The following is a 53882-nucleotide window of genomic DNA, read 5'->3' on the forward strand; positions in this document are numbered from 1 at the left end:
GGTGATGGCGGTACGCAGTTCGGCGACCAACGCCGGCAGGGTGAGCGCCCGGGGCGGACGGGTGACGGGCAGCGCGCCGGGCTGGTCCTCGTCGTCGTCCTCGACCCCATCCCCACCATCACTGGTGGAGGCGCCGGCACCGCCGGTCGCGCTGGTGGCGGCGCCGGCACCGCCGGTCGCGCTGGTGGCGGCCACGCCATTGCCGGTCGCGCCACCGCCGGTCGCGCCACCGCCGGTCGCGCCACCGCCGGTCGCGCCACGGGCCACGCCATTGCGGGTCGCGCCACCGCCGGTCACGCGGTCGGCTGTCGCTCCGCCGTGGGCCTCGCCATTGCTGGTCGCGCCGTCAACGGCGGGGGTGTCGCCCGGTGAGCCGGCGACGGGTGCGCCACCCGGAGAGCCGGAACGCGGGCCGGGCGGCGTGCCGGGCGGGGTCGGCGGCGCGCTCGGCGGGGTCGGCGGGGCGCTCGGGCCCAGCTCGTGCAGGAAACGGCTGGGCTGCTCCTCGTGGTCGTCGCCGCCGACCGCCGCCGACGCCACCGCGCTGACCAGCAGGCGGTGCCGGGCTCGGCTGATGGCGACGTGGAAGAGCCGGCGCTCCTCGTCGAGCAGTGCCGAGGTCTGGCCCACCACGTTCGCCGCGCGGGCGCCGCCGACGGACCGGCCGGCCAGCACGTCGACCAGCCGCTCCGAGCCGAGCAGGCTGCCGCGCAGGCGCAGGTCCGGCCAGATGCCCTCCTGCACTCCGGCGACCGCGACCAGGTCCCACTCCAGACCCTTCGCGGCGTGCGCGGTGAGCAGTCGGACCGCAGCGCCCCGGTCGGCGGTCGGTGCGATCGTGTCCGCAGGCAGGTCCTGGGCGAGCACGTGGTCGAGGAAGACCTCGGTGCGGGCGCCGGGCAGCCGGTCGGTGAAGCGGGCCGCCGCGTCGAAGAGCACCAGCACGGCGTCCAGGTCCCGGTCGGCCGCCTCGGCTCGCCGACGGCGGGCCAGGTCGCCCTCGCCGGCCGCCGGCCGCCCCTGCGCGATCGCGCCGGCCCAGCGCTCGGCCAGCCCACTGGCGTCCCAGACCTCCCAGAGCACGGTCTCGGCGGTCGCGCCGGGTTGGGCGGCGGCGTCCCGGGCGGTGGCGAGCAGCCCGGCCACCGCCTGCGCCGGCTCGGCCCACCGCCTGTCGATGCCGGCCAGCTCCGTCGGGTCCTGCAATGCCTCGACGATCAGCTCACCGGACGGGCGGCGGTCGCCGGCAGCCAGCGCCAGGGCACGCAGGCCCTGCCGGAGCCGCCGTTCGGCAAGCGGGTCGGCGCCGCCCAGCGGCGAGTGCAGCAGCGCGACCGCGGCCTCCTCGTCCAGCCGGGCCGGTTCCAACGCGCACCGCAGCAGGAGCAGCAGTGGCGCGACCGCCGGTTGCAGGTGCAGGGGCAGGTCCTCGCCGTGCACCACGGTGGGGACGCCGGCGGCGTGCAGCGCGCGTTGCAGGGTAGGCAACTGCAACGCGGTGGATCGCACGAGCACCGCCATCCGCGACCACGGCACGCCGTCGAGCAGGTGCGCGGCGCGCAGCGCGTGGGCGAGCCAGGCGGCCTCACTGGTGGCCGACCGGAACGTGTGCACCTCGACCACACCGGCCGGGGCGTCCGGCAACGGGTGCAGCCGTCGGTGCGCCAGCGGACCACGCAGCCGGCGGCCCAGCCGGGCCATCGCGGCGAGCAGGACCGGACCGGCCCGGTACGACGTGCTCAGCAGCACCTGGGCGGCCGGCGCGCCGGAAGCCGTCCGGAAGCGGTGCCCGAAGGTGGTCACCCCGGCCGGGTCGGCACCGCGGAAGGCGTACGTGGAGGAGTCGGGGTCGGCGAACGCGACGAGCGGCTTGCCCCCGCCGGCGATCACCGAGAGCAGTTCGAGCTGGGCGGGATCGGTGTCGGCCAGCTCGTCGACGTACACGTGGGCGAGGCGGCGACGCTCGGCGGCCAGCAGCTCCTCGTCGTCGCGCAGCAGACCGGTGGCGGCCCGGACCAGCTCGGCCGGGTCGTACGCGATCGAGCCCCGGTTGCTGACGTCGCGCAGCGCGAGCACCGCGACGTACTCCCGTAGGAAGCGGGCGGCGGCCGGCCAGTCGGCGCGGCCGAGCTTCTCGCCCAGCCGGGCCAGGTCGACCGGGCCCACCCCGCGCTCGGCGGCGCGCATGAGCAGGTCGCGCAGCTGACCGGCGAAGGCCCGGGTGCGCAGCGCCGGACGCAGGTCGTCGGGCCAGCCGACCGGGTCGTCCTCGGGCTCCTCGCCGACCACGTCCAGCAGCTCACGAATGATCAGATCCTGCTCGGGGCCGGTGAGCAGGCGGGGCGACGGCTCGCCGCGTTCGGCGGCGGCCCGGCGCAGCAGTCCGAAGGCGTACGCCGGGAAGGTGCGCACCAGCGGCTCGCGCAGCACCCGGTAGCCGTCCTGCGCGACCCGGGCCTCGATGCGCTGGCGCAGCGCGGTGGCGCCGCGGCGACCGAAGGTCAGCACCAGGATGCGTTCGGGATCGACCCCCTCGGCGACCCGGGCGGCGACCGCCTCGACGAGGGTGCTGGTCTTGCCGGTGCCGGGACCGCCGAGCACCAGCATCGGCCCGTCGGTGTGCCCGACGACCTCGGCCTGCACCTGATCGGCCCGGAAGCCCGGGTCACCGGTCGCCGGCCCCGCGTCGCCGACGGACTCCGGCTCAGCGGCGAGAACGGCGACGTCGCTGACGGACGCACCGCCGCCAGCGGGCGAGGTGCCGGCCCTGTCCCCCCGCGCCGGCCCCCCGGACCGTCGCACCAACCGGTACGCCTGCATCACCAAATCCCATCACGCCCATACGACACCCATCCGCCCCAACCTCACCCCATCCACCCCCGTCGATCATGAGGTTGGCGGCACGACACGCCGACGGCCCTGCCGCCAACCTCATGGTCGGTGGATCGGAGTCAGGGTAGGTGGGACTCCAGCGCTTTCAGGGCTTCGGGGACCGTGGCGACCACGGTCAGCAGGTTGCGGCCGGCGGGTTTGAGGAAGTGCTGGTCGGTGAGGGTGGTGAGCCAGTCCAGCAGGGGCCGGTAGAAGCCGTCGGCGTCGATCAGCACCATCGGCTTGGCGTGCAGGGCGAGGGTGGCGGTGGTCCAGACCTCGAACAGCTCGTCCAGCGTGCCCAGCCCACCGGGCAGGGCGAGGAACGCGTCCGACCTGTCGATCATCAGCGTCTTGCGGCTGGCCATCGAGTCGGTCACCAGCAGCTCGTCCGAGGCCAGGTCGGCGACCTCCAGGTCGACGAGCGCCTGCGGGATGACGCCCACGGTGCGCCCACCGGCGGCCCGCGCGCCGTCGACCACCGCGCCCATCATGCCGACGCAACCACCGCCGCTGACCACCGTGTGCCCGCGCCGGGCCAGCTCCGCGCCGGTCTCCGTCGCGAGGTCGAGCCAGCGTTGGTCGAGGGTGCGCGACGAGGCGCAGAAGACGCAGACCGCCGCCATCAGCGCTCCCGGGACTGGTCGGCGGCCTGCTCGGCGGCGGCCTGCTGGTCGGCCCCGGTACGGGCGACTGCCTCGTCGCGGACCGCGTCCTGCTCGACGGAGAGCGCCGCCTCGGCCTCGACGATGTGTCGGACGGCCGCGTTGACGTCGTCGGTGAGGCAGATCAGATCCAGGTCCACCGGGCCGATCTTGCCGCTGGCGGCCATGGTGTCGCGCAGCCAGTCGAGCAGCCCCTGCCAGTAGGCGACGCCCATCAGCACGACGGGGAACCGGGTGACCTTGCCGGTCTGCACCAGGGTGAGCGCCTCGAACAGCTCGTCCATGGTGCCGAACCCGCCGGGCAGCACCACGAACGCCTGTGCGTACTTGACGAACATGGTCTTGCGGGCGAAGAAGTAGCGGAAGTCGATGGCCAGGTCGACCCAGTCGTTGATGCCCTGCTCGAACGGCAGTTCGATGCCGAGCCCGACGGAGAGGCCGCCGGCCTCGGTGGCGCCCCGGTTGGCGGCCTCCATCACTCCCGGGCCACCCCCGGTGATCACCGCGTAGCCGGCCCGGGCGAGCGCGCCGCCCATCTCCTCGGCCAGCCGACACTCGGCCGAGTCCGGGCCGCTGCGTGCCGAACCGAAGACGCTTACCGCCGGCGGCAGGTCGGCGAGGGTGTCGAAGCCCTCGACGAACTCGGAGAGGATGCGCAGCGCGCGCCAGGCGTCCCTGGTCTTCCAGTCCTCGCGCCCGCGCGAGTCCAGCAGCCGCTGGTCGGCGGTGCTGCTCGGGATCGCCCCCCGGCGCAGCGTGACGGCGCCCCGGTGCCGCTCCTGCCCCGGGCCGCGGCCGGCCTCCCGCCCGTTGTTCTGGCTCATGCAGCAACCGTAGTGGAGCCGCACACGCCGGGGGCGCGGGCTACCGACGCCGAGAAATAGTTCGCGATCAAGGGCAACTATTTGGCTTCCCCGTACGTCTTACTATTCACATACCGGGTATGCCCCGGCGCGCGCCTTCGGGGGAGGAGACAGCGTGATCAGTAACAGCGAGATGATCCGGATCCGTCGACAGATGCAGCGACGGATCCACGACGTGGTGGCCGAGCGCCGCCGCACCCGCGATCTCGACCCCGCCCTGTCGCCCGCCGCCGCCACCACCGGATCCGGAGCCGATCAAGAGGTTCGCGCCGCCGACAACGGGCCAGGCTGACGCGAACCTCTTGATCGCCGGAAACGGGGCCGACCGGCCCGACCGGAGCGGATCAGGCTGGGCCCGACCGAGGCGGGTCAGGCCGGGGCGAGCCAGCGGTGCAGGGTCGCCGCGCCGTCCCGGATCTTGCTGATCTCGACGTGCTCGTCGGGGTGGTGGGCGAGGTTCGGGTCGCCCGGACCGAAGTTCAGCGCGGGGATCCCCATGGCCGCGAACCGGGCCACGTCCGTCCAGCCCAGCTTGCCGATCGGCGCGGCGCCGACCGCCGCCAGGAACTCCTTCGCCGGGGCCGCCTCCAGGCCCGGCGCAGCACCCGCAGCGGTGTCGGTCACCCGCACCTCGAAGCCGGCGAACACCTCACGCAGGTGCGCCTCCGCCTCTGCCGGGGTGCGGTCCGGGGCGAACCGGTAGTTGACCTCGATCTCACAGAGGTCGGGGACCACGTTGCCGGCCACGCCGCCGTTGATCCGTACCGCGTTCATGCCCTCGCGGTAGTCGCAGCCGTCGATGGTGACCCGGCGCGCCTCGTACGTCTGGAGACGGCGCAGCACCTCCCCGGCCGCGTGGATGGCGTTCACGCCGTGCCAGGAGCGCGCCGAGTGGGCGCGTACGCCGGTCGTGGTGACCACCGACCGCATGGTGCCCTGGCAGCCCGCCTCGACGATGCCGTACGTCGGCTCCAGCAGCACCGCGAAGTCCGCCTCCAGCCACTCCGGGAACGCCTGGGCGACCAGGTTCAGCCCGTTGTAGCGGGACTCGATCTCCTCGGCCTCGTAGAAGAAGTACGTCACGTCGTAGCGCGGCTCGGGCAGCGTCACCGCCAGGTGCAGCGCGTAGGCGGTGCCGGACTTCATGTCGGAGGTGCCGCAGCCGTACATCAGGTCGCCGCGCATGGTCGACGGGAAGTTGTTGTTCAGCGGCACCGTGTCCAGGTGACCGGCCAGCACGACGCGCTGCGACCGGCCGAGGTCGGTGCGCGCCATCACGGTGTTGCCGTGTCGGTGCGTGGACAGGTGCGGTACGCCCCGCAGCACCTCCTCGACACAGTCGGCGATCGCCTTCTCGTTGAGGGACACGGACTCTATGTCGACCAGTACGCGGGTCAGCTGCACCGGATCGGCGAGGACCTCGGGGGTCAGCGGGTTCTCCATGGTTCGCACGGTACCTTCAGGTCTGTCAGCGTGAGGAGCGAGCCGAGGCCGGCCTGGCCGCGACCGAGAGGTGCAACAGTGACGTCCGCAGATTCCGCCTGGGGCATCGGCCTGGCCACCGTCACCGCCGACGGGCAGGTGCTCGACACCTGGTATCCGACCGGCAAGCTGGGCCTGGGTGAGCTGCCGTTGGTCGCCGGTGAGGGCGAGTCGGACGTGCTGGACCTGCCGCCGGGCGCGCTTGGCGACCGGTCACTGCCCGGTCTGCGTACCGTCCAGGTCGTCACCGTGATCGGCTCGCTCGACGACCCGATCAAGGACGCCTCCGACGCGTACCTCCGGTTGCACCTGCTCTCCCACCGCCTGGTGCGGCCCAACCAGCTCAACCTCGACGGCATCTTCGGCAAGCTGGCAAACGTGGCCTGGACGTCCGCCGGGCCGTGCCCCCCGGAGCGGGTGGACGAGCTGCGGGTGATCGAGCGGGCCGCCGGCCGCCACCTGTCGGTCCACGGGGTGGACAAGTTCCCCCGGATGACCGACTACGTGGTGCCCTCCGGCGTGCGGATCGCCGACGCGGACCGGGTCCGGCTCGGCGCCCACCTGGCCGCCGGCACCACGGTGATGCACGAGGGCTTCGTCAACTTCAACGCCGGCACCGCGGGCACCTCGATGGTCGAGGGGCGGATCGTGCAGGGTGTGCTTGTCGGCGACGGCTCCGACATCGGCGGTGGCGCCTCGATCATGGGCACCCTCTCCGGCGGCGGCACCGAGAAGGTCAGCATCGGCGAGCGGAGCCTGGTCGGCGCGAACGCCGGCGTCGGGATCTCGCTCGGCGACGACTGCGTGGTCGAGGCGGGCTGCTACATCACCGCCGCGTCCAAGATCACGCTCCCGGACGGCCGGGTGGTCAAGGCCCGAGAGCTGTCCGGCGTCGACGGCCTGCTGTTCTGGCGCAACTCGGTGACGGGCGCGCTGGAGGCCCGGCCGCGCACCGGCCGGGGCATCGAACTGAACGCCGCCCTGCACGCCAACGACTGACGACCCCGCCGGGTCCGCGGCGCTCGGCCGCGGACCCGACGGGGGTACGCCTCAGCGCAACCGGTACGCCTGGATGATCCGTTCGGTCACCGTGTTGCCGGCGGTGTCGCGGGCGGTGGCCCGCAGGGACACGTGGCCGGGTGCGGCCGGATGGCGCAGCACTGCCAACCAGGCGTCGCCGGAGGCGCGGACCAGCTTCGCGTTGCGCCAGGTCTTCCCACCGTCGTACGAGACGTCGACGGTGAGCTTCTCGACCCGGGCGGCCGGAGCGCCGGGCTGCCGCTGCACCCGCACCGGCACGACGAAGCCCTGACCGGCCGGAGCGCTGTTGTCGACGCGCAACGGCGGGGCGAAGCGCACCGCCGACAGGGGCAGCCGGACCGGCGTGTCACCGGCGACGTGTCCCGACCGGAAGGTCCAGGTGGATTCCACCTCGGTGCTCAGGTCGGTGACGCTGCGCTTCGCCGACGTGACGAGCCGGTAGTTCGCCGCGCCGGGTGGCACGGTGAACTCGCCGTAGCCGGAGTACTCGCTCTCGCCGACCAGCTTGCCGTCGCGCCAGAGCTCGGTCCGCTCGCTGTCGACGAGTGACCCGCCCGGATGCCCGGCGGCGTCGCTGAACATCGGCAGGCTGACCAGGATGGTGTCACCGACGCGGGTGACGCTGTCCTCGGGCCAGCGGGGGGCCGGGAACGACGGCCCGTACGGGGCCTGGTTCCAGATCTCCTGCACTGTCCGTCCGGCCCGGTACGCGGTCGGGACGGAGAAGAGCGCCGTCTGCGGGTTCAACCAGCCGTCCTCGTCCCGCGTTCCGAAGTAGATGTCGGACTCCCACTTCACGCCCCTGGTGTTGTAGTGCTCGACCCGCTGGCCGGGCACGACTGTGGGCAGGACCAGAGCGGAGCCGCCGACGTTGTACTCCAGCACGGGGTACACGGTCCGATCGGCCTCCAGCCCGGGATAGCCACCGCGGAACTGGTGCACGACGGTGGCCAGGTCCCGCCTGGTGTAGTCGCGGACGAACCCGGTGGGCAACTTGCCCGGGATCGCTTCGGCAAGCGCGTACAGGTAGGGGGTGTTGGCCGTGTCCGGCTTGATCCACTGGCTGCTGATGGTGGAGACGAACCGCTCGTCGGAGACCGTCCTGCCGAGTTGACCGCTGGTCAGGCCGATGAACGTGTTCGCCCAGATCCCGATGGTGTACGCGCTGCCGTCGTCGGCCGTGAAGTTGCCACTGACGTCGATCAGCTCCGGGATGGCGCCCGGCTCGGGGATGGTCGTCCGCACCGGCTTGGTCCGGCGGGCGTCCACCACGATCCGGGTGTCCCCGTCGACGGTCAGCTCGGGCTGCGCCAGCACGGACGTGGCACCCGGCTCATCGTCCGGCCCCGGCTCGTAGATGACGCTGGTCAGGCCGTAGTGCCCCTTGGGCACTCGCACGCTGGCCACGCCGTCGGCGCTGCTGAGGTCCCACCAGGCGAAGCTGTCCAGCCCGACGAGCGAGCTTCCAGCCTCCCCGGTGCGCGCGCCGGCCCGGTTCAGGTGCTCCACGGTCAGCGTGTAGCTCTCCACCTCCCGGTGCACAGCCAACGGGGTGACCGCGACGGCCGCCCCGGATCGGGCCACGATCCGCCCGGTCCAGTAGCCGTCGGCGTCGCCGAGCCGGGTGTCCGCGGTGACGGTCGTCGCGGCCGTGCCGCCCGCCGGCACGGTGAGCTGGTTGACGCCCAGCCGGAACAGGCCGGCCGGCAGAGCCCGACCGCCGGGGCCGGCGCCCTCGACACTCAGGTCCACAGTGACCGACGCCGGACCATCGTTTCGCCAGGTCACCGTGCGGGTGATCGGGTCGTCGTCACCATGCGGCCAGAGCGTACGCCCGAACGAGACGCTCACCGGATCGGTGGTGATCTGCTCGGTGATCGCATGCGCGACGTCGACGCGCCCGGCGCCCTGCTGGTACGCGGTCTGGTCCGGGTGTGGCTTCGCGGCGGCCATCAGAGTGGCCTTGAGCCGTCCGGCCTGCCATCCCGGGTGCTGCTGGGCCAGCAGCGCGGCCGAACCGGCCACGTGCGGGGTGGCCATCGAGGTGCCGGAGAGGGTGACGTAGCGGTCTCCCACCGGGTCACCGATGACGCCGGTGGCGGACCGCGCGGCGACGATGTCGACGCCGGGCGCGGTGATGTCCGGCTTCAGCGCGTCGTCGCCGACCCGGGGGCCCCGGCTGGAGAAGTCGGCCAGCTTGTCGTCGCGGTCCACCGCGCCCACGGCGAGCCCGGCGTCGGCGCTGGCCGGGGAGCCGACCGAACCGTCCGAGCCGTCGTTACCGGCGGCGAGGACGAACAGCGTGCCGGTCTGGGCGGTCAGGGTCTGCACCGCCTCCTCCAGCGGGTCGACCTCCGGCGTGTCCCAGCCACTGAGGCTCATGTTGACCACGGCGGCCTGCTTCTCCACCGCGGCCCACTGCATGCCGGCGAGGATCGCCGATTCGGTGCAGCCCTGGTCCTCACAGACCTTGCCGTCCAGCAGCGTCGCGTCCGGCGCCACACCCCGGTACTTGCCGCCGGAGGCGGCGCCGCTGCCGGCGATCGTCGAGGCCACGTGGGTGCCGTGGCCGACCGTGTCCCGGGCGTCGGGGACCTCGGTGAAGTTGCGTGCCTCGGCCACCTTGCCGGCCAGGTCCGGGTGGGTCGCGTCGACGCCGGTGTCCAGCACCGCGACCGACACTCCCTTGCCGGTGAACCCGGCCGCCCAGGCGGCGGGCGCGCCGATCTGCGGCACGCTGTGGTCCAGGGTCACCCGGCGGTGGCCGTCCAGCCAGATCCGCTCGACGCCCCCCGCCGCGTCGATGCGGGCCCCGGCGGGACCGGTCGTGACAGTCGCCCAGACCGCGCCGAGGGAGGACTTTCCGGTGGTGAGGGCCGCGCCGCGAATCGTCGGCAGGTCGCGGGTCACCCGCGTGCCGGGCAGCGCGGCCGCGGTACGCCGGGCGGTGCCCGTCGAGCCGTACGACACCAGCAGCGGCAGGGTGTCGCGGTGGGCGTCGTCGTAGCGCGCCTCGACGAGCCCGGTGACGTCGAAGAGTCGGCGGTCCACCCGACCCGAGCGCAGCAGCGGCAGCGCGTCCGTCGGTGTCACCGAGAGGCGCCCACGCTGGCGCTGGACCAGGAACTGCACGCCCTCGCGGCCGGCGCCGCGGCGGACCGAGGCGCCGGAGTCGGTGACCGTGACCCGGTCACCGGTGATCAGCGTGACGGTGGTCGAGTGGATGGCAGTGGGCCCACCCGGAGTGGACTGTCTGCCGGCGCCTCCCGGCGGGGCGGGCGCGGCGGGCGCGGCGGGCGCGGCGGGCGCGGCGGATGCGGGGACCGGCGCGGAGAGCGCCAGCGCGAACACGAGGCCGAGAGCGGCCAATCTTCTTCCCTGATGCAACGGATCCTCCTCGTCAAGCGTCTTGATGTACGGGAGTCACATTGACAACCCAGAATTGCATACTGCGTATGCAAAAAGAAGCCATAAATATGACGGACCTGACACAAGGCGACGAACCGAGAGGGCATCATCGACCGGGTGACCTCCATGAAGGACAGGATGCTCGCGGGTGAGCCCTACCTCGCCGACGATCCCGAGCTCATCGCCGACCTCGACCGGGCCGCCCGGTTGATGGAACGCTTCAACACCAGCTCCGCGGCGGATCCGGCCGCACGGCTCGCGGCGCTGCGCGACCTGGTCGGCGACCTCGGTGCGGACACCTGGATCCGCCCGCCCTTCTACTGCGACTACGGCTCGCAGATCCGGATCGGGCCCCGCAGCTTCGTCAACTACAACGCCGTCTTCCTCGACGTCGCGGCGATCACCATCGGCGCGGACGTCCAGGTCGGACCGAACGTCCAACTGCTCACGCCCACCCACCCGGTGGAACCCGGCCCGCGCCGCGACAAGTGGGAGGCCGCCAAACCGATCACCATCGGCGACAACGCATGGCTCGGCGGCGGCGCGATCGTGCTGGCCGGGGTGACGATAGGCGCGAACACAGTCGTCGGCGCCGGAGCCGTGGTGACCCGCGACCTACCCGCCAACGTGGTCGCGGTCGGCAACCCGGCCCGACCGGTCCGCGAACTCGACTAGGAGACCAGCATGGGCACTGTCCACATCGACCTGTTCGCGACACTCGACCTGGTGGCCCAGGCACCGGGCGGCCCGGACGAGGATCCGGAGGGTTTCCCGTACGGCGGCTGGCAGGCGCCGCTGTTCGACGAGACGGGTGGCCAACAGGTCATGGAGGGCATGCGGGGCATGGACGCGCTGCTGCTGGGCCGCCGGACGTACGACATCTTCGCCGGGTACTGGCCGAAGCAGGGCGAAGGGATCGACGGCGACATCGCCACCCTGTTCAACCGCATCCCCAAGTACGTCGCCTCGCGGGGCAACCCCGACCTGGGCTGGGCCGGCTCGACCCAGCTCGGTCCCGACCTGGGCGACGCCGTGCGCGAGCTGCGCGACCGGCACGAGAAGATCCACGTGATCGGGAGCCTGAACCTGGTCCAGACGCTCCTGCGCGAACGCCTCTTCGACCGGCTCAACCTCTGGATCTTCCCGATCGTGCTGGGTGTCGGCAAGAAGGTGTTCGACGGTGGTGCCGTACCCGCCAACCTGACCCTCGTCGAGCCGCCCGCCACCTCCGCCACGGGCGCGGTGCTCCTGCGGTACCGCCTCGAAGAGGGGACGCCCGCCACCGGGGACATGACCCGCGACGACCGCGGCCAGTGAGAGCGGGCCCGCTCAGGCCACCGAGGGATCGGGCAGGCGGACCACCAGGTCGGCCCGGTCGGCCGTGGGAGTGACGCGGGCCGCGTTCGCCTCGTCGCTGCCCAACGCCCAGGCCCGTGCCTGCTCCGGTGACCGCCCGTACGCCTCGTGCCGGGCGGTCAACCGGCGCTGGCGCAGCTCGGCGTCCAGGTCGAGGAACCACACCTCGTGCAGCAGCGTCCGGACCTCCTGCCACGGAAAGTCTGGCACCAGCAGGTAGTTGCCCTCGGTCACCACCAAGCGGACCGACGGGGGCACCTCGATCGCCCCGGCCACCGGCTCCTCGATCTCCCGGCGGAACTCCGGCGCGTAGACCGACGTCGGCTCCAACCGGCGCAACCGGCGCAGCAGTGAGACGTACCCGTTGGCGTCGAAGGTGTCGACCGCGCCCTTGCGGTCGGCGCGGCCCAACCGCACCAGCTGCGCCTGGGCCAGGTGGAAGCCGTCCATCGGCACCAGCCGGGCGGTCGGCCCGACCTCGTCGACGATCCGCTCGGCCAGGGTGGACTTCCCGGCGCCGGGCGCCCCGGTGATGCCGAGCAGTTGCCGCGGACCCGCGTCGGCAAGTGACCGCGCCCGCGCCACCAGCTCGTCGACGGCCAGCACCCGGGCCGGCGGCATCAGCCCAGCACCGGATCGCTGATCGTGAACCGTGCCTGCACCGCCGCCTGCACGGTCTGCGGCTGCGGGTCCAGCTCCAGCTCGGGCACCCCGCCGCCCGCGCCCCCGACGTCGAAGGCCGCCCGGGCGAACATCGGCCGGTCCCCCGGACCGGAGTCGGCCAGCTCGATCAGCGCGGTGACGCGGGCGCCGAGCGCCTCCGCGTACTCCCGGGCGCGCAGCAGCGCGTCGCCGATCGCGGCGTGCCGCGCCTCGCGGTGCGCGGGGCTGTCCGGGCGCAGCTCCCACCAGGGGCCGGCCACCTCGACCTGGTCCTGGTCGGCCAGCCGGAGCATCAGCTCGCCCAGGGCCGTGAAATCGGTGACGGTGACAGTCGTGGTGACGCTGCCGAGCCAGCCCACCACGCGCTCACCCGAGCGCTTGGTCTGCGGCCGGACCCACAGGTCGCCGGCCTCCCGCCGGGCCACCGCCGGCTCGGACCCGTCCAGCAGGACCCGGACGGCGGCGGCCCGCTCGGCGAGCTGCGTCAGCGTCGCCTCCCGATCCCGCCCGCGGGCCGTCACGGTGACCGCGAAGCGCGCCAGCTCGGGCGGCACCTCTCGGATCGCCTCGCCGCGCACCTGCACCACCGGGCCGTCCGTCGCCATGCCTGCCAGCCTAGTCAGCCACCGGCAGCCACGCCGGGTAGGAGACGACGTCCGGGCCGATCCGGCAGCCCGTCAGATGGCCACCGGCGTCGCCCAGCCCGCGCAGCCAGGCCACCTCGACGGCATGGTCGCCGCCGACCGGAAACTCGCGGTCCGCCGGGGCGAACCGGCGGCCCCGCAACGCCGACCGCGCCGCGCCGGCCTGCGCGTACGCGGCGGTGAGCGCGGGCGCGTCACCGGCACGCAGCGCGCCGGCCAGCTCGTCCAGCAGCACCCGGACCTCGGCCAGCTCGTGCAGGACCCGGTCACGGTTGCCGAGCAGCATGTTCGCCGTCCGCTCGGCCGGTGTGCCGGCGACCCGGGTGCCGTCGGAGAAGCTCCCCGCAGCCAGCGCCAGCACCGCGTCGCGCAGTGGCGACCGCTGCACCGCCCCGGCCAGCGCGCCGGCCAACAGGTGCGGCACGTGCGACGCGAGCGCGGCCACCGAGTCGTGCGCCGACGCGGACATCGGCACCACCCGGGCGCCGAACAGCTCCACCAGCAGCCCGGTCAGCCAGCGGAAGGCGACAGTCGCCGCACCCGTCGCCGGGCAGAGCACCCAGGCCGCGCCGGTCAGCAGCGTCGGGGAGGCCGCCGGCAGGCCGGCGGACTCCGCGCCCGCCATCGGGTGCCCGGGTACGAAACGGTCGGTGAGCCCCAGCCGGGCGGCGGCCGCCGCCACCTCGACCTTGGTGCTGCCGACGTCGGTCAGCACACAACCGGGAGCGGTCAGGTCGGCCACCTGGGTCAGGGTCCGGGGCAGAGTGGGCAGCGGACCGCAGAGGAAGACCACGTCCCGGCCGGCGACGGCCTGCTCGATCGTGGCCGGGGCCGACACACCCCGCGAGCGGGCCTGCTCGCGGGTCACCGGGTCGGGATCCCAGCCGGTCACGTCGAGGCCGGCGTCGGCGAGGCGCAGCAGCAGCGAACCACCGATCAGGCCGGTGCCGAGCACCGCCGCCCGCACGGTGGCGTACCGCCCGGTGACGCCGTCGGTCATCGCCGGCCGCCGGGGTCAGGCCCGCAGCCGGCCGGCGACCGCCGCGACGTGTTCGTCGGACTCGGTCAGCGCCACCCGGACGTACCGCTGCGCGGAGGGGCCGTAGAAGACACCGGCCGCGACCAGGATGCCGCGCCGGGCCAGCCAGTCGACCGTCTGCCAGCAGTCCTCGTCGCGGGTGAGCCAGAGGTAGAGGCCCGCCTCCGAGTGCTCGATGGTGAAGCCGGCGCCGGTAAAGGCGGCGGCCAGCACCTCGCGCCGGGCGCGGTAACGCTCCCGCTGCTCGGCGGCGTGCCGCTCGTCCTGCAACGCGGCCACCATGGCGGCCTGCACCGGCGCGGGCACGATCATGCCGGCGTGCTTGCGGACCTTCAACAACTCGGCGACGAGAGCCGGATCGCCGGCCACGAACCCGGCCCGGTAGCCGGCGAGGTTGGACCGCTTGGAGAGCGAGTGCACGGCGAGCACCCCGGTGTAGTCGCCGCCGCAGACCTGCGGAGACAGCACCGACACCGGCTCGGCCGACCAGCCGAGCGGCAGGTAGCACTCGTCGCTGGCGACCACCGCGCCGCGTTCCCGGGCCCAGTCGACGACCTTGCGCAGGTGCGCCGCGGGCAGCACACGCCCGGTCGGGTTACCTGGCGAGTTGACCCACACCAGCCGGACGCGCGAGGTCGGCCCGACCGCCGTGAGCGAGTCGGCGCGGACCACCGTGGCACCGGCCAGCCGGACCCCGTCCTCGTAGGTGGGGTAGGCGACCGACGGTACGACCACCACGTCGCCGGGACCGATGCCGAGCAGCGTGGGCAGCCAGGCGACCAGCTCCTTGGAGCCGATGGTCGGCAGCACGCCGAGACCGTCCACGCCGGCGCCGCAGGCGCGGGCGACCCACGCCGCGATCGCGTCACGCAGGGCCGGAGTGCCGGCGGTCAGCGGGTAACCCGGGGCGTCGGACGCGTCCGCCAACGCCTGACGGATCACCGCGGGAACCGGGTCGACAGGCGTACCCATGGAGAGGTTGATCAGGCCCTCCGGATGCGCCGCGGCCAACGTGGCCGCGGCGTCCAGGGTGTCCCAGGTGAACTCGGGCAGCCGTGCCGAGACCGGCGCGGGCCGGTTCAGTGGCCCTCGCCGCGCGGCGGCTGCGCGGCGACGAAGGTGGCGTCCTTCTCCACCTTGCCGATCTTCGAGGCGCCCCCGGGCGAGCCCAGGTCCTCGAAGAACTCGTAGTTCGCGCCGGTGTAGTCCTTCCACTGCTCCGGCACGTCGTCCTCGTAGAAGATCGCCTCCACCGGGCAGACAGGCTCACAGGCACCACAGTCGACGCACTCGTCGGGGTGGATGTAGAGCATCCGGTTGCCCTCGTAAATGCAGTCGACCGGGCATTCCTCGATGCATGCCTTGTCGAGCACATCCACGCACGGCTCGGCGATGATGTAGGTCACCGGTCTTCTCCTCCGCAAGACGCGCCGCGATCTCCCGCGACGGTAAGAGCCTAGTATCTCGCCGGGGAGGGGGTCGATCGTGCTCCGACAGCAGGATGTGGGACACCGGATCGTGGTCCGCCGGATTGTGGGGATTCGCGAAGGCCGCCCGCTGTTTTCCGATGCTCTCGGCGAGCTGGTGGAGTTGAGCGAGACTCATCTCACCCTCGCCACCGCCCAGGGCCCGCTGCGGGTTCCGGTGGCGCAGGTGCACCGGGCCAAGCGGGTGCCGCCGACCCGCCGCCCGACGGCCGCTGCGGTGGTGGCGCTCGAACGGGCCGCCGACGAGGCCTGGCCGGCGCCGATTCGCGGCCGGCTGGGTGACTGGCTGCTGCGCTCGGCCGAGGGCTGGACCGGCCGGGCCAACTCGGCACTGCCGATCGGCGATCCGGACCGACCGCTGCCCGCGGCGGTGGACGCGGTCGAGCGCTGGTACGCCGACCAGGGCCAACCCGCGATGATCAACACACCGCTGCCGCTCGCCGCGCCCGTCGGCGCCGAGCTGGACGACCGCGGCTGGGGCAGCCGCCCGCCGACACTCGTACAGATCGCACCGCTCCCCCTGGCGACGCCCGCCCCCGGCGTCCCGCGCGCCGGGGGCGGCGGGGCGGCCGCTGCGGTCATCGAGGTGGCGACCGCGCCGAGCGACGAGTGGCTGGCCGTCGCCGCCGGCCGCAAGGGCGGCCTGCCGGATGCCGCCCGCCACGTGCTCACCGCCGTGGACCAGGTCCGCTTCGCCCACGCGTACGTCGACGGCACGCTTGTGGCGATCGGGCGAGGCGCGGTGACCGGTCAGGGGCGTTGGTTGGGGCTCAGCCTGGTCGAGGTGCTGCCGCCGCTACGCCGGCAGGGGCTGGCCCGACGCGTGATCGACACGCTTGCCGAGTGGGGTGCCTCGGCCGGCGCGACACACGCGTTCCTGCAGGTGGAGCAGCACAACGCCGCAGCGGTGGCGCTCTACCGGACGCTCGGCTTCAGCACCCACCACACCTACCTGACGCGGGTGGCGCCGCACTGACCGGACGCTCCGCCGCAGGCCGGTGCGCGGTGATCTCGCGTTCCAGGAAATCGGGGCATCCGAGTCGCCCCGACACCGCGACTTCCTGGAAGCCGAGTCGATCACCGCCCCGCCAGACTGCGGCGCAGCCCGCTCAGCGGCGAACCACGCGGCGGGGCTTGGCGGCCTTGACCTCGGCGTACCGCTTGAGCTGCTGCGAGCGGTGGTCGAGGCCGAGGGCGGTCGCCACCAGGTACCCGATCATGGTCCCCAGGCCGGTGGCGAGCAGATAGAGCCAGATCTGGGCGAAGAACGTGCCCGCGCCGCCGGCGAACGGGTTGTGGCCGACCACCAGCGGCCCGACCAGCACGGTCAGGGCCAGGGCCGCCACCACCACGACCGCGATATCGCCCGCCCACTCGGCCAGCGGCCGCCGGCGTGCCCAGCGGAAGGCGACCACGGCCAGAGCCAACCCGATCACCACGAACATCACCAGCGACACCCGGTCGGCGGCAGCGTCGTCGCCGTCGAAACCGAACCGGATGATCAGCCGGGCGACCACGTTGACCGCGAACAGTCCTCCCGCGAGCACCCCGATGGTCCGCCACCGTCTGTCCATCGCACGACCTCCTGCCGTACGCCCCGTGCGCCGGGGCCACATCCCTGGCAGGAATATCTACCACCCGTACCTGTGTGGCGTCACCAACTGCGCAGCGTGGGCGGCGGGGCGAGGACCTGCCGGAAACCCATCACGGCGAACGTCATAGCTCCGGCCACGATCATCGCCAGGCCGACCCAGTTGTCGCCGGCCAGCAACAGGTCGCCCTCGGTGGTGCGGATGGCCGCCACCGCCATCAGGGCGAACCACGGCACCGCCGGCAGCGCCACCGCCCAGCGACGGCCGACCACCTCGTGCGCGAACCAGCTCAGCAGGATGTTGGCGCCGACGGCGAGCAGCGCCGAGACCCCGATGAGCTGCCCCCCGACCCGGAGGGTGGCGAGCAGCAGCTCCAGCACACCGCTCACGATCCCCGCCACGACCACGACGATCGCGCCGCTCACCCGCAGACCCAGGTCCAGCAGGCGCGGCGGTGGCCCCGCCTCGGGCGGGGTGTCCTGATCGTCGACGACCGACATCGGCGCGGCGGGGAGGGTCACCGGAGGCCGGCCGCTGCGACCGGGGACCGGTCCGCGGGGGCCTCTCCGGGCAGCCCGGCGAAGAGGTCGTCCTCCCAGCCGTACGGGCCGGCGCCCGGGCCCTTCGCGCCGACGGCGAGGGTGAAGAACTCCACGCCCATGAACTCGCCGCCGAAGTTGCCGGCGATCGAGTAGAGCCAGGACGTGGCCGGGATCTGGGTGGCGTGCGCCCGCATCGCGGCCTCCTTGGCCGTGTGCTGGTCGGTACCGTCGATCCGGGCGGCGATCTGCTCGTCCGGGGTGCCGAAGGGCAACTCGGCCAGATCCTGGATGCCGGCGAACGGGTTGTCCGACGATTCGGCGAAGTGCGCCATGCCGGCCTCCAGCACGCTGAGCGGCATGGCCGTCCAGTAGACCTTGAGCGGTGCGCAGCCCTCGGCCGCGGCCAACTCGACGGCACGCATGGCCACCCGGTGCGCCTGGATGTGGTCGGGGTGGCCGTAGAAGCCGTTCGGGTCGTACGTGATCAGCACCTGGGGGCGTACCTCTCGCATGATCTCCACCAGATGCCCGGCGGCCTCGTCGAGGTCGGCCTGCCAGAAGGCGCGGGGGTGGTCGTTCGTCGCGAGGCCCATCATTCCCGAGTCGCGGTAGCGGCCGGCGCCGCCGAGGAAACGGTGGTCGCTGACGCCGAGCGCGGCGCAGGCGGCGGCCAGCTCGGCAATCCGGTACCCACCGAGCTGGTCGGCCTCGGCGGCGGCGAGCTGCGCCAGCGCCGGAACGTGGATCTCGCCCTCCTCGCCGAGAGTGCAGGTCACAAGCGTGACGTGTGCGCCGGCGGCGGCGTAGTGGGCCATGGTCGAGCCGGTGCCGATCGACTCGTCGTCGGGGTGCGCGTGGACCAGCAGCAGGCGGCGGTCGGGCAACGTCGTCACGACGGCCACTCTAACCGGCGGTTCCCTCCGGGAGTCGTCGACGCGTCCGCCCAGGTCGGCCACATCACGCCCGGCGCGGCTCTACGATTTGGCCTGTGGACTTTCCGGAGCTGGCCGCCCGTACCCGCCGGTTCAGCCACGGCGCGCCGCGCGCCGTCTCCGTGGCCGAAGACGGCTCCCGGGTGATCTTCCTGCGCTCCGCGGGCCCGGAGGACCCGGCGGACGCGCTCTGGCTGCTGGACGTGGCGACCGGCGAGGAGCGCCTGGTGGCCGATCCGGCGACCCTGCTGGGCGCCGACGGTGACGTCCGGGTGCTCTCCCCCGGTGAGCGAGCGCTGCGTGAGCGGCTCCGGCTCACCGCCGCCGGCATCGGCTCGTACGCGCTTGACGCCGCGGGCCGGGTGGCGGTGTTCGCGCTGGCCGGTCGACTGTTCCGGGCCGATCTGGTGCACGGCGACGTGGTGGAGGTGGCCGCCATCGGTCCGGTGCTGGATCCTCGACCGGATCCGACCGGGGAACGCCTGGCCTACGTGACCGACGCGGCCGGTGGTGTGCGCCGGGGTGAGCTGCGGGTCATCGAGGCGGATGGCACGGACACCCTGCTGGCCGGCGAGGACGCCGGGGTGAGCTGGGGATTGGCCGAGCACATCGCGGCCGAGGAATTCGGCCGGTTCCGGGGTTACTGGTGGTCTCCGGACGGGCGCATGGTGCTCGCCGCCCGGGTGGACGAGTCTCGCCTGGAACGTTGGCACCTGCACGACCCCGCAGAGCCGGCCAGCCCTCCGACGGCTGTCGCGTACCCCCGGGCCGGCGGCCCGAACGCCGAGGTCAGCCTCCACCTGCTGGACCTGGACGACGGCTGGGTCGACGTGCACTGGGACCGGGAGACCTACCCGTACCTGACCGCGGTGAGCTGGGGCGAGGGCAGTCCGCTGATCACCGTGCTGCGCCGCTCGCAGCAGCACGGGCTGGTGCTCGCAGTGGACCCGCGGACCGGTGAGACGCAGGTGCACGCCGAGCTTGCCGACCCGCGCTGGGTGGAGCCGATCGCCGGCACCCCGGCGCACTTGCCGGACGGCCGGGTGCTTGTCGGCGGTGAACTGGCCCACGACGGGTACGACGCGCGGTGCCTGTTCGCCGACGGCACCCTGCTCACTCCCCCGTCGCTGTACGTGCGGCGGGTGGTGGGTCGACTGCCGGCCGTCAGCGGCCCGGCCGACCTGCTGGTGGAGGCCAGCGACGGGGAGCCGAGCGAGCGGCACCTGTTCCGGGTCCGTACGACGATCGGGGGCGGCGTGGACGCCCGGCGGCTCACCACCGACTCGGGCTGGCACACGGCGGCCGTCGGTGGGGACGTGCTGGTGGTCGGGACTGCCTCGCTGGATCACGCCGGGGTGCGGTGGACGGTGTCGCGGGGCGGCCAGGAGCTGGCCGAGTTGCGGTCGCTGGCCGCGACTCCGCCGTACTCTCCGCTGCCCCTGCTGGAGCGGGTGACCGACCGGCGGCTGCCGGCGGCGGTGCTCTACCCCGACAACCACGTGACGGGCCGGCGGCTACCGGTGCTGCTGGACATCTACGGCGGCCCGGGGCACCAGGAGGTGGTGGCGGCCCGGGCCGCGTGGTTGGAGCGGCAGTGGTGGGCCGACGCCGGGTTCGCGGTGGTCACCATCGACAACCGGGGTACGCCGGGAGTCGCGCCGTCGTTCGAGAAGGCGATCCACCGCCGGGTGGCCGACGTGATCCTGACCGACCAGATCGACGCGCTGACCGCGCTCGCCGGCAAGCACCCGGACCTGGACCTGGGTCGGGTGGCCGTGCGCGGCTGGTCGTTCGGTGGGTGGCTGGCCGGTCTGGCGGTGTTGCGCCATCCGGAGCTGTTCAAGTGCGGCATCGCCGGCGCCCCGGTGACCGACTGGGCGCTGTACGACACCGCGTACACCGAGCGTTATCTCGGCCTGCCGGAGGACGGCACGGACGTGTACGCGCACCACTCGCTCATCGAGTTGGCCGCGGAGCCGGTCATCGGCCCGGACCAGGCGCGCCCGCTGCTGCTGGTGCACGGCCTGGCCGACGACAACGTGGTGGCTGCGCACACGCTGCGACTCTCGGCGGCGCTGCTGAGCACGGGTCGTCCGCACGCCGTGCTGCCGCTGACGGGCGCCACGCACATGGCCGCGAACGGCACCGCCGAGCGCCTGCTCCCGCTGGAACTGGACTTTCTCCGTACGCATCTGCGCTGAGCGGCATTCGGCAGACCGGGCCCTTCGCCGCGTGCCATGCTGACGAAAGCGGGAGCCGGCTTTTCCTTGTGCCGAAAGGATTCCAGCATGGTGGGCATTGCGCAGAAACCGTCCGTCGCCGCCGTTCAGGAAGGCGAATTTCCGGTCACGCACTTTCGCACCGCGACCGTGAACGGGATCGACATCTTCTACCGCGAGGCGGGCCCGGCCGACGGTCCCGTCGTTCTGCTGCTGCACGGATTTCCCACGGCGTCCTCGCAGTTCCGCCACCTGATCCCCCTGCTCGCCGACCGGTACCGGGTGATCGCGCCGGACTTCCCGGGTTTCGGCCACAGCGCCAGCCCGGACCGGTCGACGTTCGACTACACCTTCGCCAATTTCGCCGACCTGATGGACGGCCTGCTCGGTCAACTCGGCGTGGATCGCTACGCGCTCTACTGCTTCGACTACGGGGCGCCGACCGGCTACCGGCTGGCCCTCAAGGGGCCCGAGCGGGTCAGCGCGCTCATCGTGCAGAACGGCAACGCGTACGAAGAGGGTCTGAGCGAGTTCTGGGATCCGATCAAGGCCTACTGGGCCGAGAAGACCGACGAGCACCGTCAGGCAATCGCGTTCATCCTCAACTCCGACACGGTCAAGCAGCAGTACACGGCGGGGGTGCAGGACCTCAGTCGGCTCGACCCCGACCGGTGGCTCCACGACGACACGCAGCTCGCTCGACCCGGCAACGCGGACATCCAGCTTGACCTGTTCTACGACTACGGCAGCAACGTCACGCTGTACCCGGAATTCCATGCCTTCTTCCGCGACCACCAGCCACCGACGTTGATCGTCTGGGGCCAGAACGACCCGGTCTTCCCCGCCGCCGGCGCCCACCCGTATCGGCGCGACCTGCCGTCGGCCGAGTTCCATCTGCTCGACACCGGCCACTTCCTGCTGGAGGACAAGCTCGACGTCGCCGCGCCGATGATCCACGATTTCCTGGACCGCTCCGTCGGCCGTTCCTGAATTTCAGGGACCGCTGCCCACGATCACCAACGTTCCACGAGGTGTTCCCGGCCCGGTGGTGGATCGTACGGTTCGGGCCAGTAGTCGATGATCTTGCTGATCAGCCCCTGCGCGGACATCTCAAGCCAGACGCACGCGTCCTGCTGCTCCACGCCGACGCGAACGTCGAGCAGCAGGGCAGCGAGGCGGCCGTCGGCGATCACCCGTCGCGGCCGCAGGTGCCAGTCGCCGGGATACTCCGTGTTGAACCGCAGGAACGCGTCCCTGCCGCGAACGCGCTCCCGAGTCTGCGGCATCTCGTAGACCACGTCATCGGTGAGCAGGGCGGCCAGTCCAGACCAGTCGCGGCGCTCTAGAAGATCGACATAGGCGTGGGCGGCGTGTCGGGCGGCATCGCTCTGGTCGGTCACGAGACGAGTATGAACGTGCCGACGGCATCCGGATCTGCTGCCAAACGGGCGTCAGTAGTGCGTCCGCCGTACCGGCTCCCGATCGGCGCGCATGCGCCGACGGCCTTGACCTGAAGCTCACTTGAGGCCGGAGCATGAGTGCATGACGGCGACGGACGAGACGCGGCAGGCGCTGGAGCGGCAGCGAACGATTGAGATCACCACGACCGGACGACGGAGCGGTCAGCCGAGGAGGACCGAGACGTGGCGCTATCGAGCCGGTGGCCGCTACTGGCTCACGGGAAGCCCTGGCTCCCGTGACTGGTACGCCAACGTGCTCGCTCATCCCGAGTTCACGCTGCATCTGGCCGACCAAGATTTTCAGGCACGGGCCCGTCCCGTAACCGATCCGGACGAGCGGGCACTCGTGTTCGGCGAGATCGTCCTCACTCTGGACTGGGCCGAGAGCCTGGAAAGCTGGATTGCCGGAAGCCCGCTGGTGGAAATCGAACTTCTCGGCTGACGTTCGGTCGACACGGCGTGTGATCATGCCGACGAGCGGTCCTGGCAGCGCTGCACGGAGCAGGCGTCAAAAGACCGACGGCGGCCAGCGGTGGGTGCGCCACTTGTCCCATGTCGCGAATCCGGCCGGTGGGTCGTCAATGGGTTCGGTGCCGTCCAGTTCGCCCGACGTGGGGATTTCGAAGCTGGCAGCCCACTCGGCGAGCTCCTCGTCGGACATGGGCCACGTCGTCTGTGGCGCTTCGGCCTGACGTCGATCGACTCGTTCGCGCTGCTCGGCGGGGGTGAGTTCGAAGTAGCGCATTTCCACCGTCGCGCCGACGTCCGCTGCCGCCTGCCGTAGCGCCGAGCGCTCGTCGCGACTCCAGAGGCCGAAGTCGATCACGACGCTGTTGCCGAGTTCGAGGGCGCGCAGCCCGATCTGAATGAGCCTGCCTTCGATCACGTCCGTAGCCGAGGACGGATTCTCGTGCCCGTGGAGAGCCTTCACCCACTCGTCCTTGGTGAGACGAAGGGCTTTCTCCTCGGTCTCGATGCGCCGAGCAGTAGTGGTCTTCCCTGTGCACGGGAGCCCCACAGTCAGGAACAGCGTTGGTTTCCTCATCATCACCCGCCTCCGGCCGAACGCCCCATCATCGCTGACATCCGCCCGGGCCGCAGGTGGCACAACGCTCGTGGCGTCGAAGGTCAGTGGGGGTGCGCTCCAAGGTCAGGAACCGTGAACGGAAGGGTCCCCTCCCGTCATGAGTAGCCCACCGGAAACCTCGCGATGCGCATCCGCGACGGGCTCATCATCGAGTCCCGGGACTACATCGACCACATCTCCAGCGCGCGAGCGCAACCCAGCCCTGATTCACGGCCGGCTAGGGCGTCCAGTCGCGCCGGAGCAGACCGTAGATCACCATGTCCGCGAAGCCGTCGCCGTCGTACTCGCGCTCCCGCTGGGTGCCCTCGTGCGTGAAGCCGCATGTCTCCGCGGTCCGCCGCATGGCCGTGTTGCTTGCCAGCGTCTCCAGCTCCAGACGGCGTAGATTGCGGTTGCGGAAGCCGTACCGGCAGAGTAGCTGGATCACTTCGGTCCCGTACCCCTGGCCACGCGCCTCCGGTAGCAGCGAGATGCCGAGGTGGGCGTACTGATTGAACGGGTTGACCCCCCACAGCGAGCCGCCACCGAGGAAAGTGCCGTCGGCCACCGTTTCGGCCAGCAGCGACACCGCGGTCTGGCCGTCGGGCGGCTCGGTGACCTGTTTCTCCAGGCGGGCCCGGACCTGGCCGACGTGGCGCGGCAGGAACGGCTCGCCGTCGGTGACCAGGTGCAACTCGGGATCACCGTAGAGGCGGAACATGTTCGGTGCGTCGTCGGGCGTGGGCGGGCGCAGTCGGACCCGGTCGGTGGCGAACATCCCGCGAAGCTAACAGCCGTTGCCGAGATCCACGACCGGGTTAGCACCGTCGCGCAGGGTCGCTACGGAAGGCGCCGAGCCCCAGCCGCACCGAGCGACCGACCACAGTCACCAACGCTCCACGACGCGTTCCCGGCCCCGCGCCGATCGTACGGCTCGGGCCAGTCCAGCTCGCCAAGCCCAGGCCGCGATGCCCACCCGGTTGTTGAGCGCCAGCTTCGCCTGGATGTTCGCGATGTGGGTCTTGGCGACAGAGTGGCCTGGTTCTTCGGGCATCCGCTTGGCGTCAGCCGGGAATTTCTCACGATGATGCAGGACACCAACGGCATGCTCGGGATCGGTCTGGGCTGCGCCATAGCCTCGGTGTTGGGTGGCGTGCTCACGCACGCCTCCTGGAGTGGACTTCCTCCGGGTTCAGCCCGCGAAGGTCAATCCCAGCGCGCTGTCCAGGATGGCGCCGACAATCTTGATCAAGATGGTCAACGCCTAATGAGGCAGAACGCGGTAGCGGAGGTGTACGACGCCGTTGTGGAATCGGCGCTCATCAAGGAGTTCGAGGGCCGCGCGGATGCCGGTCGGCAGCCCTGGCTTTCCGCCGCCGACGACGACGGGCAGGACCATCAGCTGGCACTCGTCGACAAGCCCGGCCTTGAAGGCCTGCGCCGCGAGATTGGCACCTCCCACGGTGAGGTCGCTGCCGGCCGTGGCCTTCAGCTCGCGTACCGCGGCGGGGTCGAATTGGCGTTCGATTCGGGTGTCGGCAGTTGACACCGCAGCGAGGGTCGTGGAATAGACGATTTTGCTCGCCGCCTGCCAGGCGTTCGCGAAGTCGGCGGTGAGGTCGGACTGCGCGGCCAGAGCGGAGTCGGTCTCCCAGACGGCCATCGCCTCGTAGAGGCGCCGCCCGTAGAGAAGCGTGCCCGCGGACCGCAGGAGGTCGGTGTGGAACGCGAACACCTCGTCGCCGATGGGGAACCAGTCGAACGCGCCGCGCTCGTCCTCGATGTAGCCGTCGAGCGATACGTTGTTCACGTAGATCAGCTTCGCCATGCCTCTGCCTTTCGGTGATCAGCCGCAACGGCCTGCACATTCGTCAGCGTGGCGTCCAACTTGGTGAACGCTTGGCGCCACCCCTCCGCGCTGGGGTGCGCCAGATGGTCGGGCAGCCACTGGCGGATCTCCAGTCGCGTCCGTCCGTCGGCCTCGTCGTGGAACTCGATCCGGAGTCTCGTCTCGAACGGCTCGAGGCCCTCCGGCAGCCGGCCACCGACGTGCATGACGCCGTCGAGTAGTTCGCCGTCGGCGACGTCGGTGAGGTCGACGTGGATCCGCACGCGAACAACGGGGTCTGAGGCGTTGACCTCCGTCCACCGCTGGAAGCCGCCGGGGCGCACGTCGAACTCGATCTCGTCGCGCGGCAGCGAGTTGCCGATCGGGCCCCACCACGCCGCCAGGTGGTCGGGGTCGGTGAAGGCCCGGTAGACGAGCTGTCGCGGCGCGTCGAACACACGCGAGACGACGAGCTGCGGAGTTTCTGTGTTCATTCGGGGTCCCTGGGGTCGTCGGCCGTCCGGTCCGTTGCCCGATCGGCGGCCTGCACCGCGGCGAGGTGGGCGTCGAGGCGGGTGAGCGACGCGTCCCAGAGCCGCCGGTAGCGCTCGATCCAGTCGGCCGCCTCGCGCAACGGGGCGGATTCGAGGTGACTCGCGCGCCACTTGCCCGACCGTGACCGCGAGATGAGCGCTGCACGCTCGAGCACTTTGAGGTGCCGTGACACCGCCGGCATCGAGATCGACAGAGGAGCGGTGAGCTCGGTGACCGTGGCGTCGCGGTCGGCCAGCTCGGCGATGATCGCCCGTCGAGTCGGGTCGGACAGCGCCGAGAAAACCGCGCTGAGCTGATCGGTGCCAGCCACCGCAAGCTCCCTTCATTTAACCAACCAGTTAAGCGTATTGAGACACGAGCGATGTTGTCAACGAACCCGGCCGGCTCGGTCCCACGGAAACAGAAGGGCCCCCTCCCGACGACGCTGTCGGGAGGGGGCACTTCTGGCCTGCGGCGCGACCTACGACGTGACGTACGCGTTGACGAACGACGGGTAGCCGAAGACGCTGGAGATGAAGACCCCACCCGCCTTGGACCCGTGCACGTGGTAGGCCACGTCGACGAAGAGCGGCACCACCGGCGCGTGCTCCTTCATGATCCGCTCGTCGAGCTTGGCCCACTCCGGGCCCTGGTCGGCGGCGGGCATGGCCTGGATGCGGTCCATCTCGGCGTTGATCGTCGGGTCGTTGAAGTAGGACTGGTTGCTGTTGCCCTCGGGCTTGATGGTCCGGCCGTCGTAGAGCACCGGCAGGATCGACGCCCCGCTCGGCCAGTCCGCCGCCCAGTTACCGATGTAGAGGTCCCAGGGGTTGTCCTTCTTCTTGACCTCGTCGAGCTTGGCGTCGTCCGAGATGTTCCGCAGCGTGATCTTGAAGCCGGCCCGCTCCAGGTTGGCCTTGAGCTGTGCGCCCTGCTGCTGCTCGGTCGAGTTGTCGGCGACACCGAGGACCAGCTCCGGCGTCTTGCCGCCGAGCAACTCCTTGGCCTTGTCGACGTTGCCGTTGGCACCCGCCGGGTACGCGTCGTACGCCTTGTAGCCGATGGTGGCCGGCGGCATCAGCGTGGTCATCGGCGCCGCGACGGTCTGCCCGCCCATCGCCTTGATCAGGCCCTCGCGGTCGATGGCGTAGTTGAGCGCCTGCCGCACCTTCAGGTCGGTGACCCGCTGGTTGTTGATGACGAGCTGGTTGGCGCTCGGGGTCGGCGAGAGGATGGTGCGGGACTTGAGGGCGGCGTCACTGGCCACCTTCGCGACAAGCGAGGCGGGCACGCTGTTGAAGGCGAGCGCGCTCTGGTCGGCGCCGTTGTCGGCGATCACCCGGTTGCTGGCGGCGTCCGCGGTCGGGCCGAAGCTCCACACGAACTGGTCGGGGTACTGGTGCCGGACCGGGTCGGTCTTCGGGTCCCAGTTGGGGTTGCGGTCCAGGGTGAGCTGCACACCGACCTGGTTCTTGGCGACCTTGTACGGCCCGGACGAGAACGGCTGCTTGTCCAGGTCGACGCCGGTGTCCTTGTCGGCGGGCAGCGGCGCGGTGGTCGGCAGCGAGACCGCGAACGGCAGGTCACAGCGCGGCTTGGCGAACTCGAAGCGCAGCGTCTTGGCGTCCGGCGTGGTGAGGCCGGGCGGCAGCGACGTCTTGTTCTTCTTGAAGTCCCACTTGGTGTCGAACTGCGGGGTGTCGGCCAGCCACTCCTGGATGTAGGTCGGGCCGCCGGCGATGTCGGGGTCGAAGGAGCGAGCGATGCCGTACGCGATCTCCTTGGAGGTGATCGGTCGGCCGTCCTCGAACTTCACCCCGTCCTTGACGGTGAATTCCCAGACCTTGCAGTCGTTGTTGACGTTCTTGCCCGGCGTCTCGGCGAGGTCGCCCACGAGGACCAGGCCGCCCTTGCCGTCGTCCTTCCAGGTGGTCAGGTAGCGGGCGAAGAGCGGGTTGGTCATCAGGCCCGCGAACGAGTACGTCCGCTGCGGGTCCAGGTGGGAGATCGGCGACTCCCGGATGATGGTGAAGGTGCCGCCCTTCGCGGCGCCGCTCACCTCGGCCGCCGGCCCCTGTGAGTCCTTCGGGTCGGTCGCGATGACCCCGGTCTGCTGCCGTTCGCTGTCGACAGTGGTGCCCTCGCCCGTGTTCTTCGAGCACGCACCCAATGTCACCGCCAGAGCGATCGCGCCGCCTGCGGCAGCCGCCACGCGTAGTCGCATGAAGTACCCCCTTCACCCATGTGCCGTGCGGTTTCGCCGGGGCGAGAACCGCCGACGTCCCGAGGATCGTAAGGAAGAAAACCTACGAGTTGTGTAACAGTTGTCGATAAATTTCGCCACCGTTCGGCGCGGTGGACGCCCGAGCGCTCAGCGCAGCCGGACCCGCGGGTCGATGGCCGCGTAGAGCAGGTCCACCAGGGCGTTCGCCAGCACCACGAAGACGGCCGCGATCAGCACGGTGGCCATGATGGTGGGTAGGTCGCCGGCCTTCACCGCGTCCACCGCCGTACGCCCCAGCCCCTGGATGCCGAACGTCGTCTCGGTGATCACCGTGCCGCCCAGCGCCCCGCCCACGTCCAGGCCGGCGATGGTCACCACCGGGGTGATCGCCGCGCGCAGCGCGTGCCGCCCGTACACCGCGGGTTTGGCCAGGCCCTTCGCCCGCGCCGTCCGGACGAAGTCCTCGGACAGCGTCTCCAGCATCTGCGCCCGTGACAGCCGGGCGTAGATGGCCGAGAACAGGAAGGCAAGCGCCACCCAGGCGAGCACCAGCCCGCTGGCCCACTTCGCCGGATTGTCGAACAGCGACGTGTAGCTGGGCACCGGCAGCAGCCGCAGGTTGTAGACGAACACCAGCAGCAGCACCGCGCCCACGAAGTAGAGCTGCAACGACGCGCCGGTCAGCGAGAAACCGATGGCCAGGCGGTCCAGCCAGGTGCCCCGGCGCAGCGCCGACACCATGCCCAACCCCACGCCGAGCAGCAGCCAGAGGATCGCCGCCGGGATCACGATGCTCAGCGTCACCGGCAGCACCCGGGCGATGGTGTCCGAGACGGCCTCGTTGGTGACGTACGACCAGCCCAGGCAGGGCGCGTCACACCTGCCGCCCTGCGCGCTGCCCAGGTCCCGGCCGGTGACGATGCCCTTCATGTAACCGGCGTACTGGCTGATCAGCGGGTCGTTCAGGCCCAGGTCGTCACGGACCCGCTCCAGGCGCTCCGGGTTGCAGTTCTTCGAGCAGATGCTGGTGACCGGGTCGCGCGGCAGGGCGAAGAACATCAGGAAGGTCAACACGCTCACCGCGAACAGGGTCAGCGTCGCGGAGAACAGCCGCTTGATCAGAAACCGTGACATGAGGCCACCCCTACCGGGACGACTTCGGGTCGAGCGCGTCCCGCAACGCGTCGCCGAAGAGGTTGAAAGCGAACACCAACGCGAAGATCGTGATGCCCGGGAAGAAGACGTACGCCGGGTCGGTCTGGAGGAAGTCCAGACTGTCGTAGATCATCCGGCCGAAGCTCGGCGTCTCGTCGCTGAGGCCGACACCGATGAACGACAGCGCGGCCTCGCTGGTGATGAACTGCGGCACCGCAAGCGAGAACGAGACCAGGATCGGCGCCCAGATGTTCGGCAGCAGTTGCCGGAAGATGATGTGCCCCAACCCGGCGCCGCTGGCCTTGGCCGCCTCCACGAACTCCCGCTCGCGGAGCGCGATCACCTGCCCGCGCACCAGCCGTGCCGTGCTGGTCCAGCCGAAGATCGCGAACACACCGATCAGCACGCCCACCCCGAAGGCTGACGACACCTGCCCCCGCTCACCGTAGAAGCGCAGGGTGATGGTGGGAGTGAGCGCCAGCGCGATGATCAGGAACGGCATGGCCAGCGTCAGGTCGGTGATCCAGTTGATCACCGCGTCGAGCCAGCCACCGAGGTAGCCGGCGAGCGCGCCGAGCGCGATGCCGATGGTGGCGGTGATCAGCGCGGCGGCGAACGCGATGAACAGCGACGTCCGCAGCCCGTAGATCAACCGGATGAAGATGTCCCGACCCAGGTTCGGCTCCAGGCCGAACCAGTGGTCCCCGGTGACACCCCCGGCGTAGCCCAGCGGCATGCCGAAGCCGTCCAACAGTTTCTGGAACTGCTCGCGCGGCCCGATCCCGTAGGCCATCTCGATCAGCGGGGCGGACAACCCCAACAGCAGAAAGAACACCAGGAGTACGCCGCTGACCACTGCCGTCCGGTCGCGACGCAGCCGCAGCCAGGCGAGCTGACCGGGCGAACGGCCGACGACACCCTTCGCCGCGGGCGCGATCGCGTCCGGATCGGACTCGATCTCGGCCAGCGCCACACCCTCCACCGGGGACAGGCTCACGACGACACCTCCTCGATGATCGGAGCAGCCGACCCCGCGACCTCCGGACTCGTGCTGGCTGCTTCCCCTTCCGGGCTCGTGCTGGCCGATTCCCTTTCCGGGAAGTGACAAGCGGTGGCCTGGTTGCCGCCGTCGCGCGGGACCAGCGCGGGCTCCTCGGTGGCGCAGATGTCCTCCGCCTTCCAGCACCGGGTGCGGAACCGGCAGCCCGACGGCGGGTCCAGCGGGGTGGGCACGTCGCCGGTCAGCCGGATCCGGCCCGCCGGGCCGAGCTGCGTGACGTCCGGGATCGCCGAGAGCAGAGCCCGGGTGTACGGATGCTGCGGGCGCTCGTAGATGTCGGCCCGGTCGCCGATCTCCACGATCCGCCCCAGGTACATGACCGCGACCCGCTGGCAGAAGTGCCGGACCACCGCCAGGTCGTGCGCGATGAACACGAACGCCAGGCCCAGCTCCCGTTGCAGGTCGCGCAGCAGGTTGACGACCTGCGCCTGGATCGAGACGTCCAGGGCGGACACCGGCTCGTCCGCGACGATCAGCTTCGGCCGCAGGGCCAGCGCGCGGGCGATGCCGATGCGCTGACGCTGGCCGCCGGAGAACTCGTGCGGATACCTGTTGTAGTGCTCCGGGTTCAGCCCGACCAGCTCCAGCAGCTCCTGCACCCGCGCCCTGATCCCGCCCGGCGGTTTGATCCCGTTGACCTGCAACGGCATCGCCACGATCCGACCCACCGTGTGCCGGGGGTTCAACGACGCGTACGGGTCCTGGAAGATGATCTGGAGTTCCTGCCGCAGCGGGCGCAGCTCCCGTCGCCCGGCGTGGGTGATGTCCCGCCCGTCGAACTCGATGCTGCCGCTTGTCGGTTGCAACAGCCGCACCAGCATCCGGCCGGTGGTCGTCTTGCCGCAGCCGGACTCCCCCACCAGGCCGAGAGTCTCGCCGGGGCGCACGTCGAAGTCGAGGCCGTCGACCGCCCGCACCAGGCCGGCGCCGCGCAGCCCCTGGCGGACCGGGAAGTGCTTGGTCAGCCCGCGTACGCGCAGCAGTGGTTCGTCGCTCATCGGGCCACCCCCACGGATGCCACGTTCTCGGCGTAGATCGCGGCGCGTTCCTCGGCGCTCAGGTGGCAGGCCACCAGGTGGCCGTCGGCCCCGGCCGCGCGCAGCTCGGGGACCTCGGTGCGGGACCGGTCGCCGACGCGGTCGTCGTAGCGGCAGCGCGGGTGGAAGGCGCAGCCGGTCGGCAGGTTGATCAGGCTGGGCGGGTTGCCGGGAATGGGCACCAGGTCCGCGTCCGCGTCGCCGTGCAACGACGGCACGCTGGAGAGCAACCCCCAGGTGTACGGATGCTGCGGCGAGCGGAGCACCTGCTCGACACCGCCCTGCTCGACGGCCCGCCCGCCGTACATCACCAGCACCTCGTCGGCGACCTGGCCGACGACGCCGAGATCGTGGGTGATCAGGATGATCGCGGAGTGGAACTCGGCCTGGAGGTCGGCGAGCAGGTCCAGGATCTGCGCCTGCACGGTGACGTCCAGCGCGGTGGTCGGCTCGTCGGCGATCAGCAGCGCGGGGTCGTTGACCAGCGACATCGCGATCATCGCCCGTTGCCGCATCCCGCCGGAGAACTCGTGCGGATACTGGTCGAAGCGGCGGGCCGGCTGCGGGATGCCGACCCGGTCCAGCATGTCCACCGCCCGCTGGCGGGCCTCGCGCCGACTGGCCTCCGGGTGGTGCACCCGGTACGCCTCGGCGATCTGCCGGCCGATGCTGTAGTACGGGTGCAGCGCGGACAGCGGGTCCTGGAAGATCATGGCCATGTCCCGGCCGCGCAGCCGGCGTACCTCCTCGTCGGGCAGGCCCACCAACTGCCGGCCACCGACCGAGATCTCCCCGGTGATCGTGGCCCGCTTCGCGTCGTGCAGCCCGAGGATGGCAAGTGAGGTGACGCTCTTGCCGGAGCCGGACTCGCCGACGATCCCGAGGGTGCGGCCCCGCTCGACGGCGAACGACACCCCGTCGACCGCGCGCACCACCCCGTCCGAGGTGTCGAACCGGACCCGCAGGTCGCGCACCCGCAGGTAGGCATCCGAACTGTCCACGGCCGCCTCCCTCAGTGACGAAGAGAACTTACATCAAACTTCCGAGGGTGAAAATAAGCTACAAAGCCGGCACGTGTCAGCGGGCCCGAGCGTAACGAGTCGGCATCGGCCCTGAACACCCCTCACCTCGCCATCCACGCCCATTCATCTCGTGATCGCACGTCGGGTGCGACGATGATGGCAGCAGCGCCCGGGAGGATTCCCGCTGGCACGAGGTGGAGGTGACGATGACCGCGGCGGTGTTCAACCACGAAGGCCCCTGGAGTGAAGAGGAGTACCTCGCCCTCGGCGAGACGCAGCAACGCGTGGAACTCTTCGACGGGAGCCTCCACGTGACCCCAGCCCTCACCCCCCGACACCAACGCATTTCCCGCAGGCTCGGCAACATCCTCGAGACAGCCTCCGAGGCCGCCGGCCTTGAACTCCTGGAGGCGGTGAACGTCCGGCTCGGGCCCGGTCGCATACCGATCCCCGATCTCGTCCTCACCAACCCGATCGATCTCGACGAGCTCACCATCGAGGCGACCGACGTTCAGCTGGTCTGCGAAATCATTTCGCCGAGCAACGCGTCCACGGACAAGGTGCTCAAGATGCACTATTACGCGGCTGCCGGCATCGGGTGGTACCTACTGGTGGAGCAGGAAACCGGCACGCTGCGCCTCTACCGGCGTCAAAACGGCCACTACGTCGAGGCAGCGGACGCAAAGCGCGGCGAGGTGTTGGAGTTGACCGAGCCGGTGCGGGCCACGATCCGGCCGGAGGAACTCGTCCCCTGACGGGTGTCGGTCGGCTGGCCTAGGGTCGGTCCATGACCGAGTTCGACGCGGCAGCCGCCGCCGTCCAGGCCGCCCTCGACGCGGGAGCGCGGTACGCCGACGCGCGGGTGATGCACCGCCGCTACGAGTCGATGACCGCGCGCAACGGCGACGTGGAAGAGCTGACCCAGGACGAGAGCATCGGGCTGGGCGTCCGGGCGCTCGTCGGTGCGAGTTGGGGCTTCCACGCCGTACCCGATCTGTCGGACGCCGCCGCCCGCGACGCCGGCCGGCGCGCGACCCGGACGGCCATGGCGAGCGCCCGGGTGCCGGGCCCTCCGGTCGACCTGGTGGCGGTCGAGGCGGTCGCGGCGAGCTGGGCCTCCGGCTGCCAGATCGACCCGCTCGGGGTTCCCCTGTCGGACAAGGGCGACCTGCTGGTCGGCGCGACCCGCACGATGGCCGAGCACGGCGCCGATCTGGCCGAGGGCCTCTACCAGATCTGGGACACCGCGAAGTGGTTCGTGTCCAGCGAGGGCCACCGCATCGACCAGCGGATCCGCGAGTGCGGCGGGGGCATCTCGGCCACCTCGATCGGTGACGGCGAGACGCAGCGGCGGTCCTGGCCGAGCTATCGGGGGCAGTACGGCACCACCGGCTGGGAGCTGGTCGAGTCACTGGACCTGGCCGCGCACGCCGCGCAGATCGCCGAGGAGTCCCGCGCCCTGCTCACCGCGCCGCCCTGCCCGGCCGGCGAGACGGATCTGATCCTCGGCGGTGAACAGCTCGCCCTGCAGATCCACGAGTCGGTCGGGCACGCCATCGAGCTGGACCGGATCCTCGGCTGGGAGGCCGCGTTCGCCGGCACGTCCTGGCTGGACCTGGCCCAGCTCGGTTCGCTGCGCTACGGCTCCGAGCTGATGAACATCACGATCGACCCGACGATCCCGGGGGCGCTGGGCAGCTTCGGCTTCGACGACGAGGGCTCCCCCGCGGTCAAGCGGGACGCGGTGCGCGACGGTCGCTGGGTGGGCGTGCTCGCCGGCCGGGACTCGGCCGCGATGGCCGGCCTGGACTACGGCGGCAGCGTACGGGCCGACGGATGGGCCCGGCTGCCGATGGTCCGGATGACGAACGTGGGCCTGGAACCCGGCCCGCACACGTTGGAGGAGATCATCGCGGCCACCGACGACGGCGTCCTGATGGATCTCAACCGGTCCTGGTCGATCGACGACAAGCGGCTCAACTTCCAGTTCGGCTGCGAGGTCGGCTGGGAGATCAAGAAGGGACGGCGTGGGCGGATGCTGCGCAATCCCACGTACACCGGGATCGGCCCGCTCTTCTGGCGCTCGATGGACATGCTGTCCGGCGAGACGGTGCCCTGGGGGACGCCCAACTGCGGGAAGGGCCAGCCGGGCCAGATCGGGCACACCGGCCATCCGGCCGCGCCGGCCCGCTTCCGCAACGTCCGGGTGGGGGTGTCGGCATGAGCGAGTTGGAGCTGGCCGGGCAGGTCATCGAGCTGGTCCGGCGTCTCGGCGGGCCGGCCGCGCAGGCCGAGACGGTGGTGACCCGGGCGGACCTGGCCCTGACCCGGTTCGCTAACTCGGCCATCCACCAGAACGTCGCCGAGTCCACCGTCGGCGTCCGGTTGCGGGTGCACGTCGACGGGCGGACCGCCGCCGGCAGCGGCAGTGTGGTCACCACCGAAGGGTTGCGCGCGCTTGTCGAGCGCACCCTCGCGGCGGCGCGGCTCTGCCCGCCCGACCCGGGCTGGCCGGGGCTGGCCCCGCCGACGCCCGCACCGGCCGCCCCACCCGTCGACGAGGCCACCGCCTTTGCCGAGCCGGACCAGCGGGCCGACCGGGTCGGGGCGTTCGTGGCAGCCGCCGGGGGCCTCACCACCGCGGGATACTGCCGTACCGCGCACCGCTCGTCGGCGTTCGCCAATTCGGCCGGGCACACCGCGTACGGCCGCTCGGCGGAGGCGGCGATGGACGGCATCGCGCGGCGCGACGGCGCGGACGGGGTGGCCCGACGCTGCGTCGACCGGCTGTCCGACCTCGACGGTGCCGAGTTGGGCGCGCACGCCGCCGCGAAGGCGCAGGCGGCAGCCGACCCGGTCGAGTTGCCGCCGGGTCGCTACGAGGTGGTGTTCGAGCCGGCCGCGGTGGCGGACCTGTTGCAGAACCTCTCCTGGTTCGGCTTCAACGGCAAGCGGTACGCGGAGCGGCAGTCGTTCGCCGAGCCGGGCGCGGCCCAGTTCGACCGACAGGTGACCCTGGTGGACGATCCCCTTGGCGCGTCGGGTCTGCCGTTCGACGCCGAGGGCACCGGCCGGCGGGCGGTGACCCTGGTCGAGGCGGGCATCACGCGGGCGGTCGCGCACGACCGGCGGACCGCCGCCGAGGCGGGTGCGGAGTCCACCGGGCACGCGATCGCGGGCGGCGCCACCTGGGGCCCGATGGCCCGTAACCTGCGGCTCTCTCCCGCGGTGGCGGGGCCGGCCAGCGCGGTGGGCCGGAGCACCACGGGCGCGGCGGCCGGCGCCGTGGTCGACACGGACACCGCGGCGCTTGTCGCCGGGGTACGACGGGGGCTGCTGGTCACCGACCTGTGGTACACGCGGGTGCTCGACCCGAAGAGCCTGGTCGTCACCGGGTTGACCCGCAACGGAGTGTGGCTGATCGAGGACGGCACGGTCGTCCGGGCGGTCCGCGACCTGCGGTTCACCGAGTCGTACCCCCGGGCGCTCGGGCCGGGCGCGGTGCTCGGGCTGGGCTCGCGGGCGGTGCGTCAACCGGACCGGGTGGACGGCGCCTGGTGGGCGGCGCCGTCGGTGCGGCTCGCGTCCTGGCACTTCACCGGCGGCGCCTCCGGCTGACGATCTCGACGACGCGCGGCAAACCGGCGCGTCGAGGGGCTTTTCCGCAGGCCAGACACACGGGACACTCCCTTGCGGGGACGGCCCGCAGAGATCGGCGTAACGTGTGTCACTTAGCTGCGTCGGTCGATCCGGCGTGGTCGTTGGTGTGCGCATGACGTGGCAGCGGGTGCGGGTTCGCCGGTCCGCGTGCCGACCGGAGAGAGACCAGCCCGCCCGTACGGGCCCGTCGAGGAGACGACTCGAATGACTTCAACGGCAACGAGGCCGCGGGGAGCGCGGGCGCGCGCCGCCATCGCGGCGAAGACGTTGCGTACCGACCGCTGGTGGTTCGCCCCGCTGATCACCGTGATCGGGCTCAGCGCCTGGGTGGCGTACGCGACGGTCCGGGTCTTCATGCACAAGTGGTACTGGGTGGACCAGTTCCACTACCTGACCCCGTTCTACTCCCCGTGCGTGACGGACCGGTGTGTCGAGCAGGCCTCGCACTTCGGCCGGTTCCTGCCCGGCTGGTGGATCATCCCGGACGCCGCGCTGACCCTGCCGTTCCTGCTGCTGTTCCGGCTCACCTGCTACTACTACCGCAAGGCGTACTACCGGTCGTTCTGGCTGTCGCCGCCGGCGTGCGCCGTCCCGGACGGCCACAAGGAGTACGGCGGTGAGACCCGCTTCCCGCTGCTCGGCCAGAACCTGCACCGGTACTTCTTCTACGCCGCCGCGATCATCTCGCTGATCAACACGTGGGACGCGGTTCTCGCCTTCCACTCGCCGAAGGGTTTCGGCTTCGGACTGGGCAACCTCGTCCTGCTGCTCAACGTGGTGATGCTCTGGGCGTACACCATCTCGTGCCACTCCTGCCGGCACATCATCGGCGGGCGGCTCAAGCACTTCTCCAAGCACCCGGTGCGCTACCGGGCCTGGACCTTCGTCTCGGCGTTGAACGTCCGGCACATGCAGCTCGCCTGGATCACCCTCGGCACCCTTGCGCTCACCGACTTCTACGTCATGGCGCTCGCGGCCGGCTGGTTCAACGACCTGCGGTTCATCAACTAAAGGGCCCCTGACATGACCACTACCACTCGCATCGAACGACACCACTACGACGTCGTCGTCATCGGGGCCGGCGGTGCCGGCCTGCGCGCGGCCATCGAGGCCCGGCTCGCCGGCAAGAAGACCGCGATCATCTCCAAGTCGCTGTTCGGCAAGGCGCACACGGTGATGGCCGAGGGCGGCGCGGCCGCCGCGATGGGCAACGTGAACAGCCGGGACAACTGGCAGGTGCACTTCCGCGACACCATGCGCGGCGGCAAGTTCCTCAACAACTTCCGGATGGCCGAGCTGCACGCGAAGGAGTCGCCGCAGCGGATCTGGGAGCTGGAGACGTACGGCGCGCTCTTCGACCGTACGAAGGACGGCAAGATCTCCCAGCGCAACTTCGGCGGGCACGAGTACCCGCGGCTGGCGCACGTGGGCGACCGGACCGGCCTGGAGCTGATCCGCACCCTCCAGCAGAAGATCGTCTCGCTCCAGCAGGAGGACAAGCGCGAGTTCGGCTCGTACGACGCCCGGATCCGGGTGTTCTCCGAGACGACGATCACCGAGCTGCTGCTCGACGGCGACCGGGTCGCGGGCGCCTTCGGCTACTACCGCGAGTCCGGCGAGTTCATCCTCTTCGAGGCCCCGTCCGTGGTGCTGGCCACCGGCGGCGTCGGGCGCTCCTACAAGGTCACGTCGAACTCCTGGGAGTACACCGGGGACGGGCACGCGTTGGCGCTGCGCGCCGGGGCGACGCTGATCAACATGGAGTTCCTCCAGTTCCACCCGACCGGCATGGTCTGGCCGCCCTCGGTGAAGGGCATCCTGGTCACCGAGTCGGTTCGTGGCGACGGCGGCGTGCTCAAGAACTCCGAGGGCAAGCGGTTCATGTTCGACTACGTCCCCGACGTCTTCCGCAAGCAGTACGCGGAGACGGAGGAGGAGGCGGACCGCTGGTACACCGACCCGGACAACAACAGGCGTCCACCGGAGCTGCTGCCCCGCGACGAGGTGGCCCGCGCGATCAACAGTGAGGTCAAGGCCGGCCGGGGCTCCCCCGCCGGCGGCGTCTTCCTGGACATCGCGAGCCGCCGTTCGGCCGAGGAGATCCGCCGCCGGCTGCCCTCGATGTACCACCAGTTCAAGGAGCTGGCCGACGTCGACATCACGGCCGAGCCGATGGAGGTCGGGCCGACCTGTCACTACGTGATGGGCGGCGTCGAGGTGGATCCGGATTCCGGTGCCGCCTTCGGCCACGTCCGCGGGCTGTTCGCCGCCGGTGAGGTCTCCGGCGGTATGCACGGCTCCAACCGGCTGGGCGGCAACTCCCTGTCCGACCTGCTGGTCTTCGGCAAGCGGGCGGGCGGGCACGCGGCCAGCTACGCCGACGGGCTGACCGCCCGGCCGAAGGTGGCAGTGGACGCGGTCGAGGCCGCCGTGGAGACCGCCCTGGCTCCGCTGCAACGGGACACCGGCGAGAGCCCGTACACCCTCCAGCAGGACCTCCAGGTGGTCATGGGGGACCTGGTGGGGATCATCCGACGCGAGGGTGAGCTGGCCGACGCGCTGGTGCGCCTGGCCGAGCTGCGCGAGCGGGTCGCCAAGGTGAGCGCCGCCGGCGGTCGGCGCTACAACCCGGGTTGGCACCTGGCCCTGGACCTGCGCAACATGCTCGTGGTCTCGGAGTGCACCGCGAAGGCGGCGCTGGAGCGGCAGGAGTCGCGCGGCGGGCACACCCGGGAGGACTACCCGGCGATGGAACCGAAGTGGCGGCAGGTCAACCTGGTCTGCTCGCTGGACGGCGACAGCGTACGGCTGACCCGCAAGCCGCTGCCGAAGATGCGGCCGGAGCTGATCAGCCTCTTCGACCGGGCCGAGCTGGCCAAGTACCTCACCGACGAGGAGCTCGCCGACTTCGACGCTTCCGTCGCCGACGCTGGAGAGGCGGACAACCGATGAGCGCGAAGCGTCAGTTCCGGATCTGGCGGGGCGACGAGACCGGCGGCGACCTGCAGGACTACATGGTCGAGGTGAACGAGGGCGAGGTCGTCCTCGACGTCATCCACCGCCTGCAGGCCACCGACGCGCCCGACCTGGCGTGCCGGTGGAACTGCAAGGCCGGCAAGTGCGGCTCCTGCTCGATGGAGATCAACGGCAAGCCGCGGCTGGGCTGCATGACCCGGATGTCGACCTTCGGTGACGAGGAGACCGTCACGGTCACGCCGCTGCGGACGTTCCCGGTCATCCGGGACCTGGTCACCGACGTCTCGTTCAACTACGAGAAGGCGCGGGAGACGCCGGCGTTCGCCCCTCCGGCGGACGTCGCCCCGGGCGACTACCGGATGCAGCAGGTGGACGTCGAGCGCTCGCAGGAGTTCCGCAAGTGCATCGAGTGCTTCCTGTGCCAGAACGTCTGCCACGTGATCCGCGACCACGAGGAGAACAAGCAGGCGTTCTCCGGCCCGCGGTACTTCATCCGGGCGGCCGAGCTGGACATGCACCCGCTGGACGCCCGGACCGACCGCAAGGAGTACGCGCAGGCCGAACAGGGCCTCGGTTTCTGCAACATCACCAAGTGCTGCACCGAGGTCTGCCCCGAGCACATCAAGATCACCGACAACGGGATCATCCCCATGAAGGAACGCGTCGTCGACCGCAGGTACGATCCCCTTGTGTGGCTTGGTAGCAAGATCTTCCGTCGGGGCGAGACGCCCCAGACCAGCGTGACCACCGCCCGTCAGGGCTCGGCGAGCCTGCCGGGCACGAGCCGGGGCGGGGTGCACTCGCACGCGGGTGGCTCGCACGACCCGCAGGCCGAGGCGCAGGCGCAGAGCGGCGTCAACTGGCACCGGGAGGTGCCCCACCCGACCGCGCCGGCGGTCGACGACAGGGGCCGGCTGCCGCTGACCGAGCTCACCTTCGACCGGGCCGCCGCGCCGTCGCCGTTCGGCGACGACGTGACCTTCCCGATGCCTCCGGAGCACCTCAACTTCGCGCACCCGGACCAGGACGACAAGCACTGACAACCTGAACGATGACGGGGGCCGTGGCTGACGCCACGGCCCCCGCCTGCATTCCCGCGTTGATCATGAAGTTATTGCCCTGCCGACCGGCGTGTCGCGGCAATAACTTCATGATCAACGGGTTCGGAGGAGGTGCGGGCGGAGGGCCGCCACTATCGGGGCGTCGGCGGGGAGCCAGGTGACCTCGTCCAGTTCGTCGGCGGCCAGCCAGCGCAGCGCCTGGTGCTCCAGCGCCTGCGGCTCGTCGTCGTGCAGGAGGCGGGCCGCGTACACCTTGAGCACCGAGCGGCCGTGGGCCATCCGGACGTTGCGGCCGACCCGGTCGCCGATCTCCACGCGTACGGCCAGCTCCTCGGCGCACTCCCGGATCAGCGCCTCGGTCTCCCCCTCCCCCGGCTCGACCTTTCCGCCGGGGAACTCCCACATGCCGGCCACCTCTGGCGGGGCGGAGCGCGCGCACGCGAGCACCCGTCCGTCCCGGATGATCGCCGCTCCCACGATCACCTTCAGGTCCCGTCGTTCGGCCTGCCCGCCACCATTAGCCCGTTCGGTCTGCACGGGCGTCCAGGGTGCCAGATCAATCGGCGGTTTGGGTACCGACGCCGTCCGCTAGGCCAATAGAACACGGAAGTGTGGGCGTGGACACCTCTATCGAGCGACGACAGACTAGAAGGCACCGACAAGACACGGGATGGCGACGATTTGGCCACAAGCCGGCAACGGCGCTTGGGGGGTGCGGTGATGCGCGTGCTGTTCAACAGCCGAGCCAAGCACGACTACCTGTCCGACGCGTTGACCTTGCTAACCGGTTGGACGCGGGAAGGTGAACAGATCCGGCGGACGCTGGTGATCGACGATACCCAACACGCGGCGCTTACTGAACGGGTCAAGGTCGTCGCCGACGCTCTGCACCTGCGTCCCGAGATCAGCCGCCGGTCCGACAGCACCCAGATCCGGGTCGGGCACGGCAACGACGAGCCGCTGACCGAGGGCGAGGTCCTGCTGGCCGCCCGCATCGAGGACGCGTACCGCGCGGTCACCGAGTCCTAAGTGCTCGCAGTTCCTGTGAAGCCTGAGGTTTTCCTGAAAGGCGCTGGGGTACCAGTTCGGCATGAGAGTTGACAAAGCTCTCGGAACGGATCAAACCTCACAAAGTGCCTTAGGAGCTGACGTGACCACTCCCACGCAGAACCGCGCAACCGACCACGTCGAGCACGCCGGTCAGCACGACGTCCGCCGCGTCAACCGCCGCGGCGACGAGACGAAGCCGTCCTGGAAGACCAGCGAGCTGGCGATCTACGTGCTCGCCGTCATTGGTGTGCTGATCGCCTCGAACGCTGTGGGCGACGGTGCCGCGAACGACGGCGGCGACTACTTCGCCGCCGACAAGGCCTGGTGGTTCATCACCCTGCTCACCGTCGGCTACCTGGTGAGCCGGGGTCTGGCCAAGGCCGGCAGCCGCAGCACGGACCACGACCCGCGCAGCGACAGTTGACGTACCGCCGCGGCCCCGCGCCTGCCCACTGTCGATGGGGAGACGCGGGGCTTCCGCATGTCGCCGGGCAACTCGGGCTCACCGGTCGGCTACGGCGTCCTGCGGGTAGCAGCGCAGCTCCACCGAGTTGCCGTCCGGGTCCTCAACGTAGGTCGACGTCGCCGACCCGCGAGCGCCGAACCGGCTGACCGGGCCTGTCAGCACCGTGAAGGCGCCCGACTCGACCACCTGGGCCCAGTCCAGTGGTGCCACCACCAGGCAGAAGTGGTCGACGTTCGTGCCCTGCCGCTCACCCTCGACGAGGTCGATGATGCTCTCGGGGCTGATCCGCACGGACGGGAACGGGACAGCGCCGGCCCGCCACTCGTCGACCCGTACGGGCGCGAGCCCGAGCTGGCCGCAGTAGAAGTCCAGGGCCCGCTCCACGTCGGCCACGGTCAGCACCAAGTGGTCGAAGCCTGTCACCCGCACCATGCTCACGCCTCCTCCAGCGCGGCCGCCGCGCGCAGCCAACCGGCGAACAGGGCCGGGTCGATCTCGTCGAGCCTGTGCAGCCGCACCGCCGCCATCATCCGCGCCCCGGGGGCCAGCCGCCCGGACGGGTCGGCGATCTCCTGGCCCCGCCACAGCCCGAAGGTGACGTAGGAGCCGTACGCCTTGACCAGGCACACCGGTCGCTGACCGGGCCGGTCGCCGAGGCTCCAGACCGGGTGGCCGTGCCACAGCGCCCCGGTCGCGCGCGGCAGGGCGTCCGCGATGACGGGCGTCAGCTTCTCGGCGATCTCGCGCAGCGGACCGGCGAGGCCGGCCAGGTAGTCGTCGATGGTCATGTCGCAGCCTTTCGGTCGATCGTTTCCGTGCCGACCTCACGATCCGCTCAGCGGGCCCGCTGACCAAGACCTGTTGCCGCTACGATCGTTGCCCTCAGGTCAACGATGGGGGCGGTGTGCTGGAGCGGTACGAGGTCGAGACGTTCCTGGCGCTCGCGCAGGAGCTGCACTTCGGCCGCACCGCCGAACGCCTGGGCGTCAGCACCGGCCGGGTCAGCCACGTGATCAAGAAGCTGGAGCGTCAGGTGGGCGCGCCGCTGTTCGCCCGGACCAGCCGGGTCGTGCGCCTCACCCCGATCGGCCGGCAGTTCGCCGATGAGCTGGCCCCGCTGGTGACCGGGATGGACGAGGCCCTGCGGCGCGCGACCGAGGCCGGCCGGGGCGTCACCGGAACGCTGCGGGTGGCGTTCCTCGGCGAGTGGACCGCGCCGGTGCTGCTCCGGGCGGTGGCCCTGTTCGGCGAACGACACCCCGACTGCCGGGTGGACGTACACGAGGCGCAGTTGTCCACCAGCCGGTCCGGGCTGCTCGACGGTTCGACGGACGTGTTGATCGCCTCGTACCCGTTCGACGGGATGGCCACCGGCCCGGCGCTGCTCTCCGAGGGTCGGGTGCTGGCGGTGGCGGCAGGTCATCCGCTCACCCGGGAGCGGTCGGTGTCGTTGGAGGTGCTCGCCGATTATCCGGTGGTGCAGTACCCGACCGTGACCTCTCTGGAGTTCAAGCGGAACCGCACCCCCGAGCGCACCCCGGCCGGCCGGCCGGTGCCGAAGGGTCCCGCCGGGAACACCTTCTCCGAGATGCTGTCCCTGGTCGCGCTGGGCCGGGGCGTCCTGCCGGTCGGCGAGCACACGCGGCGCTACTACCCGCGCCCTGACGTGGCGTACGTGCCCATCCACGACGCGCCACCTATCGAACGAGGGCCGGTCTGGTTGCCCAGCAACACCACCACCCGGGTACGCGAGTTCGTCCGCGCCGCGGCCGACGCGAACCCCCGATGAGGCACGCCGTCGGCACGCTGGCACCGGGTTTCTAACCTGGGTCGCATGGCGAACATCGCGTACGACCGCAAGGAGCAGGTCCAGCAGATCGAGAGCGGGCTTCTCGACGGCGAGCAGATCATCGCCGTCTACGACGCCGTCGGCACCGGCACCGGGTTCATCGGGTTGACCGACCGGCGCGTGATCATCCAGGACCGCTCCTTCGTCGGGAAGCGGCACGCGATCACCAGCATCCCGTACTCGAAGATCACCAGCGTGAGCGTGGTCAGCAACAAGTCGTGGGGCGGCACGTTCTTCTCCACCGGCGCCATCGCGATCCACGTCGGCACCCACACCTACGAGGTGGAGTTCCGCGGCGCGCAGAAGAGCCACCACGTGCACAACGTGATCCTGCACCACATCTCCTGACCATCCCCGCGACGTGGGCCCGGTGGGCGTAAATGCCTTGCCGGGCTCACGGCGTCTCTGGTGTCCTGAGCTCACAGCCGCGCGGAAGGAGCAGCCGACATGCCGTACTCGACGAAGTCCCCCCGACCGAATGTCATCCGACCTGAGGAAACGAGGCTTCGTGAGCAGCACTGCTCCGACCATCGCGGCGCGGACCTGCGCCGCTGACCCCCTGCACCAGACCGGAGGCCGCTGATGTCGGTCTTCGACGATCCCGGCCTCTTCGGCCGGCTGTGGGCCGCCGGCTACGACAGTCCCGGCAACCCCGACCCGGCGCCAGCTGTGGACTTCCTGGCCGATCTGGCCGACGGTGGCCCGGTCCTCGAACTGGCGATCGGCACCGGCCGGGTCGCGCTGCCACTGGCCGAGCGCGGCCTCGCCCTGCACGGGATCGAGGCCTCCGAGGAGATGGTGGCGCAGCTGCGGGCCAAGCCCGGCGGCGACCAGATCCCCGTGGTCGTCGGCGACATGGCCGACGTGCAGGTGACGGGCCCGTTCCGCCTGGCGTACCTGGTCTTCAACACCCTGTTCAACCTGGTGGACGCCGAGCGGCAGGCGGACTGTTTCCGCAACGTCGCCCGGGTGCTGTCGCCGGGCGGAGCGTTCGTCATCGAGACGTTCGTCCCCGACCCGCGCAGCTTCGACGCCGATGAGCAGGTGCAGGTCCGCGAGGTGACCGAGGACTCCGCGACGATCCGGCTGCACCGGTACGACCGGCCGGCGCAGCGGTTCATCCGGCAGACGATCACCTTCGACGGCGACGGTGTGCACCTGAAGCCGTTCGCCATGCGCTACGCCTGGCCGCACCAGATCGACGAAATGGCGCGGCAGGCGGGGCTCCGGCTCACCGAGCGGTACGCCGACTGGCACCGGCGGCCGTTCACCGCCGACAGCCCGTCGCACATCTCCGTCTACCGGGCGGAGTAGCGGTTTGATCGACTCGGGTTCCGGAAAACCGGGGTGTCATCGCCACGTCGACACCCCGACTTCAAGGAACCCGAGTCGATCTCGGCCTTGCGCCCTCGGCTGATTCTGCTGGCAGCAGGAATCGTTGATTCGTAGGCCCCGCGCCGGGTGAGCTGACCGCATGCCGTCAGACGCCCCCCGATTCCCGCGCTCCTCGCCCTACTGGCCCGTAATCAGTCATCCCCTGCTGCGGCGGGTGCTGCCCGGGCTGGCCGTGTCCGCCCTCGGCGACGGCATGGCGGTGGTCGCGGTGACCTGGCTGGCCATTCAGCTCGCGCCGCCGGGCCAGCGCCTGTGGATCGCGGTCGCGGTGGCCGCGTACACCCTGCCCAGCGCGGCGGGGATGGTCCTCTTCGGTCGGTTGTTGCGCGGGCGCGGCGGCGCTCAGCTCGCCGGCTGGGACGCGATCCTGCGAGCCGCGGCGCTCGCGGCGATCCCGATCGCCCACCTCGCCGGAGCCCTCACCATCGGGTTGTACGTCGTCCTGCTCGCCGCTTCCGCGCTGCTGCACTCGTGGGGCTCGGCCGGGCGGTTCACCCTGATCGCCGAGCTGCTGCCCGAGCGCCACCACCTGCCGGCCAACGCGGTGCTGACCACCATCTCCGGGTTCGCCACCGTCGTCGGCCCGCCGTTGGCGGGCATCCTGATCGGCTGGGCGGGCCCGGTGTGGGTCATCGCCGTCGACGCCGCGACGTTCGCCGTGCTGGCGCTCACCTATCGCCTCGCCCTACCCGGCACCAGGACGATCCGTCGGTACGAGCGCGGCGCCTCGCGTACCGCAGGTTTCTCGGTCATCCGCCGCCAGCCCGCGCTGCTGGGCCTGCTGGTGCTGAGCCTCTGGTTCTTCTTCCTCTTCGGCCCGGTGTACGTCGCCATGCCGATCCACATCACCAACGACCTGCACGGCTCCGCGACGCTGCTCGGCGTGTACTACACCGCCTTCGGCGCCGGCGGCCTCGTCGGCGGTGTGGTCGCCGGGCACCTTCGCCGCTGGCCGCTGCACGCCACCACCATCGGCATCGTCATCGGGTTCGGCGTCGCCATGCTGCCCCTCGGCCTGGGCGCACCCGTCGGCCTGTCCCTGCCGGCGTTCGCCCTGGCGGGTCTGATCTGGGCGCCGTACATGTCCACGTCGATGGCGTTGTTCCAGCGCAGCGCGTCCACCGAGCAGCTCCCCGCGGTGCTCGCCGCGAACGGCGCCGTCCTCGTGCTCGCGGTGCCGCTCGGGACGATGCTCGGCGGCCCGTTGGTCGGTGCCGTCGGCGCACGCCCGGCGCTGCTGTTCTGCGCCGTGGCGATCGTGACCCTCGGCCTGGTGGCCGCGGGATTCGCGACGCTGCGGCGGAGCGCGAACGCCACACCCGCCACCGAGGTCAGTGCCCGTCGCTGATCTGGACGTCGTCCGGCGCCGGCCTGCCGCGCCCCGTCTCCACCAGCTCCTTGAAACTCATCAGGAAGATCGCCCACTTGGTGCTGCACTCGTGCATGAGGTCGGTCGGCTCGCGCCAACCCGCGTGCGTGAAATCAACGATCGTGTACGCCCCACGCTGTTCGAAGCGCCACCCGACCTCGGTGCCGATCCACTCGTCGGGGCCACCGACGACCCGCCACCGCACCCGCCCGGCCGGGTCCAGGTCAAGGACCTCCAGGTCGAACCCACCGTCGGCACCGAACCGCACGGCCAACTGCCCGCCGACCTCGCTCTTTCCGGTCGTGTCGATCGACCACCAGCCCGCGACGCCCTCGGGAGTCGCCACCGCCCGGAAGACCTCGGCGAGCGGGGCGACGACGCCGACCTGATGCAGAATGTCCACCACTTCAGACTCCGTTTGCCTGCGCCAACGTGCAACGTTTGGTTGCTCAACCGTACGTCGACCGTCCTCGAAGCGCAACGTTTAGTTGCGCGTCACGATCGCGTCGTACCCGAGGGACACAATGCGGTGCATGTCTGAGTCAACTCCCCAGCGACACCACGCCATCGACTACATCGAGTTCACGGTGACCGACCTCGGCGAGGCCAAGCGCTTCTACGCCGACGCGTTCGGCTGGCAGTTCACCGACTACGGGCCGGAGTACGCGGGCATTCGCAGCCCGCACGGTGACACCGCACCGGAGGTGGGGGGTCTCCGTCTGGACGAGAAGGCGCGAGTGGGCGGCCCGCTGGTGCTGCTCTACTCGAACGACCTGGACCGGTCCGTGCAGGCGGTGCAGGAGGCCGGGGGCAAGGTGGTCGAGGGGCCGTACGAGTTCCCGGGGGGTCGCCGCTTCCACTTCACCGACCCCAGCGGCAACGAGCTGGGCGTCTGGGCCGAGCAGTAGCCGCAGGGCAGCTCGGGGCGGCGACGGCGGGATTCGTGATGCGGAGGCCGCCAGGAACTTCGACGGCTTCTCGGCCCCGAGCAGTCCCGCTGGAGAGCCGACTACTACCTCACCTGACGGAGCGACGACACCGCGCCCAGGGTGCGTGCAAGGTACGCGTTGCGACGTGCGATGAGTCGTCGCAGGTACGGCCGCAGGACCAGGCTCGCCACGAGTTTGCCGACGAGGCCCATCGGGGCGGTGAAGTCGATGACGTCGTGCATGACCGTCGCCGAGGGTTCGGCCGGGTGCGCCGTGAACCTGTGCTCGTGGCGCCAATGCCGGAACGGGCCGCGGGTCTGCTCATCCGTGAAGCCGTCGGGCCGCCGGTATTCGCTGATCCGGACGGTCATCCGCCACGGCAGGCCGAAATGCCGCGCTTCCCAGGTGACGGCATCGCCGGCCCCCATGCGACCGGTGGTTACGCCACCGACCGCCCGTTCTGCGCTCGTACCCATGGATTCGGTGTGCGTGCCGACGTCGAGGGAGGCGTCGAAGACGGCCTCCGGAACGGCCTGTACGTCCGTTGTGAGCTGGATGCGCGGCACCCAGCCACAGTAGGCCCGGACCCCGCAACAGCATGATCCGGGAGTCAGCCGATGGTCACCGCCGCCGGCCGCGCAGCACGCCGGTCAGCATCGGCAGGGTGAACTCACCCTCGGCGGTCTCGGGCCTGCTCCCGAGGAAGTCGCGGATCCGGGCGAGCGTGACCTCCCGGTCCGGTTCGGGCATGACCAGCATCCCGGCCCGGGTGGCGAGTGTCGCGATGAGGGAGTCAGCGGTGCGGCGCTGTCCGTGCGGAAACTCGGCCTGCTCCGCTGAATCGAACCGGGCCGCCGGGCCGGTGCTCGGAGCGAGCATGTCGGCGGTCGCCGCGCGCCAACTGGTGAGCGTGTCACGCGGGCCGATCGCCGCGCTTCCGCTGACCCGTTCGAGATCGGAGACCCAGTCGATCCGGTCGTCCATGGTGTTCCACAGGCCTGCCAGAACGCCTCCGGGTGCCAGGACCCGGGCGATTTCCGGTCCGGCGACGGCCATGTCGAACCAGTGCAGGGCGTTGCCGGCAAGGACGGCGTCGACGGACGCGTCCGGCAACGGGATCGCCTCGGCGCTACCCGGCAGAGCACGAACGGCCGGCATCGCGCGGCGCAGCTCGGCGAGCATGGCCGGGTCGGGTTCGACCGCGACGACGTCCGCGCCAACGGCGACCAACGTGTCGGTCAGTTTGCCGGTGCCGGCACCGAGGTCGAGCACCCGCGAGCCGGGCGCGAGCTCAAGGGCCCACCGGACCGCGGCCTGCGCGTAATCCGGGCGATGCTCGGCGTACGCGGCCGCCGCCGCGCCGAACGACGAGCTGAGCGACATCCGTTCCTCCACGTCCGCACATCCTCTCGGGTTCCTGGATATCGGGTTGTCCCGGCCGCCCGGACACCCCGATATCCAGGAACCCGAGTCGATCAGGCCCGGCTACGGTGCCTACTCGCGCCAGCCGGTCAGTTCCACTCCCTTGGCCAGCTCCACCCGGAAGCCGATGCTGATCTCACCGCTCTCGCCCGGCGCGAGCGACAGCCGCCAGGCCAGCTCTCCCAGCTCCGTACGCTCTGCCGGTGCCGGCGTCAGGTTCGTCTCCCGCACCACCACCGCCTCGTCGCGGGACACCGGCAACTGGTCACGTACCTCGACCGTCGCCGGCCGCGGCGTGTGGTTGGCGACGGTGATCCGGTAGTCCACCTCCCGCCGCCGCGTCGACCCGAGCGTCGCCTTGGTCTCCGAGCGCCGGTGCAGCTTCCGCTCCACCCGCAGTCGGTCGTCGACTCCGAGCCCCAGCTCGATCTCCTCGCCCGGCGCCCACGTCGGCAGTTCGGTGGCCGCGACGAAGTCGGCGCCGTGGAACACCGCCGCCGGACCGGGCAGCATCGTGTGATCCGACGTGTTGCGTACCGTGGCTCGCAGGTGCGCCTCGGCGGCGCGGACCGGCACGGTCACGTGGTCCAGTCGGGCCGGCAGCTCCAGCACGGCGATGGTGGCTCGGTGCGCGCTGCCGTCGGCCGGCACCGCTGCCGGCCTCGCCGGCCGATAGGTGGCCGCGCTGACGCCCTGCTCGACCTGGGCGACGCTCTCCTTCATCCGGGGCAGGGGCGCTGCGGACCTGCCCAGCGCTCCGCCCGGTGCCGGAGGCGACATTCCAGCCGGCGCGGCCATCGCCGCGGGCCCGACGGGCTCCGGCCGGAACCGGTCGAGATACCAGGGCGACAGGTCGGGTACGGCTGTCGTCGCGGCAGGCCGGGCGGTCGAGAGCTGAAGCTCGCACTCCGGCCAGTCCTCCCCGGTGTTCTGGCTGACCAGACCGAACCAGGTGACGCTCACGGTGTCCTCGACCAGCCGCAGGTCATAGGAGGGTCGCCACACCGCACCGTCGACCAGGTAGGTCAGCTCCAGCTCCAACTCCGCCTCGTCGGCCGCCACCGAGACCGTCACCTCGGCGGCCAACCGGTCCGGCGTCCGCTTGCCGCGCGCGGCTTTCAGGTCGCGCTCGACCGCGGCCAGCTCCGCGGCCAGATCGGTGCGCCGCCGGGACAGCCCGCGTCGCCGGCCGCGTAACTCGGCGAGCTGACCGGCCACCGAGTCGGTGAAGGCCGCCACGTCGGTCGGCGCCGCGTCGCCGGAGGCCAAAGCCCTGGCGTACGTGCCACCGGCGCGCTCGGCCAACCGGGTGAGGAACTCCCCGCGCTGTCCCTCGATTCCGTCCGCGTCCTCGACCTCGGCCAACTCGTCGCTCAACTCACGGTGTCGCTGTTCGAGGGCGACGATCTGCGGGTCGGCGCTGCGGGCCTGCCGCCAGGTGGTCACGTCCACACCGAGCACCGTGGCCGCCCCCCGACCACCGACCCGGATGGAGTCGCGTCGCAGGCCGAGTGGGAGTGGCGCGACGCGTAGGCGATGCTCGCCGGCGGTCAGCCGAGGGCTGCTCCGACGGGTGACCCGGGCCCGATCCGGGTAGACGGTGACGCCGACGATTGGCGCATCGATCAAGGTGCTTTCCACGGCGCGAGGGTAGCCCAAGCCTGCCACGCCAGCGCGCCCCGACGGCACCCGCAGCGGCCGGCCGTCGGCAGCCCTCGTGGGGTAATTTGGCGACTTGTCGAGGCTCACCAACGCCCGGATGGTGTTGCCGCCGTCTTCGGAGGCGCCTGCCGAATACGCCATCAGCCTCGCGATTCGCGACACGAGGGGAGGGCGCAGCGATGGCGCACGACGAAGTAGCGGAATTGGCTGAAAATTGGGGGCCTCCAACCCATTCCGCTCCGGTCCACGCTGGTCGGCTGGCTCAGTTCACAGGGGTAGTGCCCGATCTGCTGCTTGCGTACTGGCGTAGGTACGGCTTCGCCGGCTTCGGTGACGGACTGTTCTGGTTGTGCGATCCCGACGTGTGGCAGCCGGCGGTCGACGCCTGGACGAACGGCCTTGCCCTGCCGAGTGAGGAACGATGGATTGCGGTGAGCCGCAGCGCGTTCGGCGATTTGCAGGTGTGGGGGCAGCAGACGGGGTCGCGGTTGACGATCACCGCGCAGTACGGGTGGGTGATCCACACAGATCGGACGGACAGCGTGCTGACCGACGATGGCCGCAATGACCGGCTCTACGCGCTGTTGATGTGCCAGGACCGCCGCAGTGTTGACCTGCACGGCGCCGACAAGCAGCCGTTGTTCGATCGGATCCTTGCACTACGTGGCCCGGTGGGACCCGACACCATCTACGGCTTCGTCCCGGCCCTGGGTCTCGGCGGGGCGCTGCGTCCCGATCGGGCGGAGATCGTCGACGGGCCCGTCCACCTGGAGCTGCTCGCCGGGCTCTCCGAGCGTCGCATCGTGAGCCAAGAAGACCTCCTGCACATGTGGATCGGCAAGTGACCGGCCCAGGCCCTGCCGACGACCGGACGGCGACCGAGCACCACCGGCGCTCAGGCGCGCCTGAGCGTGTGCCCGCCGACCAGCCGGTATGGCCAACATCGACGGTGTGGCGTCCGCTGGGGGCCACCGACACGGGCCTGAATGGACGCACCGCGCGCCTCCTGACCAGCGAGCCGACCGACGACGCGGGATGGCCGGCCGGCCTGCCCGCCGGTGCGACGGAGGTGATCATCCTTGAGGACACTGTCAGCCCGACAGCCACTCTGAAAGTACAGACCAGTGGGGACGTTGCGCCGAAGACTGCCCGGGTCAGGTTTGACCAGCTCGCCGTACGCGATGAGGCCGCGGAGAGGTGACTCAGAGCTTGGACCCTGCGGAACTCGCTTTCGCCATCTTCCAGCGTCGGCGGCCAAGGTGAGACTGGCACCTAGCGTTCAGGCGGCGGTGCCGGACGCGCTGTTGTAGGCCGGTGTTAACCGCTGCATCGGGCACGCATCGGGCACGGCGCGAGCATCCTCGGTCAGAGCCAAGCCCCACCTATCTCCGTGATGCCGATGACGAGCAACCTGCCGCGCGCACCGGGCAACCAGCTGCTCGTCTGGCAACTCGCCTCCTTCAGCTCCTCAACTGTCACCCTGACGCCTTGGTCCCAACCTGCCGGCCAGAGTTCGAAGCGGCGCACGTCGACCAAGCCGTCACGCGCCAGTGACACGATTGCTCTCGCGAGGTCTGGTACGGCCTCCTCAATGCTTGGGGACCGATCACCGTTGTCCATCCAGGAGGCAAGGATCTCGGGCAGCGCGGCACAGCCATCGGAGTCAACGAGTACGAAGTACTCCGCTGGCGTCAGTCCCTTGATGCCGGTCACGGACGAATTTTCGCAGGCGGTGCGGGCAGATCGAGGCCCCGAAGTTAGGACGAGTCGGTCATCGTGGTCGCCGAACGTTTGGGGCACGAGAAGCGACCTTGGTCCTGTCGACGTACGGCCACCTGATGCCGGCCTCGGAAAAACGCACCCGCCGCGCCCTCGATGAAGCGTGGGGTTGCGCCCCCGACGTGCCCCACGGCGGCGACTCAACCGCCTGACCTGCGGGAACAGGCCCGATTCAGACGTTGAAGCGGAACTCCACCACGTCGCCGTCCTGCATGACGTACTCCTTGCCCTCGATGCGGACCTTGCCCGCCGCCTTGGCGGCCGCCATCGATCCGTGCTCGACCAGGTCGTGGTAGGAGACCACCTCGGCCTTGATGAAGCCGCGCTGGAAGTCCGAGTGGATGACACCCGCGGCCTCCGGCGCGGTGGCGCCGACCGGGACGGTCCAGGCGCGCGCTTCCTTGGGGCCGGCCGTGAGGTACGTCTGGAGCCCGAGCGTACGGAAGCCGACGCGGACGAGCTGGTTGAGGCCGGGCTCGTTCTGGCCGATCGACTCCAGCAGCTCGCGGGCCTCCTCCTCGGGCAGGTCCACCAGCTCGGATTCGATCTTGGCGTCCATGAAGACGGCCTCGGCGGGAGCGACCAGGGCGCGCAGCTCGTCGAGGAACGTCTCGTTTGCCAGTTCGGCCTCGTCGACGTTGAAGACGTACAGGAAGGGCTTGGTGGTGAGCAGGTGCAGCTCGCGCAGGTGCTCCAGCTCGATCTTGGCGGCGGCGGCCCCGGAGTACAGGGTGGTGCCGCCGTCGAGGACCTCGATCGCGGCCTTCGCGGCGGCGACCGCGGCGGACCGGTCCTTGCGGAGCTTGGCTTCCTTCTCCAACCGGGGCAGCGCCTTGTCCAGGGTCTGCAGGTCGGCGAGGATCAGCTCGGTGTTGATCGTCTCGATGTCGTCGGCCGGGGAGATCTTGCCGTCGACGTGCACCACGTTCGGGTCGGAGAAGGCGCGGACCACCTGGCAGATCGCCGAGGCGTCCCGGATGTTCGCCAGGAAGGCGTTGCCCCGACCCTGGCCCTTCGACGCGCCACGAACCAGGCCGGCGATGTCGACGAACGACACCGGGGCCGGCAGCACCTTCTGCGAGGAGAAGATCTCGGCCAGCTTGCCCAGCCGCTCGTCGGGCAGCCCGACCACGCCGACGTTGGGCTCGATGGTGGCGAACGGGTAGTTCGCCGCGAGCACGTCGTTCTTGGTCAACGCGTTGAAAAGCGTGCTCTTGCCGACGTTGGGCAGGCCGACGATGCCGATGGTGAGACTCACGACGGGCCAGCTTACGCCGGTGCCGGCCGGACCGGTCCACGCGGCTCCGATTCGGCCGGTCCCGGCGCCGGCCGTGGTCGCGCCTCGGCGGGTCCCGACTGTGGTTCGCCGTTGCTACCCTCTCGATGTCGCATGCGACGTTAGGGGGCGATGTGGACCAGGTGACGGATTTCGACCGACTGCTCCAACAGACCCGACAGGCACTGGCGTCGATGCGATCGACCGGTGAGGTGCCCGACGACCCGGACGTCCGGCCGGCGCGTGGCACCGGGTCGGCGGCGGGCGGTCAGGTCGAGGCCGTTGCGGTGGGCCAACGCGTCGAGTCGGTGACGGTGGACCCGCGAGCCCTGCGGATGGGCGCCGAGATGCTCGGCGAGCAGATCACCCTGGCGGTCAACGCCGCGCTGGACGACCTGCGGCTCCAGGCCGGCGAGGCCGCGGACGCGCCCGCGGTGGACCCGGTGGCCCTGGGCCGGCAGCTCGACGAATTGCAGAACGAGTCGGTGCGCAGCATGGCAGCGATGACCGGTGCGCTCACCGACGCGGTGCGGCGCATCCAGCAGGCAGCGAGGTGATGGCGTGCACGAGAACCTTCAGGTGCATCCGCCCGCGTTACGCCAGGGCGGCAGCCACCTGACGACGGTGGCCGAGCAACTCGCCGCGCAGTGGGAGACGCTGCGCGCGCGGACGGCCGCGATGGGTGACATCTTCGGCGACGACGACGTGGGCGGTCTGATCGGCATGTCGTACCAGGTGGCCGAGGAGATCGCGGCGGAGTGCCTCGGGTCGGTGGTCAACGGGCTGCGCGGCTTCGGT

59 protein-coding genes (1 of these 59 only partly in view) are annotated in these 53882 nt (G+C 71.0%); 25 read left to right on the plus strand and 34 right to left on the minus strand.

The genetic code is table 11. The features are described 5' to 3' along the window. From MILUP08_RS29815 to MILUP08_RS29825, 3 genes are all read right to left on the minus strand, one after another. Window positions 1–2607: ATP-dependent helicase (locus MILUP08_RS29815; protein ID WP_237747306.1), on the minus strand; the 2607-nt coding region annotated here is incomplete at its 3' end. 344 nt (window positions 2608–2951) lie between these two features. Further along, entirely contained in the window at window positions 2952–3497 is a 546-nt protein-coding gene (locus MILUP08_RS29820; RefSeq protein WP_007464843.1) for an LOG family protein, read from the minus strand. Then, entirely contained in the window at window positions 3497–4360 is an 864-nt protein-coding gene (locus MILUP08_RS29825; RefSeq protein ID WP_007464844.1) for an LOG family protein, read from the minus strand. Before MILUP08_RS29825 ends, MILUP08_RS29820 begins: the two co-directional genes overlap by 1 nt. A 154-nt stretch (window positions 4361–4514) precedes the next feature. On the opposite strand from MILUP08_RS29825, the gene MILUP08_RS36175 reads away from it, so the two are divergent. Then, window positions 4515–4691, plus strand: a complete 177-nt coding sequence (locus tag MILUP08_RS36175; protein WP_007464846.1) for a hypothetical protein — start codon at window positions 4515–4517, stop codon at window positions 4689–4691. A 77-nt stretch (window positions 4692–4768) separates the two neighbouring features. Here the strand turns inward: MILUP08_RS36175 and dapE are convergent, their stop codons facing one another. Then, window positions 4769–5842 (minus strand): succinyl-diaminopimelate desuccinylase, encoded by a 1074-nt coding sequence (gene dapE / locus MILUP08_RS29830; protein WP_007464847.1) that lies wholly within the window; start codon window positions 5840–5842, stop codon window positions 4769–4771. A 78-nt stretch (window positions 5843–5920) separates the two neighbouring features. On the opposite strand from dapE, the gene dapD reads away from it, so the two are divergent. Beyond that, a complete protein-coding gene (gene dapD / locus MILUP08_RS29835; protein WP_007464850.1) occupies window positions 5921–6880 on the plus strand; it encodes a 2,3,4,5-tetrahydropyridine-2,6-dicarboxylate N-succinyltransferase in 960 nt (319 codons plus the stop codon). Between the two features lie 51 nt (window positions 6881–6931). Here the strand turns inward: dapD and MILUP08_RS29840 are convergent, their stop codons facing one another. Then, entirely contained in the window at window positions 6932–10291 is a 3360-nt protein-coding gene (locus MILUP08_RS29840) for a S8 family serine peptidase (RefSeq protein ID WP_237747204.1), read from the minus strand. Between the two features lie 156 nt (window positions 10292–10447). Here MILUP08_RS29840 and MILUP08_RS29845 point away from each other — a divergent pair, with 156 nt between their 5' ends. Further along, window positions 10448–11005 (plus strand): sugar O-acetyltransferase, encoded by a 558-nt coding sequence (locus tag MILUP08_RS29845; protein ID WP_039906862.1) that lies wholly within the window; start codon window positions 10448–10450, stop codon window positions 11003–11005. Window positions 11006–11014: 9 nt separating this feature from the next. After that, entirely contained in the window at window positions 11015–11647 is a 633-nt protein-coding gene (locus tag MILUP08_RS29850; protein WP_007464856.1) for a dihydrofolate reductase family protein, read from the plus strand. Window positions 11648–11659: 12 nt separating this feature from the next. Here MILUP08_RS29850 and MILUP08_RS29855 read toward each other — a convergent pair whose 3' ends face one another. From MILUP08_RS29855 to fdxA, 5 genes are read right to left on the minus strand one after another with little or no spacing between them, the layout of a single operon-like run. Next, entirely contained in the window at window positions 11660–12307 is a 648-nt protein-coding gene (locus tag MILUP08_RS29855) for a nucleoside/nucleotide kinase family protein (RefSeq protein ID WP_007464858.1), read from the minus strand. Then, a complete protein-coding gene (locus MILUP08_RS29860) occupies window positions 12307–12954 on the minus strand; it encodes an SIMPL domain-containing protein (protein WP_007464860.1) in 648 nt (215 codons plus the stop codon). Before MILUP08_RS29860 ends, MILUP08_RS29855 begins: the two co-directional genes overlap by 1 nt. A gap of 10 nt (window positions 12955–12964) precedes the next feature. Continuing rightward, on the minus strand, window positions 12965–13993 hold the full coding sequence (locus MILUP08_RS29865; protein ID WP_007464862.1) for a prephenate dehydrogenase: 1029 nt from the start codon (window positions 13991–13993) through the stop codon (window positions 12965–12967). A 15-nt stretch (window positions 13994–14008) separates the two neighbouring features. Further along, window positions 14009–15115 carry a succinyldiaminopimelate transaminase gene (gene dapC / locus MILUP08_RS29870; protein WP_039908997.1) on the minus strand — a complete coding sequence of 369 codons (1107 nt, stop codon included), beginning with the start codon at window positions 15113–15115 and terminating at the stop codon, window positions 14009–14011. Next, on the minus strand, window positions 15112–15438 hold the full coding sequence (gene fdxA, locus MILUP08_RS37005; protein ID WP_007464872.1) for a ferredoxin: 327 nt from the start codon (window positions 15436–15438) through the stop codon (window positions 15112–15114). Before fdxA ends, dapC begins: the two co-directional genes overlap by 4 nt. Window positions 15439–15517: 79 nt before the next feature. On the opposite strand from fdxA, the gene MILUP08_RS29880 reads away from it, so the two are divergent. Continuing rightward, window positions 15518–16495 (plus strand): GNAT family N-acetyltransferase, encoded by a 978-nt coding sequence (locus MILUP08_RS29880; protein WP_007464874.1) that lies wholly within the window; start codon window positions 15518–15520, stop codon window positions 16493–16495. A 133-nt stretch (window positions 16496–16628) separates the two neighbouring features. On the opposite strand, the gene MILUP08_RS29885 is transcribed toward MILUP08_RS29880, so the two are convergent. From MILUP08_RS29885 to mshB, 3 genes are all read right to left on the minus strand, one after another. Next, window positions 16629–17093, minus strand: coding sequence for a hypothetical protein (locus MILUP08_RS29885; RefSeq protein WP_007464876.1), 465 nt, complete (start codon window positions 17091–17093; stop codon window positions 16629–16631). 80 nt (window positions 17094–17173) lie between these two features. Beyond that, window positions 17174–17611, minus strand: a complete 438-nt coding sequence (locus tag MILUP08_RS29890) for a hypothetical protein (RefSeq protein WP_039908999.1) — start codon at window positions 17609–17611, stop codon at window positions 17174–17176. A 17-nt stretch (window positions 17612–17628) separates the two neighbouring features. Then, window positions 17629–18555: an N-acetyl-1-D-myo-inositol-2-amino-2-deoxy-alpha-D-glucopyranoside deacetylase gene (gene mshB / locus MILUP08_RS29895; RefSeq protein ID WP_051065842.1), complete on the minus strand. Its 927-nt coding sequence runs from the start codon at window positions 18553–18555 to the stop codon at window positions 17629–17631. Window positions 18556–18641: 86 nt separating this feature from the next. On the opposite strand from mshB, the gene MILUP08_RS29900 reads away from it, so the two are divergent. Then, window positions 18642–20786, plus strand: a complete 2145-nt coding sequence (locus tag MILUP08_RS29900) for a S9 family peptidase (protein ID WP_007464882.1) — start codon at window positions 18642–18644, stop codon at window positions 20784–20786. 36 nt (window positions 20787–20822) lie between these two features. Then, window positions 20823–21794 (plus strand): alpha/beta fold hydrolase, encoded by a 972-nt coding sequence (locus tag MILUP08_RS29905; protein WP_144057039.1) that lies wholly within the window; start codon window positions 20823–20825, stop codon window positions 21792–21794. A gap of 23 nt (window positions 21795–21817) precedes the next feature. On the opposite strand, the gene MILUP08_RS29910 is transcribed toward MILUP08_RS29905, so the two are convergent. After that, window positions 21818–22204, minus strand: coding sequence for a nuclear transport factor 2 family protein (locus MILUP08_RS29910; RefSeq protein WP_007464886.1), 387 nt, complete (start codon window positions 22202–22204; stop codon window positions 21818–21820). A 142-nt stretch (window positions 22205–22346) separates the two neighbouring features. On the opposite strand from MILUP08_RS29910, the gene MILUP08_RS29915 reads away from it, so the two are divergent. Continuing rightward, a complete protein-coding gene (locus MILUP08_RS29915) occupies window positions 22347–22706 on the plus strand; it encodes a nitroreductase family deazaflavin-dependent oxidoreductase (RefSeq protein ID WP_007464888.1) in 360 nt (119 codons plus the stop codon). Window positions 22707–22772: 66 nt separating this feature from the next. Here MILUP08_RS29915 and MILUP08_RS29920 read toward each other — a convergent pair whose 3' ends face one another. From MILUP08_RS29920 to MILUP08_RS29965, 11 genes are all read right to left on the minus strand, one after another. Beyond that, a complete protein-coding gene (locus tag MILUP08_RS29920) occupies window positions 22773–23312 on the minus strand; it encodes a P-loop nucleotide/nucleoside kinase family protein (protein WP_007464890.1) in 540 nt (179 codons plus the stop codon). Window positions 23313–23568: 256 nt separating this feature from the next. Then, window positions 23569–24108: a GNAT family N-acetyltransferase gene (locus MILUP08_RS29925; protein ID WP_007464892.1), complete on the minus strand. Its 540-nt coding sequence runs from the start codon at window positions 24106–24108 to the stop codon at window positions 23569–23571. A gap of 108 nt (window positions 24109–24216) precedes the next feature. After that, on the minus strand, window positions 24217–24495 hold the full coding sequence (locus MILUP08_RS36180; protein WP_007464893.1) for a helix-turn-helix domain-containing protein: 279 nt from the start codon (window positions 24493–24495) through the stop codon (window positions 24217–24219). Between the two features lie 99 nt (window positions 24496–24594). Beyond that, window positions 24595–25158 (minus strand): dihydrofolate reductase family protein, encoded by a 564-nt coding sequence (locus tag MILUP08_RS29930; RefSeq protein ID WP_007464895.1) that lies wholly within the window; start codon window positions 25156–25158, stop codon window positions 24595–24597. Continuing rightward, the gene (locus tag MILUP08_RS29935; RefSeq protein ID WP_007464897.1) at window positions 25146–25652 is read right to left on the minus strand and encodes an SRPBCC family protein; all 507 of its coding nucleotides are present in this window, start codon (window positions 25650–25652) and stop codon (window positions 25146–25148) included. Before MILUP08_RS29935 ends, MILUP08_RS29930 begins: the two co-directional genes overlap by 13 nt. After that, complete coding sequence (locus MILUP08_RS29940; RefSeq protein WP_007464900.1) at window positions 25649–26023, minus strand: ArsR/SmtB family transcription factor; 375 nt, start codon at window positions 26021–26023, stop codon at window positions 25649–25651. The genes MILUP08_RS29935 and MILUP08_RS29940 overlap by 4 nt, the downstream gene beginning before the upstream one ends. A gap of 150 nt (window positions 26024–26173) precedes the next feature. Further along, window positions 26174–27916, minus strand: coding sequence for an ABC transporter substrate-binding protein (locus MILUP08_RS29945; protein ID WP_007464902.1), 1743 nt, complete (start codon window positions 27914–27916; stop codon window positions 26174–26176). Between the two features lie 147 nt (window positions 27917–28063). Next, entirely contained in the window at window positions 28064–29050 is a 987-nt protein-coding gene (locus MILUP08_RS29950) for an ABC transporter permease (RefSeq protein ID WP_007464904.1), read from the minus strand. Between the two features lie 10 nt (window positions 29051–29060). Beyond that, window positions 29061–30068, minus strand: coding sequence for an ABC transporter permease (locus MILUP08_RS29955; protein WP_039906871.1), 1008 nt, complete (start codon window positions 30066–30068; stop codon window positions 29061–29063). Further along, the gene (locus MILUP08_RS29960; protein WP_007464908.1) at window positions 30065–31129 is read right to left on the minus strand and encodes an ABC transporter ATP-binding protein; all 1065 of its coding nucleotides are present in this window, start codon (window positions 31127–31129) and stop codon (window positions 30065–30067) included. The genes MILUP08_RS29955 and MILUP08_RS29960 overlap by 4 nt, the downstream gene beginning before the upstream one ends. Further along, window positions 31126–32169 (minus strand): ABC transporter ATP-binding protein, encoded by a 1044-nt coding sequence (locus MILUP08_RS29965; RefSeq protein WP_007464910.1) that lies wholly within the window; start codon window positions 32167–32169, stop codon window positions 31126–31128. The genes MILUP08_RS29960 and MILUP08_RS29965 overlap by 4 nt, the downstream gene beginning before the upstream one ends. 227 nt (window positions 32170–32396) lie before the next feature. Here MILUP08_RS29965 and MILUP08_RS29970 point away from each other — a divergent pair, with 227 nt between their 5' ends. The 6 genes from MILUP08_RS29970 (at window position 32397) to MILUP08_RS29995 (ending at window position 39866) form a co-directional block, all read left to right on the plus strand. Further along, window positions 32397–32945, plus strand: coding sequence for a Uma2 family endonuclease (locus MILUP08_RS29970; RefSeq protein ID WP_007464912.1), 549 nt, complete (start codon window positions 32397–32399; stop codon window positions 32943–32945). A gap of 32 nt (window positions 32946–32977) precedes the next feature. After that, window positions 32978–34414, plus strand: coding sequence for a TldD/PmbA family protein (locus MILUP08_RS29975; RefSeq protein ID WP_007464914.1), 1437 nt, complete (start codon window positions 32978–32980; stop codon window positions 34412–34414). Then, the gene (locus MILUP08_RS29980; protein ID WP_007464916.1) at window positions 34411–35808 is read left to right on the plus strand and encodes a TldD/PmbA family protein; all 1398 of its coding nucleotides are present in this window, start codon (window positions 34411–34413) and stop codon (window positions 35806–35808) included. Before MILUP08_RS29975 ends, MILUP08_RS29980 begins: the two co-directional genes overlap by 4 nt. 246 nt (window positions 35809–36054) lie before the next feature. Next, a complete protein-coding gene (locus MILUP08_RS29985; RefSeq protein ID WP_007464918.1) occupies window positions 36055–36861 on the plus strand; it encodes a hypothetical protein in 807 nt (268 codons plus the stop codon). Window positions 36862–36873: 12 nt separating this feature from the next. Beyond that, entirely contained in the window at window positions 36874–38802 is a 1929-nt protein-coding gene (locus MILUP08_RS29990) for a fumarate reductase/succinate dehydrogenase flavoprotein subunit (RefSeq protein ID WP_007464921.1), read from the plus strand. Further along, entirely contained in the window at window positions 38799–39866 is a 1068-nt protein-coding gene (locus tag MILUP08_RS29995; protein ID WP_007464922.1) for a succinate dehydrogenase/fumarate reductase iron-sulfur subunit, read from the plus strand. The genes MILUP08_RS29990 and MILUP08_RS29995 overlap by 4 nt, the downstream gene beginning before the upstream one ends. Before the next feature lie 114 nt (window positions 39867–39980). Here MILUP08_RS29995 and MILUP08_RS30000 read toward each other — a convergent pair whose 3' ends face one another. Further along, window positions 39981–40424 (minus strand): (deoxy)nucleoside triphosphate pyrophosphohydrolase, encoded by a 444-nt coding sequence (locus MILUP08_RS30000; protein WP_007464923.1) that lies wholly within the window; start codon window positions 40422–40424, stop codon window positions 39981–39983. Window positions 40425–40607: 183 nt separating this feature from the next. Here MILUP08_RS30000 and MILUP08_RS30005 point away from each other — a divergent pair, with 183 nt between their 5' ends. Further along, a complete protein-coding gene (locus MILUP08_RS30005) occupies window positions 40608–40916 on the plus strand; it encodes a 4a-hydroxytetrahydrobiopterin dehydratase (protein ID WP_007464924.1) in 309 nt (102 codons plus the stop codon). A 121-nt stretch (window positions 40917–41037) separates the two neighbouring features. Continuing rightward, window positions 41038–41361, plus strand: coding sequence for a hypothetical protein (locus MILUP08_RS30010; protein WP_007464925.1), 324 nt, complete (start codon window positions 41038–41040; stop codon window positions 41359–41361). Window positions 41362–41439: 78 nt separating this feature from the next. Here the strand turns inward: MILUP08_RS30010 and MILUP08_RS30015 are convergent, their stop codons facing one another. Together MILUP08_RS30015 and MILUP08_RS30020 are read right to left on the minus strand one after the other, a co-directional pair. Then, window positions 41440–41835: a VOC family protein gene (locus tag MILUP08_RS30015; protein ID WP_039906876.1), complete on the minus strand. Its 396-nt coding sequence runs from the start codon at window positions 41833–41835 to the stop codon at window positions 41440–41442. A gap of 2 nt (window positions 41836–41837) precedes the next feature. Further along, window positions 41838–42191 (minus strand): DUF1801 domain-containing protein, encoded by a 354-nt coding sequence (locus MILUP08_RS30020; RefSeq protein WP_007464927.1) that lies wholly within the window; start codon window positions 42189–42191, stop codon window positions 41838–41840. Window positions 42192–42307: 116 nt separating this feature from the next. Between MILUP08_RS30020 and MILUP08_RS30025 the strand changes: the two genes are divergently transcribed. From MILUP08_RS30025 to MILUP08_RS30040, 4 genes are all read left to right on the plus strand, one after another. Further along, entirely contained in the window at window positions 42308–43192 is an 885-nt protein-coding gene (locus tag MILUP08_RS30025; protein ID WP_007464928.1) for a LysR family transcriptional regulator, read from the plus strand. Between the two features lie 45 nt (window positions 43193–43237). Further along, entirely contained in the window at window positions 43238–43600 is a 363-nt protein-coding gene (locus MILUP08_RS30030; RefSeq protein ID WP_007464929.1) for a PH domain-containing protein, read from the plus strand. Between the two features lie 234 nt (window positions 43601–43834). Continuing rightward, window positions 43835–44566, plus strand: a complete 732-nt coding sequence (locus tag MILUP08_RS30035) for a class I SAM-dependent methyltransferase (RefSeq protein WP_007464930.1) — start codon at window positions 43835–43837, stop codon at window positions 44564–44566. A 160-nt stretch (window positions 44567–44726) separates the two neighbouring features. Beyond that, window positions 44727–45995: an MFS transporter gene (locus MILUP08_RS30040; protein WP_007464931.1), complete on the plus strand. Its 1269-nt coding sequence runs from the start codon at window positions 44727–44729 to the stop codon at window positions 45993–45995. On the opposite strand, the gene MILUP08_RS30045 is transcribed toward MILUP08_RS30040, so the two are convergent. Then, window positions 45979–46419 carry an SRPBCC family protein gene (locus MILUP08_RS30045; protein WP_007464933.1) on the minus strand — a complete coding sequence of 147 codons (441 nt, stop codon included), beginning with the start codon at window positions 46417–46419 and terminating at the stop codon, window positions 45979–45981. The two genes, MILUP08_RS30040 and MILUP08_RS30045, sit on opposite strands and share 17 nt — an antisense overlap. Before the next feature lie 130 nt (window positions 46420–46549). Here MILUP08_RS30045 and MILUP08_RS30050 point away from each other — a divergent pair, with 130 nt between their 5' ends. Continuing rightward, on the plus strand, window positions 46550–46924 hold the full coding sequence (locus MILUP08_RS30050) for a VOC family protein (RefSeq protein WP_039906883.1): 375 nt from the start codon (window positions 46550–46552) through the stop codon (window positions 46922–46924). A gap of 104 nt (window positions 46925–47028) precedes the next feature. Here MILUP08_RS30050 and MILUP08_RS30055 read toward each other — a convergent pair whose 3' ends face one another. The 3 genes from MILUP08_RS30055 to MILUP08_RS30065 all read right to left on the minus strand — a co-directional run bounded on the left by MILUP08_RS30055 (window position 47029) and on the right by MILUP08_RS30065 (window position 50170). Continuing rightward, entirely contained in the window at window positions 47029–47511 is a 483-nt protein-coding gene (locus tag MILUP08_RS30055) for an SRPBCC family protein (protein WP_007464936.1), read from the minus strand. A 55-nt stretch (window positions 47512–47566) separates the two neighbouring features. Continuing rightward, complete coding sequence (locus tag MILUP08_RS30060) at window positions 47567–48328, minus strand: class I SAM-dependent methyltransferase (RefSeq protein ID WP_039909003.1); 762 nt, start codon at window positions 48326–48328, stop codon at window positions 47567–47569. A gap of 111 nt (window positions 48329–48439) precedes the next feature. Next, window positions 48440–50170: a mucoidy inhibitor MuiA family protein gene (locus tag MILUP08_RS30065; RefSeq protein WP_007464940.1), complete on the minus strand. Its 1731-nt coding sequence runs from the start codon at window positions 50168–50170 to the stop codon at window positions 48440–48442. Window positions 50171–50208: 38 nt separating this feature from the next. On the opposite strand from MILUP08_RS30065, the gene MILUP08_RS30070 reads away from it, so the two are divergent. Together MILUP08_RS30070 and MILUP08_RS37490 are read left to right on the plus strand one after the other, a co-directional pair. Next, the gene (locus tag MILUP08_RS30070; RefSeq protein ID WP_007464943.1) at window positions 50209–50874 is read left to right on the plus strand and encodes a GAD-like domain-containing protein; all 666 of its coding nucleotides are present in this window, start codon (window positions 50209–50211) and stop codon (window positions 50872–50874) included. Between the two features lie 104 nt (window positions 50875–50978). Next, a complete protein-coding gene (locus MILUP08_RS37490; RefSeq protein ID WP_007464946.1) occupies window positions 50979–51230 on the plus strand; it encodes a DUF7161 family protein in 252 nt (83 codons plus the stop codon). 164 nt (window positions 51231–51394) lie between these two features. On the opposite strand, the gene MILUP08_RS30080 is transcribed toward MILUP08_RS37490, so the two are convergent. Beyond that, a complete protein-coding gene (locus tag MILUP08_RS30080) occupies window positions 51395–51742 on the minus strand; it encodes a hypothetical protein (RefSeq protein WP_039906889.1) in 348 nt (115 codons plus the stop codon). Window positions 51743–51980: 238 nt separating this feature from the next. Then, window positions 51981–53066, minus strand: coding sequence for a redox-regulated ATPase YchF (gene ychF / locus MILUP08_RS30085; protein ID WP_007464951.1), 1086 nt, complete (start codon window positions 53064–53066; stop codon window positions 51981–51983). A gap of 161 nt (window positions 53067–53227) precedes the next feature. On the opposite strand from ychF, the gene MILUP08_RS30090 reads away from it, so the two are divergent. Further along, a complete protein-coding gene (locus tag MILUP08_RS30090) occupies window positions 53228–53641 on the plus strand; it encodes a YbaB/EbfC family nucleoid-associated protein (RefSeq protein ID WP_167626074.1) in 414 nt (137 codons plus the stop codon). A gap of 4 nt (window positions 53642–53645) precedes the next feature. Then, a protein-coding gene (locus tag MILUP08_RS30095; RefSeq protein ID WP_007464955.1) for a type VII secretion target crosses the window boundary here: on the plus strand, window positions 53646–53882 show its 5' portion. It continues 81 nt past the right edge of the window; only the first 237 of its 318 coding nucleotides appear in the window; the start codon lies at window positions 53646–53648; the stop codon falls past the right edge of the window.

Source organism: Micromonospora lupini str. Lupac 08 (genome assembly GCF_000297395.2).
In the GTDB taxonomy this organism is placed as follows: Bacteria; Actinomycetota; Actinomycetes; order Mycobacteriales; family Micromonosporaceae; genus Micromonospora; species Micromonospora lupini.

Excerpts from the sequence above, each read along its gene's own strand:
- dapE (WP_007464847.1), bottom strand. The coding sequence starts at position 5,842 with ATGGAGAACCCGCTGACCCCCGAGGTCCTCGCCGATCCGGTGCAGCTG.
- MILUP08_RS29865 (WP_007464862.1), bottom strand. The coding sequence starts at position 13,993 with ATGACCGACGGCGTCACCGGGCGGTACGCCACCGTGCGGGCGGCGGTG.
- MILUP08_RS30020 (WP_007464927.1), bottom strand. The coding sequence starts at position 42,191 with ATGACCATCGACGACTACCTGGCCGGCCTCGCCGGTCCGCTGCGCGAG.
- MILUP08_RS29925 (WP_007464892.1), bottom strand. The coding sequence starts at position 24,108 with ATGTTCGCCACCGACCGGGTCCGACTGCGCCCGCCCACGCCCGACGAC.
- MILUP08_RS29920 (WP_007464890.1), bottom strand. The coding sequence starts at position 23,312 with ATGATGAGGAAACCAACGCTGTTCCTGACTGTGGGGCTCCCGTGCACA.
- MILUP08_RS29915 (WP_007464888.1), top strand. The coding sequence starts at position 22,347 with ATGACGGCGACGGACGAGACGCGGCAGGCGCTGGAGCGGCAGCGAACG.
- MILUP08_RS30060 (WP_039909003.1), bottom strand. The coding sequence starts at position 48,328 with ATGTCGCTCAGCTCGTCGTTCGGCGCGGCGGCGGCCGCGTACGCCGAG.
- MILUP08_RS29935 (WP_007464897.1), bottom strand. The coding sequence starts at position 25,652 with ATGAACACAGAAACTCCGCAGCTCGTCGTCTCGCGTGTGTTCGACGCG.
- MILUP08_RS29905 (WP_144057039.1), top strand. The coding sequence starts at position 20,823 with ATGCTGACGAAAGCGGGAGCCGGCTTTTCCTTGTGCCGAAAGGATTCC.
- MILUP08_RS30030 (WP_007464929.1), top strand. The coding sequence starts at position 43,238 with ATGGCGAACATCGCGTACGACCGCAAGGAGCAGGTCCAGCAGATCGAG.
- MILUP08_RS29990 (WP_007464921.1), top strand. The coding sequence starts at position 36,874 with ATGACCACTACCACTCGCATCGAACGACACCACTACGACGTCGTCGTC.
- MILUP08_RS29890 (WP_039908999.1), bottom strand. The coding sequence starts at position 17,611 with ATGTCGGTCGTCGACGATCAGGACACCCCGCCCGAGGCGGGGCCACCG.
- MILUP08_RS29820 (WP_007464843.1), bottom strand. The coding sequence starts at position 3,497 with ATGGCGGCGGTCTGCGTCTTCTGCGCCTCGTCGCGCACCCTCGACCAA.
- MILUP08_RS29930 (WP_007464895.1), bottom strand. The coding sequence starts at position 25,158 with ATGGCGAAGCTGATCTACGTGAACAACGTATCGCTCGACGGCTACATC.
- MILUP08_RS29980 (WP_007464916.1), top strand. The coding sequence starts at position 34,411 with ATGAGCGAGTTGGAGCTGGCCGGGCAGGTCATCGAGCTGGTCCGGCGT.
- MILUP08_RS29950 (WP_007464904.1), bottom strand. The coding sequence starts at position 29,050 with ATGTCACGGTTTCTGATCAAGCGGCTGTTCTCCGCGACGCTGACCCTG.
- MILUP08_RS29975 (WP_007464914.1), top strand. The coding sequence starts at position 32,978 with ATGACCGAGTTCGACGCGGCAGCCGCCGCCGTCCAGGCCGCCCTCGAC.
- MILUP08_RS29885 (WP_007464876.1), bottom strand. The coding sequence starts at position 17,093 with ATGGACAGACGGTGGCGGACCATCGGGGTGCTCGCGGGAGGACTGTTC.
- MILUP08_RS30050 (WP_039906883.1), top strand. The coding sequence starts at position 46,550 with ATGTCTGAGTCAACTCCCCAGCGACACCACGCCATCGACTACATCGAG.
- MILUP08_RS30035 (WP_007464930.1), top strand. The coding sequence starts at position 43,835 with ATGTCGGTCTTCGACGATCCCGGCCTCTTCGGCCGGCTGTGGGCCGCC.
- MILUP08_RS29855 (WP_007464858.1), bottom strand. The coding sequence starts at position 12,307 with ATGCCGCCGGCCCGGGTGCTGGCCGTCGACGAGCTGGTGGCGCGGGCG.
- MILUP08_RS29945 (WP_007464902.1), bottom strand. The coding sequence starts at position 27,916 with ATGCGACTACGCGTGGCGGCTGCCGCAGGCGGCGCGATCGCTCTGGCG.
- MILUP08_RS30065 (WP_007464940.1), bottom strand. The coding sequence starts at position 50,170 with ATGGCGTATTCGGCAGGCGCCTCCGAAGACGGCGGCAACACCATCCGG.
- MILUP08_RS30040 (WP_007464931.1), top strand. The coding sequence starts at position 44,727 with ATGCCGTCAGACGCCCCCCGATTCCCGCGCTCCTCGCCCTACTGGCCC.
- MILUP08_RS30015 (WP_039906876.1), bottom strand. The coding sequence starts at position 41,835 with ATGGTGCGGGTGACAGGCTTCGACCACTTGGTGCTGACCGTGGCCGAC.
- MILUP08_RS30070 (WP_007464943.1), top strand. The coding sequence starts at position 50,209 with ATGGCGCACGACGAAGTAGCGGAATTGGCTGAAAATTGGGGGCCTCCA.
- MILUP08_RS30005 (WP_007464924.1), top strand. The coding sequence starts at position 40,608 with ATGCGCGTGCTGTTCAACAGCCGAGCCAAGCACGACTACCTGTCCGAC.
- MILUP08_RS29825 (WP_007464844.1), bottom strand. The coding sequence starts at position 4,360 with ATGAGCCAGAACAACGGGCGGGAGGCCGGCCGCGGCCCGGGGCAGGAG.
- MILUP08_RS29995 (WP_007464922.1), top strand. The coding sequence starts at position 38,799 with ATGAGCGCGAAGCGTCAGTTCCGGATCTGGCGGGGCGACGAGACCGGC.
- MILUP08_RS29970 (WP_007464912.1), top strand. The coding sequence starts at position 32,397 with ATGACCGCGGCGGTGTTCAACCACGAAGGCCCCTGGAGTGAAGAGGAG.
- MILUP08_RS29985 (WP_007464918.1), top strand. The coding sequence starts at position 36,055 with ATGACTTCAACGGCAACGAGGCCGCGGGGAGCGCGGGCGCGCGCCGCC.
- MILUP08_RS29960 (WP_007464908.1), bottom strand. The coding sequence starts at position 31,129 with ATGAGCGACGAACCACTGCTGCGCGTACGCGGGCTGACCAAGCACTTC.
- MILUP08_RS29850 (WP_007464856.1), top strand. The coding sequence starts at position 11,015 with ATGGGCACTGTCCACATCGACCTGTTCGCGACACTCGACCTGGTGGCC.
- MILUP08_RS29860 (WP_007464860.1), bottom strand. The coding sequence starts at position 12,954 with ATGGCGACGGACGGCCCGGTGGTGCAGGTGCGCGGCGAGGCGATCCGA.